The sequence below is a fragment of the Microbacterium sp. bgisy203 genome, from assembly GCF_057706945.1.
In genome coordinates this window covers 173015-228697 of sequence record NZ_JBYIPF010000005.1, presented here as the reverse complement: position 1 = coordinate 228697, position 55683 = coordinate 173015, and the positions used below count along the sequence as shown (strand labels likewise).

The following is a 55683-nucleotide window of genomic DNA, read 5'->3' as shown; positions in this document are numbered from 1 at the left end:
CACCCCGACTGAACCCCGAGTTGACACACCCAAAAGGACGAGCACTCATGGCACAGGACGCAACGACGCGCACCGAAACCGATTCCCTGGGATCCCTCGAGATCCCCGCCGACGCGTACTGGGGCATCCACACTGCCCGCGCGCTGGAGAACTTTCCGATCTCGATGCGGCCGATCTCCGTCTATCGCGACCTCGTCATCGCGCTCGCGATGGTCAAGCAGGCCTCGGCGCGGGCGAACCGCGACATCGGCGTGCTCGACGCGGAGCGTGCCGATCTCATCGACCGCGCCTCGCAGCGCGTGATCGAGGGCGAGTTCCACGACCAGTTCGTCGTCGGTGTCGTCCAGGGCGGCGCCGGAACCTCGACCAACATGAACGCCAACGAGGTCATCACCAACATCGCCCTGGAGCTGGCCGGCCGCGAGAAGGGCGACTACGCGTTCCTCTCGCCGATCGACCACACGAACCGCTCGCAGTCGACCAACGACGTGTACCCGACAGCGGTGAAGATCGGACTCAGCCTCGACCTGGTGACGCTGCTCGACGAGCTCGACCTGCTGAGGCAGTCGTTCATGACGAAGGCCGTGGAGTTCCACGACATTCTCAAGATCGGGCGCACACAGCTGCAGGATGCCGTGCCGATGACCCTCGGGCAGGAGTTCCACGGGTTCGCGACGACGCTCGGCTACGACCACCAGCGCCTCACCGAAAACCGTCACCTCCTCTTCGAGATCAACATGGGCGCGACGGCGATCGGCACCGGCATCACGACCCACCCCGGCTACGCGCCGGCGGTCCTCCGGCATCTGCGCGACATCACCGGCCTCGACCTCGTCACCGCCGATGACCTCGTCGAGGCGACGAGCGACACGGGGTCGTTCATGTCGTTCTCGTCGACGCTCAAGCGCAACGCGATGAAGCTCTCGAAGATCTGCAACGACTTGCGCCTGCTGTCGTCGGGCCCGCAGGCGGGTCTCGGCGAGATCAATCTCCCGGCGCGCCAGGCCGGGTCATCCATCATGCCGGGCAAGGTCAACCCCGTGATCCCCGAGGTCGTGAATCAAGTCGCGTTCTCGGTCGCGGGTGCCGATCTGACCGTGACGATGGCGAGCGAGGCGGGGCAGCTGCAGCTCAACGCCTTCGAGCCGATCATCGCGCACTCGATCTTCCAGTCGATCACGTGGATGCGCCGCGCGATGCGGACGCTGCGCGTCAACTGCGTCGACGGGATCACCGCCAACCGTGAGCGCCTCGGCGCGATGGTCGGAGCCTCCGTCGGCGTCGTCACCGCGCTCACCCCCTTCATCGGCTATGCGGCGGCGGCGGCGCTCGCGAAGACGGCGCTCCTCACGCACCGGAACGTCGGCGACCTCGTCGTCGAGGCCGGCCTCATGACCCGCGCAGAGGTCGACAAGCAGCTCTCTCCGGCACGTCTGTCGGGCCTGGAGGCCGTCACGCAGGCGATCCCCGTCGTCCGGCCCGCCGAGAACGTCGTCGAGGGCTGAGGCGGCGCGGCCTCTGGCCTTCGGGGGCACAGGCCCGCTAGCGTCGGGGGAGCCGGAACCGCCGGCGCCATCACGCCTCCCTCCGACACCACCTCAGGAGACCGACATGTCCGATCCCCAGAACCCCGATTCCACCCCCGCCGCGCAGCCGACGCCTCCCGCCGCCCCCGCGCAGCCGGCCTACGGCGAGTACGCCCAGACCCCGCCGCCCGCGCAGCAGCAGGCATCCGCCCCCGCGTACTCGGCGCCCGCGTACTCCGCTGCGCCCGCGTACACGGACGGCTCGGGGTCCGGCTCCAGCTACCCCGGCAAGACGCTCGGCATCGTCGCGTTCATCGTGTCGTTCTTCTTCAACATCGTCGGGCTGATCCTCGGCATCGTCGCCTTCGTCCAGTCGAAGAAGGCCGGCCGGACCAACGGATGGGCCATCGCCGCCATCGTCATCGGCGCGATCTCCGTGATCATCACCGTGATCCTGTTCTTCGCCGTCATCGTCCCCTCGTTGAACGCCGCGACCACGTGCCTCAACGACCCGAACGCCACCGTGACGGTCTGGGGAGTGAACATCCCCTGCCAGCAGATTCTGGAGCAGTCCGGCCGCTGAGCCCGTCTGCGCCCTGAGCCCTTCTGCACCCTGGGCCCGTCTGCGCCCTGAGCCCTTCTGCACCCTGGGCCCGTCTGCGCCCTGAGCCGCTACGGTTCGTGCGAGCCGCTACGTGTCGGCCCGCACGGATCGTGGCGGCTCGCACATTACGTAGCGGCTCGCGGGAAGGGGTGGGGCAGGATGGGGATCAGCCGATGATGCGGCAGTGGGTCGTGAGCTCGCCGATCCCGTCGACGCCGACGGTCACGGTCGAGCGGTCGCGCAGGAAGATCTGCGGGTCGCGCGAGTAGCCGGCGCCCCCGGGGCTGCCCGTGGAGATCAACGTCCCCGGCAGCAGCGTCGCGGAGCGCGAGAGGTGCGACACGAGGGTCGCCACGGACCGGATCATCTGGCCCGTCGAGGCATCCTGCACCGTCTGTCCGTCGACGACGGCCCAGATGTGGAGGTCCTGCGGGTCGGGGATCTCGTCTGCCGTCACGATGAAGGGGCCGTTCGGGGTGAACCCGTCGAACGACTTGCACCGCGACCACTGCGCTTCGGAGAACTGGATGTCGCGCGCCGTGATGTCGTTGACCACCGTGTACCCCCACACGTGCGCCAGGGCGTCATCGGGCGAGACGTCTTTCGCCGGGCGCCCGATGACGACGCCGAGCTCCGCCTCGTAGTCGACCGACTCACTGAGCGCGCGCCGCCAGGTCGTCGTCTCGTCGTGCGCCGACAGGGAGTTCGGCCACAGCACGAACACGGTCGGCGCCGTGTCGGCCTTCAGGCCCAGCTCGCTCGAGTGCGCGGCGTAATTGAGGCCGATGGCGAGCACCACGGGAGGGGTCGGCACGGCGGGCCCGTACGTCACGCTCTCGAGCGGGATGCCTGTGCCCCGCGCATCGGGATCGAGCGCGGCCGCGCGCACCCGGTCGAGGAGGTCGTCGCCGCCCTCGATCAGCTCCTGGAGCAGGTGCGGGGCGCCGGGGAACATCGCGCGTGTGGGGAATGCGCGGCTCTCCGCGATGACCGCCAGCTCGAGACCGTCGGTTCCGGGCGTGCGGACGTGGGCGAAGCGCATTCGACCAGGCTAACGTGCCCCGCGCGCACCCGGAGCCGGGCCTCGCACGCGCTGCCTCTAGGCTGAACGCCATGAGCCACCTGCCCCCGCTGGCCCAGCCCGCTCCGGGTGCCGCCGCGCCTATCGCCCCCGCGACCGTCTCGCCCGCTCCGATCGGCGTCCCTCCTGCGCCAGCCGCGCGGCGAGAGCGCGGGCGCTCCGCGCCGATCTGGCTGTTCGCGATCCTCGTCGTGCTGCTGATCGCGCTCGTGGCCTACATCCTCACGTTCCTCGGCGTCGTCGCGTCGGTCGTCGGCATGGTGCTCGCGCTGATCCCGCTCGCGGGCGTGCTGGTGGCGGTGCGCCTCGTTGACCGCTGGGAGCCGGAGCCGGCCCGGCTCGTCGTCTTCGCCGTTGCTTGGGGCGCGATCGCGGCGGTGGCGATCGCGCTCGGCGTCGACATCCTCCTCGAGTTCCTCGTGCCCGCCGGCGCGAACGACGCCGCGCGCGACGCGTTCTCGTCGGTCGTGCAGGCGCCGCTTGTCGAAGAGTTCGCGAAGGGCCTCGGCGTCTTTCTCGTGTTCGTCTTCGCGCGGCGCGCGTTCGACGGCCCGGTCGACGGCGTCGTCTACGGCGCGCTCGTCGGAGCGGGCTTCGCGTTCACAGAGAACATCCTCTATTTCGCGACGAGTCTCATCGAGGGCGGACCCGCCGAGACGGCGTTCACGTTCTTCCTCCGCGGCATCCTCTCGCCGTTCGCGCACGTCATGTTCACCGCCGTCACCGGATACGCGATCGGGCTCGCTGCCCGCCGCGGCGCCACCGTCGGCCAGGCGGCCGGTGCCGGCGTGCTCGGGGCGCTGGGCGGAGCACTTCTGCACGCCCTCTGGAACGGGTCGGCCGTCTTCGCCGATTTCTTCCATCTCTACGTGGTCCTGCAGATCCCCCTCTTCATCGGGTTCGTCGTGAGCATCGTGGCGCTGCGCCGGGAAGAGGCGCGGCTGACCCGCGCGCGCCTCGGCGAGTACGCCGCGGCGGGATGGTTCACCCCGCTCGAGGTCGATCTCCTCGCGACGCCCGCGGGACGCCGGCGCGCCCTCGCGTGGGCGCGCACCCTTCCCGGTGATCGCACGCGCGAGATGCGCGTCTTCATCCGTGAGGCGACCTCCCTCGCCGCCGCCCGTCAGCGCACCTGGACGGGCCGCGATCCCGAATCGGTGCGCGATGAGCACACGGCGCTTGCGCGGACGACCTCGGCGCGCGCCGCGCTCCTGCGCCCCTGACCTCGGCACACCCTTGACACCCGGCCGCAGGCCCCGCAACAATGGTTCCAAGTCAAGTTCAGCGCTCGGGAGACACGCAGGCATCGCCGCGGCACCGGGCGCTGAACTTCGTCCGGGGCAGCATGCGCGTTCGGTCCGCCGGTGAGCGCACGATCTGGTCGCGTGCCCGGCATCCGTGCTTGGATGGATGCCATGAGTGAAGAGCGCACCAAGCCCGAGTTCGACGCCCCCGAGGGCCCCGCCCCCACCGAGCTCGTCATCCGCGACATCATCGTCGGAGACGGCGACGAGGCCAAGCCCGGCGACACCGTCACCGTCCACTACGCCGGTGTCGAGTACGACTCCGGCGAGGAGTTCGACTCCTCGTGGGGCCGCGGCGAGTCGATCCAGTTCCCGCTGCGCGGCCTGATCCAGGGCTGGCAGGACGGCATCCCCGGCATGAAGGTTGGCGGTCGTCGCGAGCTGATCATCCCGCCGCAGCTGGCCTACGGCCCGGCGGGTGGTCACTTCCTCGGCGGCAAGACCCTGATCTTCATCATCGATCTGCTCGCGGTCGGCTGAGCGTTCACGAGTTTTTTGTATTCTCAGGAATAGATAGTCTGCAGAGGCGTTACACCGCGCAGACCATTTCCCCTTTCCCTGAAGGAAGAGACATGACCGACTCCACCACGACCGTCGACGTTCCCGGTTACAAGGCGGGCACCTGGGTGCTCGACCCCTCGCACAGCGAGGTGACGTTCAGTCTGCGCCACATGATGATCTCGAAGGTGCGCGGCGAGTTCGGCCTCAAGAGCGCCACGATCGAGGCCCCCGAGAACCCGCTCGAGGCGAAGGTGACCGCCTCCGTCGACGCCGCGTCGATCGACACGAACGACGAGAACCGCGACAACCACCTCCGCTCGGCCGACTTCTTCGACGTCGCGACCTACCCGACCATCGACTTCGTATCGACGGGTGTGCGCTACGAGAAGGGCGACTTCCTCGTCGACGGCGACCTCACGATGCACGGCGTCACCAAGCCCGTCACGTTCGAGCTCGAGTTCGGCGGCTTCGGCACCGACCCGTACGGCAACTACAAGGCGGGCGCGACGGCCACCACCGTGATCAACCGCGAGGACTTCGGCCTCACCTGGAACGCGGCGCTCGAGACCGGCGGCGTGCTCGTCGGCAAGGACGTCACGATCACGCTCGACCTGCAGGGCTCGGTCCAGGCCTGACGCCTGAATGACCCCTCGAGGAGGGCGCGGATACTACGGCATCCGCGCCCTTCGTCGTTCCGCCCGTGGGGCATGCCGGGTCAGGGCTGCGGCTCAGCGATGCGGGTCAGGGCTGCGGGTCGAGGGCGTCGTAGTGGCGGAACCGCGGTGACCGCGCCGCGAGCCAGCCCACGAGCCCGACGATCACGAACCCGCCCAGCAGCGGCGGGAACCAGAGCGTCGTGAGCGTCGCGAGGGTGCCGGCGTAGAGCGCGCCGACGCGCGGGCCGCCGGCGACCACCACGATGAAGATCCCCTGCAGGCGTCCGCGCATCGCGTCGGGCACCGCGGCCTGCAGCATCGTCGAGCGGTAGATCGCGCTGACGTTGTCCGCGGCGCCGGCGGCGGCGAGCGCGAGGCACGCGGCAGCGATCATCGCGATGTTGGCGTGCTCGGCATCCACCCGCTCGGGCGCGCCGACACCGACGGCGGCGAGGACGAGCGCGAGGGCGAACACCGCGATCATCACGCCGTACAGCTGCACCGACCGCGCGATCCCGCGCCCGTGCCACCGGTACGCGCCGACCCGGCCCGAGAAGAGGCTCGACACGAACGCGCCCGCGGCGATGGATGCCGTGAGGGCCCCCGCCGTGAGCGCCCCGCCGCCGAGGAGCACGGCGCCGATCGCGGGGAAGAGGGCGAGCGGCTGACCGAACGTCATCGCGATGATGTCCATGATGAACTGCAGGCGGATGTTCGACGCACGCTTCAAGAACGCGAGTCCGTCGCGGAGCGACTCGAGGCCCGGGCGCACCGTCTCGCCCTCGGGCTTCATCGACGGGAGCGTCCAGAGCCCGAGGAAGAGGCTCAGCATGAGGATGACGTCGATCGTGTAGGTCCACGCGTAGTCGGTCGTCGCGACGAGGACGCCGGCGAGCGCGGGGCCGGCCATCACCATGATCCCGACGGTGATGCCCTGGAGTGCCGCCGCGGACGGCAGGAGCTCGCGGGGGAGCAGGCGCGGCACCATCGCCGAGCGCGTCGCCTGGACGACGGAGTTCGCGGCGGAGTTCACGATGCTGAGGACGTACAGGGACCAGACCGACTCGAGATGCCCCCACGCGAGGATCGCGAGCAGGAGCGTCGAGGCGAAGGTCACGGTGGCGGCGATCAGGGCGACTTTGCGGCGGTCGAAGGCATCCGCCAGCATGCCGCCGTAGATGCCGGCGAGGACCATCGGCACGAGGCCCGCGACGGCGATCATCGCGACGGCGAACGTCGAGTCGGTGAGGTCGTACATGTGCAGCATGACGGCCATGATCGTCAGCTGCCCGCCGAGGCCCGAGAGCGTCGATCCGATCCACAGGCGCGCGAAGGCGGGGCTCGCCCGGAAGGGGGAGAGGTCGATCAGGTGGCCGCCGCGGCTCATGCGTCCGCCCCGTCGATCTCCACGCGCTTGATGCGACTCGTGTGGCCGCGGAGGATCGTGACGTCCCGCGGCGGGACGTCGAAGTGTTCGGCGAGAGCGCGCACCACACCGTCGTTGGCGGCGCCGTCGATGGCGCGCTCGCGCACGTGGACGACGAAGCCCTCGGCAACCTGCTCGACGAGCGGACCCTTGCGACTGCCGGGCTTGACGCGGATCGTGTACTGCACCCGTCGAGCCTACGAGTTCCGCGCAGGCCGTCGGCGCTGGTAGACTCTTCAGGTTGCCGTTGGATCGGCCGCGGATAAAGAGAGCCCACGCATCAGGCGACGGGCGCCGCGCAACAAAGAGGAAGGGGATCACCTATGGCACTGGAAGCAGACGTCAAGAAGGCGATCATCGAAGAGTACGCGACGCACCCCGGTGACACCGGATCCCCCGAGGTGCAGGTCGCGATGCTGACGCAGCGCATCAAGGACCTCACCGAGCACCTCAAGGAGCACAAGCACGACCACCACTCGCGTCGTGGCCTGTTCCTCCTGGTCGGTCAGCGTCGTCGCCTCCTGGGGTACCTCCAGGACATCGACATCAACCGCTACCGTTCGCTCATCGAGCGTCTGGGCCTGCGCCGCTGAGCATCAGCGTCTAGCGTTCAATCGCGCGAAACATTCTTGAGAAGACCCTCCCACGGTGTGGGAGGGTCTTCGTCATTCCCCGGCGTCGTGCGTCCCGGGTCTCAGGCGCGGGCGGCCACGAGGTCGGCGTGCCAGCGCTCGGCGACGTCGGGGTGGGCGCGCAGGCGCGACTTCAGCGCGTTCTCACCGTAGAGCGCGTGGATCGGGTTCGACGGGTCCTGCGTGACGCCCCGGGCCTGCGCCGCGAGCTCGGCGGGCAGGTCGATGAGCGGCAGCTTCGCGTCGAGCGCCGGGTTGAAGAAGTACGGCACCGAGATGCGGTCGTCGGGGTAGCGCGGTGAGACGACGCGGTGATCAGTCGCGACGAGGTAGCCGCCGGTCGCGTACTCGAGCATCTCGCCGATGTTCACGACGAACGCCCCGGACACCGGCGGTGCGTCGACCCACTCGCCGTCGCGGCGCACCTGCAGGCCGCCCTTGCCCGGCTCCGCCCAGAGGAGCGTCAGCACTCCCGAGTCCTTGTGCGCGCCGACGCCCTGCTGCGGCTCGGGTTCGCGAGAGCCGGGGTAGCGGACGACCTTCAGCAGCGTCGCGGGCTCTCCGAAGTGCTCGTCGAAGTAGGTCTCGGGGGCGCCGAGTGCGAGCGCCCACGCGCGCAGGAGCTTCCGAGCGACCCCGGCGAGATGCTCCTGCCACTCGTCGACGACCTCGCGCAGCTCGGGCTGCGCCGCCGGCCACAGGTTCGGGCCGATGAGGCGCGAGAAGTCGGGCGCCTCGGCATCCGTCACGACGTCGCGCTCGGGACCGATGTCGATCTGCTCGCGCCAGTCGACCTCGCCCTGCGTGCGCTCGCCGCCGACGCGCGTGTAGCCGCGGAACTGCGGGCTGTTCACGTTCTCGATCGCGAGCTTGTCGGCCTCGGGCAGCGCGAAGAAGTCGCGCGCCGCGCGGTGCAAGCGCTCTTCGAGTTCGGGTGTGACACCCGTGCCGACGAGGTAGAAGAACCCGACGTCGTGCGTCGCGGCGCGCAGCAGATCGCGGAAGGATGCCGCGGCATCCGCCCCCTGATCCAGCAGGGAGAGGTCGAGGACAGGGAGGTTCAGGTCGCGCAACGTCGAGTCGGACATGCGAAGAGGCTAAGCGGATGCCGCGGCATCCGGGCGTGTGTTGCGCTTCGTTACCGAGAGGGACGCGGCGTCCTCGACTCGGAAGGCCCCTTCGGGCTCGGAAGGGCCCTTCGGGCTCGGAAGGGCCCTTCGGACTCGGAAGGGCCCTTCGGACCCGGGAGGCCCCTTCGGGCGCCATATCCCTGTCGAGGCGCCACAGGTTTCTGGCGCCTCGCCAGGAAAGTGGCGCCCGGCGCGAGAACGGAACAGGAAAGTGGCGCCGGACCCACGCTGCGACAGGGGAGTGCTGCGACAGGAGAGGGCTGCGACAGGAGAGGGCTGCGACGGGAACGGGGAGCCCGAACGAGGGATGCCGCCTCGCTAGCGATCGCGAGGGCTGCGCGGCGCCTGCTCCTCGGGGGCGCGCGGACGCTTCGAGCCCGTCGGGTCGCTGCGGCGGCCCTCGCGCGCGGCGAGCTTCGGGTCGGCGAACAGCCACGCCGGGCGCGGCTCGACGAGCGGGCGGAACACCGTCCGCACGGGCTTGGTCGCCAGTACCAGCGCGATCACGACCGACATCACGATGACGAGCGGCAGCCAGAACCACGTCGGCTCCGCGTTGCGGAGGATGCCTGACTCGCGGAGCGGGTAGAGCACGAAGGAGTGCAGCAGGTAGACGTACATCGTGTACTGGCCGAAGTGGGTCCACCAGTACTGGCCCCGCGGCACGAGCGCGAAGAACGCGACCGACAGGACGAGCGCGATCGCCATGAGCACCACCCGGAGCGCCCCCGACCACCAGGGGCCGCCGAGGTCGGCGTAGCTCTCGTCGTAGAAGAGCCAGGCGCGCAGGTCGACTTCCCGCCACACGTCGACGTAGTACCAGGCGACGAATCCACCGACAGCGAAGAGGGCGATCGCGGCGATCCGGACGCCGAGGCGTCCGCGCCGGAGGAGATCGAGCCGTGCGACGACGTCGCGGTCGGAGAGCCACCATCCGAGGGTGAAGAAGGGCAGCAGGCCGAGCGTCCGCGAGAGTGACAGCGTCGAGTCGACGTTCGACCAGTACCCCGCGGAAATCGAGATCACCACGGTCCACAGCAGCGGCCACCGCAGGAGCGCGAGGTAGGGCAGGATCAGCCGGAAGATCGCGAGCGCCAGCAGGAACCACAGCGTCCACGAGGGCTGGGTGAGGTTCGGGTTCGCCTGCCCCTCGACGATCCACTTCGTGAGGGTCCACAACGCCTCGAAGATGATGTACGGCAGGACGATGTCGGTGATGACGCGCGCCATCTGCCGGCGACTGGGGGAGTCGGACTTCGAGAAGTATCCGGAGATGATCGCGAACGCGGGCATGTGGAACGCGTAGATCAGCAGGTACAGGCTCAGCGCGATGTCGCTGTCGTAGGTCAGCCGCTGCAGCGCGTGCCCGAGCACGACCAGGACGATGCACGCGAAGCGCGCGTTGTCCCACAGGGGAACGCGACGCTTCGGGGTGGGCGTACTCCCGGTGCGCGGGGCGGGCTGGCTCATCGCTGGCCACCCTACCGGCGCGGTCGTCCTCGACACGTATCGAAACGGATGCCTGCTGCCTCCTGATCGGCGAAGGGCACACCTTCTCCATCGATCACCGGGGGGTCATCGTCATGTTCCATTCCACTCGCGTGCGGCCTGGGGTGCCGCTCGCCGTTGCAGCCGTCGCCGCTGCTCTCGTCCTCGCGCCCGTCGCCGCCTTCGCGGACGACGGCACGCCGCCGGAGGCGCCGCCCGCGGCCACGTCCGAACCGGCACCTGCGCCCGATCCGGCGCCCGCCCCGGATCCAGCGCCTGCGGCCGATCCGGCACCGGCGCCAGACCCGGCGCCCGCGCCTGAACCCGCACCCGCACCCGATCCGGCACCTGCGCCCGCGCCTGAACCTGCGCCCGCGCCTGAACCCGCGCCCGCGCCCGCGCCCGCGCCTGAACCCGCGCCCGCCGCCGAGCCGGCTCCGCCGGCCGTGGTCGTCGTCGACGCCGACGAGACGACCGCCAAAGACGTCCTCGCGGAGAGCCCCGAGGAGCCGACGGTCACGCTCTTCGCGGCGGAGGATGCCGAGGTCGCGCCCGCCGCCACTCCCGCGCCCGGCGACCCGTGCTTCCCGGCGGTGTGCATCGACAACGGCACCATCCTGCTCGCGGTGAACCCCACGGGCGAACTCAACACACCCAATGGCGACGGGTCGGCCGCGGGACCCGGAGATGCCGGACTTGAGTACCTGCCGACCGGCAACGATTCGACATCGCCCGGGTGCCTCTGCGAAGGCTGGGGCGTCGGGGACCCCGCGACCGGGGTCTGGGGCGGCGCCAATGTCGCCGACTACGGGTCGGGCGGCTACAACCTGACTCTCCAGTCGTTCACGCACACGGCATCCACCGCGACGTCCGTCGTGACGATCGCCGACGGCGAGGGCGCTCCCGTCTTCCGGGTCACGCACGAGTATGTGCCGGCGCCCGAGACGCCGAACCTCTACCAGGTGAACGTCACGATCGAGAACCTGTCGGGGGAGACGATCGCGACCGTCCAGTACCGGCGCGTCATGGACTGGGACGTCGAGCCGACCGCCTTCGACGAGTACGTGACGATCGATCGCGGCACCGCGAGCGCGATCACCTACACGAGCGACGATGGGTTCGCGTCGTCCAACCCGCTCTCGGGGCCCTCATCGATCCTCTTCGAGGGGAACGCCGTCGACTCCGGCCCGGACGACCACGGAGCGCTGTTCGACTTCTCGTTCGGCTCACTCGCGCCCGGAGGGAAGCTGTCGTTCATCATCTACTACGGCGGCGCCGCGGATGAGGCGACCGCGACCGCAGCGCTGGCGGCCGTGGGTGCGGAGGCGTACTCGTTCGGGCAGAGCTCAAGAGACCCGGCGACGGGGACACCGAACACGTTCATCTTCGCGTTCGGCAAGGTCGGCGGGGCGCCGATCTTCCCGCTCCCCGTCTCCGAACCGGTGCCCGTCGACCCGGCGCCCGCCGCTCCTGCCCCCGCGGCGCCTGTGGCCGCTCCCGCAGCCGTGGTCGCTGCGGCGCCTCTGGTGCCCGCTTCGGCCCGGCTCGCCGTGACCGGCGGGTCGTCCGACTCGACGGGCATGGCACTGGGCGGGGCGCTGCTGGCCCTCCTCCTCGGAGGCGGGGCGGTGATCGCCGCCCGCGCCCGCCGCGCGAGCTGAGCGCGCCGCGCCGCATCGCGGAGCCATGTGAGAGGGGTGGATGCCGAGGCATCCGCCCCTCTTCCGTGCGCCCGGTAGGAGCGCTCGGCGCGCGTTCAACCGCGTCGGGAATACTGGGGACCGCATCGCGTTCTATCGACTACATTCATTTGAATAGATCGAGACGCCGAGGCATCCGGAGAGCAGGAGACACATCGTGAGCGACATCCGTACGACCCCCGCGGTGACCGACGGCGCGACCGGACAGGCCACCCAGATGCAGTTCGGCATCATGACGGTCAGCGACATCACGCAGGACCCGACGACCGGCCACACCCCCAGCGAGGCCGAGCGCATCCGCGCGTCGGTCGAGATCGCGAAGCACGCCGAAGAAGTCGGGCTCGACGTCTTCGCCGTCGGCGAGCACCACAACCCGCCGTTCTGGTCGTCCTCGCCCACGACGACCCTCGCCTACATCGCCGCGCAGACCGAGCGCATCATCCTCTCGACCTCGACGACGCTCATCACGACGAACGACCCCGTGAAGATCGCCGAGGACTACGCCATGCTGCAGCACCTCTCGGGCGGCCGGATGGACCTCATGATGGGCCGCGGCAACACGGGCCCCGTCTACCCCTGGTTCGGCAAGGACATCCGTCAGGGGCTGCCGCTCGCGATCGAGAACTACGCCCTGCTGCACAAGCTGTGGCGTGAGGACGTCGTGGACTGGGAAGGCAAGTTCCGCACGCCCCTCCAGGGCTTCACGTCGACCCCGCGGCCCCTCGACGGCGTCGCGCCGTTCGTCTGGCACGGCTCGATCCGCACCCCCGAGATCGCCGAGCAGGCCGCGTACTACGGCGACGGCTTCTTCGCGAACAACATCTTCTGGCCCGCCGAGCACTACCAGCGCCTCATCGCGCTGTACCGTCAGCGCTGGGAGCACTACGGACACGGCACGCCCGAGACGGCGATCGTGGGCCTGGGCGGCCAGGCGTTCATGGCGAAGAACTCGCAGGATGCCGTGAACCAGTTCCGCCCCTACTTCGACAACGCCCCGGTCTACGGCCACGGCCCGTCGATGGAGGACTTCACCGAGATGACGCCGCTGACCGTCGGCTCGCCGCAGCAGGTCATCGACCGGTACGCCGGCATGCGCGACCTGTTCGGCGACTACCAGCGTCAGCTGTTCCTCATGGACCACGCGGGACTCCCGCTGAAGACTGTGCTCGAGCAGCTCGACTTCCTCGGCGGCGAGGTCGTGCCCGTCCTCCGGAAGGAGCTCGCGCAGAACCGCCCCGCGAACGTCCCCGACGCCCCGACCCACGCCGCGCGTGTTCACGAGGTCTACGGCGACGGCCCGGCGCGTCAGGCGACCCCGCGCGCCAACCGCGGCGACAACCTGTCGGGTCCCTCGCCCTACCAGGATTCGCCCGCTCCAGCCGGCGCCGCGTTCGGCGTGAGCCGCTGAGCGGCGGCATGCGAGAACCCAGAAAGAAGAAGTGACATGACGAACACCGCTCCGCGTCGCATCGCGGTCGTCTCCGCAGGTCTGTCGAACCCCTCGTCGACCCGCATGCTCGCCGATCGCCTCGCCGCCGCGACCCTGACCCAGCTCGCCGAGCGGGGCACCCCGGCATCCGTCGACACGATCGAGCTGCGCGACCTCGCGCACGACATCACGAACAACCTGCTCACTGGCTTCGCCCCGCCCGAGCTCGAGTCGGCGATCAACACCGTCGTCTCAGCCGATGCGCTCATCGTCGTGACGCCGATCTTCTCGACGAGCTACTCGGGCCTGTTCAAGTCGTTCATCGACGTGCTCGATCCCGACGCGCTCACCGGCAAGCCGGTGCTCATCGGCGCGAACGCCGGCACCGCCCGGCACTCGCTTGCGATCGACTACGCGATCCGTCCCCTGTTCGCGTACCTGCACGCCGAGGCCGTCTCGACGGGGGTGTTCGCCGCGTCGAGCGACTGGGGTTCGGCCGCCGATCAGGTCGCGCCGCTCAGCGCGCGCGTCGAGAAGGGTGCGCGCGAGCTCGCCGAGGCCGTCGTCCGCCGCGAGCCGGCGGGCAACGCCGACCCGTTCGCACCGGAGAACTACCTCGACAGCTTCCAGCGTCTCATGGGCGGCGACGCCGCCTCGGGCGGCGGGCATCTGCTCGGAGGCCTCGCGGGGGAGTAGCGGAGAGGGAGCGCCCGGTCTCCTCACACTCCATGCGGGTCGTCTGCGCGCGACAGCGCGTCGGCGGCCCGCACGAGTGCGAGGTGCGAGAGCGCCTGCGGCGTATTCCCCGCCTGGCGTCCGGCATGCGGATCGTATTCCTCCGACAGCAGCCCGACATCGTTGGCGAGAGCGCAGACGCGTTCCATGAGCGCACGCGCATCGGCGACGCGTCCCGTCGCCGCGTACTGCTCGACCAGCCAGAACGAGCACGCCAGAAACGGGTTCTCCGTGCCCGTCAGACCGTCCACGCCCGACTCGGTGCGGTAGCGGAGGACGAGGCCGTCGGGCATGAGCGTCCGTTCGATCTCCGCGACCGTCGCGAGCATGCGCGGGTCGTCGGGTGCGCAGAACCCGGCGCCGGGCAGGAGCAGGAGCGACGCGTCCACGGCATCCGTGCCGGGATGCTGCACGAAATGCCCCCGCGCCGACACCCCGTGCGCGTCGATTTCGGAGCGGACGCCGTCGCGCAGCCGCTCCCAGTGCGCGGCCGGACCGGGCAGCCCGTGCTCGCGGACGCTTCGGATGCCGCGGTCGAACGCCGTCCACACCATCGCGCGCGAGTGCGTGAACATCTGCGGCTCACCGCGGATCTCCCAGATGCCGCGATCGGGCTCGGAGAGCCTTCCCTCGGCGCGGCGGAGGAGGGCGCGCTCGAGCGGCCAGGACCAGTCCGCACCCGCGACGCCGGCCGCGCGCGCCGCGAACAGGGCGGACAGTACCTCGCCGGTGACATCGGCCTGGTACTGCGCGGCGGCACCGTTGCCGATCCGCACGGGCGCCGCGCCCGCGTAGCCGGGGAGCGACGTCAGCTCGCGCTCGGTCAGGTCGCGTCCGCCGGCGACGCCGTAGACGATCTGCAGCTGCGCCGGGTCTCCCGCGATCGCCCGCAGCAGCCAGCCGCGCCAGTGCTCGACGACGTGCTCGAAACCGTGCGAGAGCAGCACCTCGATCGTCAGCGACGCATCGCGCAGCCACACGAACCGGTAATCCCAGTTGCGCGCGCCCCCGAACTGCTCGGGCAGCGAGGTCGTCGGCGCGGCGATGATCCCGCCCGTGTCGCGGTGCGTCAGGGCGCGGAGGGTCAGCAGTGAGCGGACGACGTCGTCGCGGTGCGGATCGCCGGTGCGCACGCGCGCGGCCCACGACCTCCACCAGTGCTCGGTCGTCGCGATCGCTGCGTCGACGTCGAGCGGATGCGGCGCCGGACGATGCGACGGATGTCAGGTCAACGTCAGGTCGCGTGTGGTTCCGGCGGCGACGGCGAGCGTGCCGCGGTGGACGTGGTCGGTGGGCTCGAGCGCGCCGCCGCGCACCACCACGGCATCCGGCCGCGCGATCGCGGTGAGCTCGGGCGTCCCCTCCGTTCCGGTCTGGCGGATCCAGGGCACGGCGCGCGCGTAGTCGAATCGCAGCCGCAGCGACTGGGTGAACGCCACCTCGCCCGAGATGCCGACGACGCGACGGACGAGGTCGACGCGGTGCGTGACGTCGAGGTGGCGCGGGTCGACGACGAGGAGGTCGTGCACCTCCGCCACGCCGGTCGCGGTCTCCCATCGGGTGACGAGGGTGAGGGTGTCGCCGTCGTAGCGTCGGGTCGCGGTGGCGGCCGGGTCGGCGGGACGGAGTCGCCAGTGACCCTCGTCGGCACCGCCGAGGAGCGCCCCGAACACCGAGCCGCTGTCGAAGCGGGGAACGCACAGCCACGCGACCGATCCGTCGCGCGAGACGAGCGCGGCGGTGCGGCAGTCGCTGAGCAGCGCGTAGTCCTCGATCGGTGCGGGCACATTATTCCGATCATGCCCCCTACTAGGGTGTCCGCATGACCGATACCGCGCGGGGCGACTCGACACTCGTGATCATCGGGGCGAGCGGCGACCTCACCCACCGGCTGCTCCTGCCGGCGCTCGCCGAGCTGCTCCACTTCCAGCCCGAGCGGCGCGTCGCCGTCGTCGGCGCCGGGCGGAGCGCGATCTCCGACGCGCAGTGGCGGAAACAGGTGCGCGCCGCGTTCCGTGAGGCGGATGCCGAGGACGCGTTCGCGTCGGTGACCGCGACGCCCTACATCTCCGCCGATGCCTCGACGGGGAAGGGGCTGCGCACGATCATCCGCGAGGCGCCCGAGGGCCGGCTCGTCCTGTATTTCGCCGTGCCGCCGGCCGTCGCGGCGAAGGCGTGCGCCGAGCTCACGCCCGCCGACCTGCCGGAGGGGGCCGTCCTCGCGCTCGAGAAGCCGTTCGGCGAGGACCAGAAGAGCGCGCACGAACTCAATGAGGTGCTCGCGGCGCTCCTTCCGGAGAGTCAGATCTTCCGCGTCGATCACTTCCTCGGCCGCTCGATGGTGCTGAATCTCCTCGGCGTCCGGTTCGCGAACCGCCTGTTCGAGCCGATCTGGTCGGCCGAGCACATCGAAGAGGTGACGATCCGCTTCGACGAGACCCTCGGACTCGAGGGGCGCGCCGACTACTACGACCGGGCGGGCGCCCTGGTCGACATGATCCAGAGCCACCTGCTCCAGGTGCTCGCCGTCTTCGCGATGGAGCCGCCCGCCGCCCTCGTCGAAGAGGATGTGCGCTCCGCGACGGCCGCCGTCCTGCGTGCGACGCACGTGTGGGAGGACAATCCGGTGCGGTTCTCGCACCGCGGCCGGTACACCGCCGGAAAGGCGGGCGGGAAGGACCTCCCGGCCTACGTCGACGAGCCGGACGTCGACCCGGCGCGCGAGACCGAGACGCTCGCCCAGGTGCGGTGCGAGATCCGCACGGCGCGCTGGGAGGGCGTCCCCTTCACGCTCCGCTCCGGCAAGGCGATCGGGCGCGACTGCGCCGAGATCGAGGTGCGGCTGCGGCGGGTGCGGCACCTTCCCGTCGGTTTCACGGGCGATGACGACGGCTCCGTCCTGCGCTTCTCGCTGGGGCCCGACGTCCTCGGCGTCGAGATCTCGGTCAACGGCGGCGAAGACCCGTTCCTCCTTCGGCGCGCACGCCTGCACGCGAAGCTCGGGGTCGGGGCGCAGCGCGCGTACGCCGATGTCCTCGCGGCGGTGCTCGACGGCGACGTGACCCTGTCGGTCCGAGGCGACGCGGCCGAGCAGTCGTGGCGGATCGTCCAGCCCGTGCGCGATGCGTGGCGTCGCGGCGACGTGCCGCTCGAGGATTACCCGGCGGGGTCCGAGGGGCCGGAGGGCTGGGGCTGACAGGCGGGACGAGCCGCTGAGCTGAGGTGGCGGGACCGAGCGGCCTTCACCGCCAGCGGTACTCGGTCTCCGGGCGCCCGCCCGTGCCGTAGCGCGGCGCGCGCTCGACGCGACCCTCGTCGGCGAGGTGCTCGAGGTAGCGGCGCGCGGCGACGCGCGACATCCCCAGCGCGTCGCCGGCTTCCGATGCCGAGAGCGGGCCGCCGGTGCGCACCGCCTCCGACACGCGGGCAAGCGACGCGGCCGAGAGCCCCTTGGGGAGGTCGGCGGATGCCGCGGGGCTCCGCGCGCCGAGGAGCGCGTCGATCTCGCTCTGGGTCGCGGTGCCCGTCGTGCTGCGTGCGCGCTCGCGGTAGGCGCGATACTGCTCGAGCCGATCGGCGAAGGTCGCGAAGGTGAAAGGCTCCACGAGATACTGCGCCGCGTCGAGCGCGATGACCTGGCGCACGGTCTGCGCGTCGCGGACCGAGGTGATCGCGATGACGTCGACGTCGGCGGCGTGCGCGCGGATGTGGCGCAGCACGTCGATGCCGGTGCCGTCGGGCATCGTCATGTCCAGGAGCACGAGGTCGATGCGGTCGCGCTCGGGGGAGGTGAGGATCGCGGTGACCGCGGCGCGCGCGCCCGAGCACTCGGCCACGACCTCGAAGCCGGGCACCCGCTCGACGAACGACCGATGCAGCTGCAGCGTCAGGGCCTCGTCGTCGACGAGGAGCACGCCGATCACGACCCCTCCGTCGGGAGGATCACCCGGAAGGTGGTGGGCGATCCGGCATCCAGCGTGATCGTCCCGCCGATCTCGTCGACGACGGCGCGGACGAGCGCGAGCGCGACGCCGCGCCCTTCGGCGCCGGCGGGCTTCGTCGTGAAGCCTCGTTCGAACATCCGCGCCCGTACCTCGGGGCCGGGTCCCTCGCCCGAATCGCTCACGATGATCGAGAGCTCGCCCTCGTCGGTGCGGGCCATCGCGATCCGCACCCAGCGCGATCCGGGTCCTGAGGCCGCGGCATCCATCGCGTTGTCGATGAGGTTCCCGACGAGGGCGACGGCGTCGATCGGCGCAAGGAGCGAGCGCGGCGCGTCGGGCGCGATCTCGGCATCCCACTCGATGCCCCGCTCCATCGCCTGCGAGGCCTTGCCGAGAAGCAACGCGCCGACCGTCGGATCGCCCTCGGTGCGGGCGCTCACCTGGTCGACGAGCGCCTGCGACTGCTGCGCCGACGCAGTCAGGATGCCGATGGCGTCGTCGGTGCGCCCGAGTTCGAGCAGCGCGACCGCCGTGTGCATGCGGTTGCCGTGCTCGTGCGTCTGGGCGCGGAGCGCCTCGCCGAGCGTCCGCATCGACTCGGCCGTCGCGAGCGTGTCGCGGATCTGCCCGGCCGGGAGGTCGCCCGCCACCCGGCGCGTCGCCCGGCGCGCGAGGACGGCGCCGAGGACGCCGGCGCCGACGACGAGGGCCGCGACCGCGAGGGCGACGATGAGGCGGGGGACGAGCTGCGCCCCGACGGTCTGGACGGTGACGCCGACGGCCACCCAGCCGACCAGATCGCCCTCCGCCTGCCCTGCGGCGTCGCCGCCGACCTGCCCTGCGGCGTCGCCGCCGACCAGCACGGGGACGATCGTCCGCAGCGACGGCCCGAGCGTGCCGGTGAATTCCTCGGTGAGCGCCCGCGGGGTGGCGGGGATGGTGCCGAGATAGGTGCCGCCGATCTCGGCGGGGTCGCGGTGGGTGATGCGGATGCCGGAGGTGTCCATGATCGTGACGAAGTCGACGCGGGCCGTGGCGATGACATCCTGCGCGAGGGGCTGCAACGCGTCGGTCGCCGCGTCACGGTCGCCGGCAGCGAGGGCGGTGCGGACGGCGGGGGAGTGGGCGAGCGTCTCGGCGACGGCCTGCGTCACGCGCTCCGCCTCGGCGCGGGTCGCGCGCTGCGCTTCGAGGAGGAGCAGCCCCGCGGTGAGGGCCGCGATGAGGAGGGCGGCGACGACGAGCCACGTGAACAGGCGCGACGCGACGCTGCGTCCGCCCTTCCGCGCCATGGTGACTCCTCGCGCCCCGCCACACCCGCCGACCCCACCGGCCTTTCGGTCGTGACCAGTACGACCACAAGTCGGGCCCGCGCCCAAGCGATCCCAGTCTGGACGTGTTCCCCCAACGTCGGCGGAACACGAACGACGACCGTTCACACCTTGGAGGCAGACATGCGTATCGCACCCACAACCACCGTGAAGCTCCCCGGCGGGCTCGGGACCGGTCGTCGCCGACGCGGCGACATCCGCAACTGGGACAAGCACACGTGGCTCTATGTCTCGGTGATCGCGGCCGTCGTGCTGGGCGCCGCGGTCGGCCTCATCTGGCCCGAGTTCGCGACGACGCTGAAGCCCCTCGGTACGGCTTTCGTCAACCTCATCAAGATGATGATCGCCCCGATCATCTTCTGCACGATCGTCGTGGGCGTCGGATCGATCGCGAAGGCGGCGACGGTCGGCAAGATCGGCGGCCTCGCGCTCGGCTACTTCATGGTCATGACGACCTTCGCCCTCATCATCGGCCTCGTCGTCGGCAACATCATCCATCCCGGCACGGGCCTGGACATGACCTCGTCGCAGTACGACGTCTCCACCATCGAGGCGAAGTCGACCGAGGAGTTCGTCATGGGGATCATCCCGACGACGTTCTTCTCCGCCTTCACCGGCGAGAGCGTGCTGCAGGTGCTGTTCATCGCCCTCCTCGTCGGCTTCGCGCTGCAGAAGATGGGCGCCAAGGGTGCGCCGATCATGTCCGCCGTCAAGAACCTGCAGCAGCTCGTGTTCCGCATCCTCGGCATGATCCTGTGGCTCGCCCCGATCGGCGCGTTCGGTGCGATCGCCGCCGTCGTCGGCGCGACCGGTGCCGCCGCGATCGTCAGCCTCGGCATCCTCATGATCGCCTTCTACATCACCTGCGCGATCTTCATCTTCGGCATCCTCGGCGTGCTCCTCTACACGGTCGCCCGCGTCAACATCCTGAGCCTCATGAAGTACCTGGGCCGCGAGTACATGCTGATCGTCGGCACGTCGTCCTCAGAGTCGGCCCTTCCCCGCCTCATCGCCAAGATGGAGCACCTGGGTGTCTCGAAGCCGGTCGTCGGCATCACGGTCCCCACCGGCTACTCGTTCAACCTCGACGGCACCGCGATCTACCTGACGATGGCGTCGCTGTTCATCGCCTCGGGCATGGGCATGCCGATGTCGATCCCGGAGCAGATCGGCCTCCTCGCCTTCATGGTCATCGCCTCGAAGGGTGCCGCCGGCGTCACCGGTGCGGGACTCGCCACCCTCGCCGGCGGCCTCCAGGCCTTCCGGCCCGAGCTGGTGGGCGGCGTCGGCGTCATCGTCGGCATCGACCGGTTCATGAGCGAGGGTCGCGCGGTCACCAACTTCACCGGCAACGCGGTCGCCACCCTCCTCGTCGGCACCTGGACCAAGCAGGTCGACCGCCAGCAGGTGCGCGACGTGCTCGCCGGCCGCGACCCGTTCGACGAGGCGACCCTCTCGGGCGACGAGCACGACGACTCCGCCACAGAGGTCCCCTCGCCGGCGGCGGAGCAGGCGATCGAGCGGGAGCTGCGCCAGGACGCGCACGCCATCCGCTGAACCGCCGAACCGCCGAAGGCCCGGCATCCTCCCGAAGGGATGCCGGGCCTTCGGCCTGCCGGACGCCGCGCGCTCAGCCGCTCTTGCGGCGGAATTCGCGCTTGGTCACGGCCGAGTGGATGCCGTGGACGGCGGAGTCGCCGTCGAGGTGCGCCTCGCCGTCCCGGTGCTGCGCGTTCTTCTTGTCGAGCGCCTCCTTGAACTTTCGCTTCATCTCGTCGGATGCCGCCGCTTTCTCGGACGGGCTCTTGTCGTCGCTCATGCCCCCACCATACGCACCGTCCGCGCCCCCTGGTAGGCTGATGCAGGTTGCCGTGGATCTCTCCCCGGCAGCCGGAGCAGGCCGGCAGGAAGCTGGTCCCCTGTGGTGGGTTCCTCTTCGGTGATCGAATGCCGCGCGAAGCGCGGTGTATCGAGATCACGGCGAAGGGTGGCTTTCGACTGGTGGCCAGCGTTGACGGCGTGATGTGTCGCGTCTCTGGATCTGCCTGTTCCTGCTCCTTCGCACGATCTCGCGCGCGAAACGCGCGTGCGAGTCTAAACAAAGAAGGAGAGACCTCTTGGAAGGTCCTGAAATCACCGCCGCCGAAGCCGTCCTCGACAACGGACGCTTCGGCACCCGCACGATCCGGTTCGAGACCGGACGCCTCGCCCAGCAGGCGCAGGGCGCCGTCGCCGCCTACCTCGACGACGAGACCATGATCCTGTCGGCCACCAGCGCCGGCAAGCACCCGCGCGAAGGGTTCGACTTCTTCCCGCTGACCGTCGACGTCGAAGAGCGCGCGTACGCCGCGGGCAAGATCCCCGGCTCGTTCTTCCGCCGCGAGGGCCGCCCCTCCACCGAGGCGATCCTCGTCTGCCGCCTCATCGACCGCCCGCTGCGCCCGTCCTTCGTCGACGGCCTCCGCAACGAGGTCCAGATCGTCGTGACCGTCCTGTCCATCGCCCCCGGCGAGTACTACGACGCGCTCGCGATCAACGCGGCATCCCTGTCCACCCAGATCTCGGGGCTGCCGTTCTCGGGCCCGATCGCCGGTGTGCGCCTCGCGCTCATCCCGGGCCACGGCGAGCACGCCGACCAGTGGGTCGCATTCCCGAACGCCGCCCAGGTCGACGAGGCCGTCTTCGACCTCATGGTCGCCGGCCGCGTGCTCGACGACGGCGACGTCGCGATCATGATGGTGGAGGCCGAAGCCACCGAGAACAGCTGGGACCTCATCAAGGGCGGCGCCACGAAGCCCTCCGAAGAGGTCGTCGCGCAGGGCCTCGAGGCCGCGAAGCCCTTCATCAAGGAGCTCGTGGGCGCGCAGAACGTCGTCGCGAACACCGCCGCGAAGGAGATCCAGCCGTACCCGGTCTTCCCCGCGTACAGCCAGGAGACCTACGACTTCGTCGCGGGCCGCTCCTACGACGACCTCGTCGGCGTCTACCAGATCGCCGACAAGATCGAGCGTCAGAACGCCGACGACGCCGTCAAGGACCGCGTCAAGGCCGAGCTCGTCGCCGCGACCGAGGCCGGGGAGCTTCCCGCTGCCGCACCGCTGGAGTTCTCGGCGGCGTACAAGTCGGTGACCAAGAAGATCGTCCGCGGTCGCATCCTCGCCGAGGGTGTCCGCATCGACGGTCGCGGCCTCGCCGACATCCGCCCGCTGGATGCCGAAGTGCAGGTCATCCCGCGTGTGCACGGCTCCGCGATCTTCCAGCGCGGCGAGACCCAGATCCTGGGTGTCACGACGCTCAACATGCTGAAGATGGAGCAGCAGATCGACTCGCTGTCGCCCACGACCAGCAAGCGCTACATGCACCACTACAACTTCCCGCCCTACTCGACCGGTGAGACCGGCCGCGTGGGTTCGCCGAAGCGTCGCGAGATCGGGCACGGCTTCCTCGCCGAGCGCGCGCTCGTGCCGGTGCTGCCCTCCCGCGAGGAATTCCCGTACGCGATCCGTCAGGTCTCCGAGGCCCTCGGCTCCAACGGCTCGACCTCGATGGGTTCGGTCTGCGCCTCGACCCTGTCGCTGCTGAACGCGGGTGTGCCGCTGCGCGCCCCCGTCGCCGGAATCGCGATGGGTCTCGTCTCCGACGAGGTCGACGGTCAGACCCGCTACGCGGCCCTCACCGACATCCTCGGTGCCGAGGACGCCCTCGGTGACATGGACTTCAAGGTCGCCGGCACGAAGGACTTCGTCACGGCGATCCAGCTCGACACGAAGCTCGACGGCATCCCGTCGTCGGTGCTGACCGCCGCGCTGACCCAGGCCAAGGAAGCCCGTCTCACGATCCTGAACGTGCTGAACGCCGCGATCGACGGCCCCGACGAGATGGCGCCGACCGCGCCGCGCGTGATCAGCGTGCAGATCCCGGTCGACAAGATCGGCGAGCTGATCGGCCCCAAGGGCAAGACGATCAACGCGATCCAGGATGAGACCGGCGCGCAGATCTCCATCGAGGAGGACGGCACCGTGTACATCGGCGCGACCGACGGCCCCTCGGCCGAGGCCGCGCGCGCGCAGGTCAACGCGATCGCGAACCCGACCAACCCGGAGGTCGGCGAGCAGTTCCTCGGAACCGTCGTCAAGATCGCCACGTTCGGCGCGTTCGTCTCGCTGCTTCCCGGCAAGGACGGCCTGCTGCACGTCAGCGAGGTCCGCAAGCTCGCCGGCGGCAAGCGCGTCGAGAACGTCGAGGACGTGCTCGGTGTCGGTCAGAAGATCCTCGTACGCATCACGAAGATCGACGACCGCGGCAAGCTGTCGCTCGAGCCGGTGCTCGACGAGACGCCCGAGCAGGCCGACCAGGAGAGCTCCGCGGCCGCCAGCGAGGGTCCGGGGGACGCGCCCGCCGAGGGCTGATCCCCGCGCATAGGACACGGATGCCCGCTTCCTCCCGTCTCGGAGGGGCGGGCATCCGTCTTTTTGTCCCCCATTCGGGGGACAAAATCCGCTCTCATCGGGCGTTGAGACCAAAGCGTTACGCAAAGTTCACCGGCTGGCCGCCGCAACGGCCAGGAGCGTCCGCGGCCTGCCCTACCCTCGGTACTACGCATCGGGGGATGCGTGACATCACGGACCGGACGATCCGTGAGGGGGTGTGGATATGGGTTTCTTCGGAGTAGGCGCGACCGCCTCCTCGGGGAGCGCGAATCCCTCCGCGCCCCTCACCGCCGGCACGGCACCGGTCGCCACCGTGGTCTCCGCTGTGGACACCGCGCCGGTCGCCACGCCCACCCACCCGTCTTCGCCGATCCCCGTGCAGGGGCTGCCGCTGGGCGCCGCGGTGCGGGTGCCGCTCGGTGAGACCGGGGTCACCGTCTTCCCGCTCATCCTGGGCGGCGCGGAGTTCGGCTGGCACGTGGACCTCGCCGCGGCTCACCGCATCCTCGACGCCTACCGCGATCGCGGCGGCAACGCGCTGAACACCTCCGACGGGTATTCCGCCGGTCGCAGCGAGCACATCATCGGCGAGTGGATCACGCGTCGTGGCGCGCGCGACGATGTCGTGATCGGCGTGCGCGTCGGGACGAACCCCGACCACCCGGGCCTCGGGCCCGTGAACCTCATCCGCGCCGTCGAGGCATCCCTGACGCGTCTGCAGACCGACCGCATCGACGTGCTCTACCTCGACGCCACGAGCGACGGCCAGACGACGCTCGAAGACACCCTCGCGACCGCCGAGTGGCTGGTCGAGGCGGGAAAGGTGCGGGCGCTCGGCGCGTTCGGCTACTCGGCGTCGCAGCTCGTCGAGGCGCGCATCCTCGCGTCGGCGGGGTACCCGCGCATCAGCGCCCTCGACGTCCATCACAACCTCCTGCGCCGCGAGGAGTTCGACGGCGATCTGCGTCTGGTCGCCGGCGCGCAGAACATCGCGGTCACCCCTTCGCAGGCGCTCGAGCACGGCTACCTCGCCGGAGCGCACCGCTCGCGCGCTGACATGGCCGACTCGGTGCGCGGCTCGCAGCTCGCGGCGGCGATGAACCGCCGCGGCACGCGCACTCTCCGGGCGATGGACAAGATCGGCGCTGAGCTGTCGATTCCGACGTCGGCGGTCGCGATCGCGTGGCTGCTCGCCCAGCGCACCGTCGTCGCCCCGATCGTCAACGTCTACGCCGAGTCGCACGTCGACGAACTCATGCAGGGCGTCGGCGCGAAGCTCAGCCGAGCGCAGCTGGCCGAGCTCGCCAAGGCTTCGCAGTAGCCGGGACCCGCGGCGCGCCCGGTCGAGCATGACGCCGCGAGGCGTTGCGCTTCCGCGAAGAACGCTTCCGCCCAGCACAACGCTTCCGCCAGGTACTCTGGGCCGGCCCGCGTGTCGGGAGTCTGACGTAGGGTGGATGAGACCCCCACCCCGATGGCGAGACGAGTGTTTCCGTGACGCATTATCTGTACCTCGTGCGTCACGGAGAGCACCTCGATGCTGAGCACGGCCTCGAAGACGGGCCGCTCTCACCGCGTGGTCGGCGCCAGGCCGAGCTTCTCGCGGACCGGTTGTCCGGGGTGCCGCTCGACGCCGTCTGGCACTCGCCGCTCGAGCGTGCCGCGGAGACCGCGCGGGCCGTCGCCGGTCGCCTCTCCTCGGTGACGCCCGAGCCCTCGTCGCTGCTGTTCGACTGCATCCCCTCGGGGCCCGAGCCCGACATGCCGTCGACCTACGAGGGGTTCTTCGGGTCGTACACCGAGGCCGACATCGACGCGGGCCGCGCTCAGATGGACGACGCCGTGTCGGAGTTCCTCGTCCGCAAGCCCGGCGCCCACGAACTGCTCATCACGCACAACTTCGTCATCGCCTGGTTCGTCCGCGAGGTGCTCGACGCCCCCGCGTGGCGCTGGATGACCATCAACCAGGCGCACTGCGGACTCACCGTCCTCGCGCAGCGTCCCGGTCGCCCCTGGACACTCATCGCGCACAACGACCTCGCGCACTTGCCCGTCGAACTGCGCACCGGCCTCCCCGAGAACCCGCCCGTCTGAGCCCCGGCGTCAGAGCCTCTTTCCGTACCACCGCGTCGCGTTCGAGTTGTCGTTGTACGGCTCGATCGACGTGAAGCCGCTGCGGGCGTAGAGGCCGCCAGCAGCCTCGAGCGTGTGATGCGTGTCGAGGACCAGCTCGGCGGCATCCCACTCCCGTGCCTGCGCTTCGAGCGCCTCGAGGATCGTCCGCCCCCACCCCCGCCCGCGCGTCGAGGGGTCGAGGTAGAGGTGCTTCACCTCGAAGCGGATGCCGGAGGGCCCGTCGTCGATACGGCGGATGCCGCCCATGCCGGCATCCTTCCCTTCATCGTCGACGAGGACGAGGAAGATCCCCGCGGGCGGCTCGAAGGTGGATGCCGTGGGGAACACCGGACGGTACGTCTCTCCCGAGGGAAAGGTCTCGGCACGCATCGCGAAGTAGTCGGTGAGCAGCGCCCGCGCGCGGGGATCGTCGGCAGCGAGGGGAACGAGGCGCACCATTCTTCGAGCGTAATCGTCCGAGCGCAAGCCCCGGTCCGATAGCGGCCCGAACACTAGGCTGGAGGTCATGACGACGAGATCTGCCCCGACCGGCGACGCCCCCACGAGGGTGGCGCTGGTGGGCGGCACCGGGAAGCTGGGCGGGATCATCCGCGCCGTCATCGACGAGGAGCCGGGCTTCGAGGTCACCGCGGTGCTCGGGTCGCAGAGCGATCTGTCCGAGATCGACGGCGCCGACCTCGTCGTCGACGCCTCGACGCCGAGCGTGTCGATCGACGTCGTGCGCGCCGCGATCGAGCGCGGCATCAATGTGCTGGTCGGCACCTCCGGATGGTCGACGGAGCGCATCGCGCTCGTGCGCCCGCTCGTGGCCGCGTCGGGCACCGGCATCGTCTTCATCCCGAACTTCTCGCTCGGATCCGTCATCGGGACGGCGCTCGCTGCTGCTGCGGCGCCGCACTTCCCCTCGATCGAGATCATCGAGGCGCACCGCGACACGAAGATCGATTCGCCGAGCGGCACGGCCGTGCGCACCGCCGAGCTCATCGCGAACGCCCGCGAGGGTGTCGGCCCCGTTGCGTCTCCCCACGTCGACCAGCGCGCCCGCGGCCAGCAGGTCGCGAGCGTGCCGATCCACTCGCTGCGCCGCCCCGGGGTGGTCGCCCGTCAGGAGACGATCCTCTCCGGACCGGGGGAGTCGCTGACGATCGTGCACGACACGATCGAACCGGCGCTCGCCTACGCGCCCGGCATCCGTGTGGCCCTCTCCGCGGCCCGCGACGCACGCGGCGTCGTCGTCGGACTCGACGAGCTGATCGACCTCGGGCTCCGCCCGCGCGCATCGACCGACGCCGATGCCGAGTCTCCCGTCGACGAGGGCGACGTGCCGGGCCAGGTGGCCCGCGCCACCGGCGCATGAGCGCACGCTTCGGCGTCGCCCTGATGGCGGTGCTCCTCGCGGTGTACATCGTGCTCGTCGCCCAACGCGCGTGGCTCCTGCTCGGCTCGGGTCAGCCGGTGGGCGTCGCGATGGGTGTCGCGCTGGTCGTCCTCCCGCTGATCGCCGTGTGGGCGCTCTGGCGCGAGCTCGCCTTCGGATTCGGCACACAGCGGCTCGCTCGCCGTCTCGAGGCCGAGAACGCCCTTCCCGCCGAAGAACTCGACGTGCGCCCCTCCGGCCGCGCCGACCGGGCCCAGGCCGACGCCCTCTTCCCGCTCTATCGCGCCGACGTCGAGGAGCACCCCGACGACTGGCGGGCCTGGTTCCGTCTGGGGCTCGCTTACGACGGCGCGGGCGACCGTCGCCGGGCCCGCGAGGCCATGCGTACGGCGATCGCCGTGGAGAAGCGCACGCGCCCCTGATCCTCCTCGGGGATGACCCTGATTTGCGCCTTTCGGATGACGAGGGCCTCTCTATGTCGTCGCTATGCTGGCGAAAGCTCCGGCACAGAGGCCGAGCGCGGGAGAGGGAAATGCACGCCACTCAGGTACGTGCGGCGATCGGCGCCGCTGCTCTAATGCTCGTTCTGACCGGATGCTCGAACACCGGCGACACGTCCACGAAGGCGGAGGACACGCCCCTCGGTGCCTACATGGCCTCTGTCTGGGGGAGCGACCTCTCGGAGGACGAGATGCAGGAGCGGTCCGAGCGCGACAACCGCGAGCGCGAAGAGCTGATCGCGGCGTGCATGAAGGACCAGGGCTTCGAGTACGAGCCCAACGTCGACAACGGCGGAACGTATTACAGCTCCGGCGACGAGTGGAAGCCGGACGACCGCGAGTGGGGGGCTCAGTACGGCTACGGCATGGTCAACTGGCCCGGTCGCGACGAGATGCAGAACCAGGCTCCCGACGAAGAGTACGTCGACCCGAACCAGGACTACATCGACAGTCTCTCCGAGTCGGAGCAGGCCGCGTTCTGGGAGGCGCTGCACGGCCCGCAGCCCAGTGAAGAGGAGATGAGCGAGGACGGCTCGTACGAGTACAACTGGGAGACGGCCGGCTGCTACGGCTCGGCGCAGCACGAGATGGAAGCCGACGACCCGCTGACCTCGGAGAAGCACAAGCCCGTCATGGACGCCATCAACGAGTTCTACATGGCGATGGATACCGACCCCCGGTTCGCCGAGATCGACGATGCGTGGGCCTCGTGCATGGCCGACGCCGGGTACCCCGGGTACGCGAAGCAGGCGGACGCGCAGCAGGGCTTCAGCGAGGAGCTGAACGCCTACTACGAGAACCAGACCGAGTGGGTGGAGGACGACCCCGAGTTGGCGAAGCTCGGCGAGGAGGAGATCGACCTCGCCCTCGTCGACCTCGACTGCCGCGAGAAGACCGACTACCGCGAGAAGCGTCAGGCGATCGCGACCGAGCTGGAGAGCGAGTTCATCAAGGACCACAAGGCCGAGCTCGACGCCCTGAAGGCGGATGCCGAGCAGAGCCGCTGATGGCGAGGAGTGAGGACTCCTTCGACGGGCTTCTCCAGGCGGCGGACGACAGCGCCGCACTGGCGTCGGGCGAGGACGTCGATGGTGCGGCGATCGACGAGGCGGCGGATGCCTCGGGCGCCGCGCCGGCGACCCGTGGATGGACGCGGGTCTTCCGCGCGAATCGCACGGTGTGGATCGTCGCCGCGGCGTCGGTGGTCGCCCTCGTCGCGGGCCTTCTCGTCGGTCGCTTCGTCGTCTCGCCGGCCGATGCCGCCTCGCTGACCGAGCCGCCGGAGGCCGGGCTCGTGACGGTTCCCGTCGGTTACGGCGTGCTGAGCAACGACGTTACGATCCGCGGCGAGGTGGGCTACGCAGACTCCGTCGAGGTGACGATCGATACGGCATCCCTCGGCGGGCCGGCCGTCGTCACCGGCGCCGTCCCGGAAGTCGGCGCGACCCTCGGCCCGCTGTCGGTCGCGCTCGCCGTCGCGGGACGCCCGGTGATCGTGTTGCCGGGGGAGCTCCCCGCGTACCGGTCGCTCTCGTTCGGTATGAGCGGCCCGGACGTCACTCAGTTCAAGCAGGCGATGGCCTCCGTCGGGATCGACGCGGGCGATCCGGCATCCGACGTGTTCGACGAAAGCGCCGCCGCCGCCGTCACCGCGCTGTACGCGCAGGTCGGCTACCCGGCTCCCGCGCTGCCGGAGGGCACCGAGGAGCAGGTGCGCGCCGCGCAGGACGGCGTGCGCTCTGCGCAGCAGTCGCTCGAGGCGGCGCAAGGTGAGCTCTCTCGCGCCGGAGCCGGCCCGTCCGCGGTCGAGATCCGCCAGGCCGACAACGCGATCTCCAGCGCCCAGCGCGCGCTGGATTCCGCCCAGGCGTCGCGGCCGGTCGCGCCCGAGGACACCCCCGCGGCGCTCGCCGAGTGGCAGGCGCGCGTCGGCGATGCGCAGGATGCGCTCGGCCTCGCGCAGCTGCAGCGGCAGAAGCTCGGCAGCGATGTCGACACGAGCGGTCCGCGCGCCGCCGTCACGAGCGCGCGCCAGCAGGTGACGGATGCCCAGGACGCCCTCGCCCGCGCCCAGCGGGCCGCACTCCCGACACTGCCCTCGGGCGAGGTCCTGTACCTCTCCGAGCTGCCGCGGCGCGTGGATGCCGTCAATGTGACGCGCGGTCAGGTGCTGCAGGGAGCGGCGATGGTCGTCTCCGGCGCGACGATCACCGTCAGTGGCGGTGTCGCCGTGGCCGACGCCGCCCTGCTGACGGTGGGGGACGAGGCCCAGTTCGACCTCCCCGACGGTGGCACGCACACGGCCACCATCACGGCGCTCACTCCGGGCGAGAGCGCGACCGATCGCTGGACCGTCACGCTCGAGCCCGCCCCGCTCACCTCCGAGCAGGCGATGCAGGTGCAGGGGCGGAACGTCAAGGTCTCGATCGCGGTCGGGGCGACCGGTGGCGACGTGCTCTTCGTACCGGTGGCGGCACTCACGGCCGGTCCGGGCGGTGAAGCGCGCGTCGAGGTGGTCGACGGCGACCCGCGCGACGGGGAGAAGGCGAAGACCCGTCTCGTCGTCGTCGAGACCGGGCTCGCCGCCGGCGGCGACGTCGAGATCATCCCGCAGGGGGAGATCGAGGAGGGCGCGCTCGTGGTGGTCGGCAGGTGACGCTGATCGAGCTGCGCGACCTCACCCGGTCCTTTCCCGGCCCGCCCGAGGTCCAGGCGCTGAAGGCCGTCTCCCTCGAGGTCGCCGCGGGCGACTACCTGTCGATCACGGGACCGAGCGGGTCGGGCAAGTCGACGATGCTCAACATCCTGGGGCTCCTCGACCGTCCGACGGTCGGCGAGTACCGCATCGACGGCATCGTCACCGGCGCCCTCAGTGAGGACGAGCGCGCCGCCGTCCGGGCGCAGCGCATCGGATTCGTGTTCCAGGCGTTCCACCTCATGCCGCGGCGGACGGTGCTCGAGAACGTCATGATGCCGACGCTTTACAGCGGGGTGCCGCGTGCCGAGCGCGAGCAGCGTGCGCGCGACGCCCTCTCGCGCGTGGGCCTCGGTCATCGCGTCGGATTCCTCCCGACGACGCTGTCCGGCGGCGAGCGGCAGCGCGTCGCGGTCGCCCGCGCGGTCGTGAGCAGACCCAGCATCCTCCTCGCCGACGAACCGACGGGGAACCTCGATCAGGCGATGAGCCGTGAGGTCCTGAGCCTGTTCGACGACCTTCGCGGCGACGGGCTCACGCTCATCGTCATCACCCATGATCCCGCCGTCGCGGCACATGCCGAGCGGCGCATCCGGATCATCGACGGTCGCGTGAGCGAGGAGTCATGAAGCTCCCGTTCCGCCGTAGGCGCACGAGCACCGCGCCGGTCGACGCGGTCGACGGCGTTGAGGCATCCGACACCCCCGCGCTGGTCGCACCGATCGCGCGCGCCGACCGGTTCTCGGTCGGCGACCTCCTCGTCGAGGCGACGGCGGACGTCGGAGCGCGCCCGGGACGCCTGGTGATGACGCTCGCCGGCACCGTGCTCGGGGTCGGCGCTCTCGTCGCGACCATCGGGTTCGCGCAGACCGCCGCCCACCAGATCGCCCGTCAGTTCGACGCCGCGAAGGCGACGCAGGTGCTCGTGACACCCGCGAAGGCGGAGACCGGCTCGGGAGGAACGGTCGCGACCGCGCGTCTGCCCTGGGATGCCGCGGAGCGGATGGAGCGCCTCGTCGGGGTCGAGTCGGCCGCGACGATCGTGGAGCTCTCGCTCGGCACCGATACGATCACGGCCGTTCCGGTGAACGACCCGTCCGCGGCCTCCGTCGCCTCGCCGCGCCTGTTCGCCGCGGGCCCCGAGGTGCTCGAGGTGCTGGGCGGCCGGATCGTGACGGGGCGCATGTTCGACGCCGGCCACGAGGCCAGATCGGACCGCGTGGTGGTGCTCGGTCCCCGCGCGGCGAAGCGTCTCGGGGTCAACCGTGTCGACAGCCAGCCGTCGATCTTCATCGGAGCGTCGCCGTATGCCGTTCTCGGCATCTACGACGATCTGCAGGCGCGGGGGGAACTCGCGGATGCCGTGATCATCCCCGTCCAGACGGCCCGCGGCGACCGCGGCCTTGCGGCACCGGGCGATCTGCAGGCGCGGATCCTTCCCGGCACCGGGCCGCAGGTGGGCGAGCAGGCGGCGCTCGCCCTGCAACCCAACGAGCCCGAGACTCTCGAGGTCGCCGCACCCCGCGCGTCCTCCGACCTCGGCGACAGCGTGCAGAGCGACGTGAACGTCATCTTCCTCGTCCTCGGTGGGATCGTCCTGCTGGCGGGCGCATTCGGCATCGCCAACGTGACGATGCTCAACGTGTCGGAGCGCGTGCCCGAGATCGGTCTGCGGCGCGCGCTCGGTTCGACCCGGCGCCAGATCGGTGCGCAGTTCATGATCGAGTCGGTGGTCATCGGGCTGCTCGGCGGACTCATGGGTGCGGCCGTCGCGGTCGCCGGCATCGTGACCTTCGCGGTGGTGCAACAGTGGACGCCCATCGTCGATCCGTGGGTCGCGATGGCGGGCATCGCGGTCGGCGCCCTCGTCGGTCTTGCGGCGGGCTGGATCCCGGCGCGCCGCGCATCGCGCATCGAGCCGGTTACGGCGCTCCGCGGCGGGACCTGACCCGGCCGCCCGGGTGCAGGTGCTCGGGTGCCGGTACCCGGGTGCCGGCGCTCAGGAGGCGGGAACGGCTGCCGCGACGGCCTCTTCCACCGTGGCGTGCGTGAACGCGAAGCCCGATTGCTCGAGCACCTCGGGGACGACGTCCATGTCGCTCGTGAGCAGCGCTTCGGTCGCGTCCTTCCCGAGCACGAGCTTCATGCCCCACGCGGGGGCGCGGACGAGGAACGGGCGGTTCATGCGCTGCGCGAGCGCGAATCCGAGGTCGTTCGCCGTCGCGCGGGTCGGGCCGGTGAGGTTCACGGGCCCGGAGAGGTCGGGGGAATCGATGATGTGACGGATCGCGCGCACCTCGTCGTCGAGCGAGATCCACGGCCACACCTGCGTCCCGCGGCCGATCGGCCCCGACACGCCGAGGCGGGTGAGGAGCATGAGGGGCTTCAGCACGCCGTCGCGGTGCACGACCGGCGCGGTGCGCAGAAGCGCCACGCGCGCCGTCGGACCCGCGGCACGTGCGGCCGTCTCCCACTCGCCGCAGAGATCGGCGAGGAAAGTGTCGCCGCGCCGCGACTGCTCGGTCAGTCGCTCGCCCGGAGCCGATGGATAGTAGCCCACCGCCGAGCCCGACACGAACGCCGGGGCATCCTCGCCCAGCGATCGCACGGCGGCGGCCAGAGCCTGCGTCGGGGCGATGCGCGACCAGACGAGCTCGTGCTTGTACTTCCGCGTCCACGGGAAGCGCCCTATGCTCGCGCCGTTCAGACCCACGACGGCGCGGGCTCCGGCGAGCACGTCCGGGTCGAGCCGGGCGCGCTGCGGATCCCACGAGACCTCGTCGGGCCCCGACGCCTCGCGCCGGACGAGTCGCGTCACGGGAATGTCGTCAGCACGGAGGGATGCGACGAGCGCCTCTCCGATGAGTCCCGACGAGCCCGCGACCACGACGCGGCGGCCGGTCTCAGCCAAGCGTCGCCTCGAGGGTGATCTCGATCCCCGCAAGAGCGGCGGAAACGGGGCATCCGCTCTTCGCTTCGCCGGCGAGACGCGCGAAGTCCTCCGCGGACAGGCCGGGGACCACCGCGCGCACATTGAGGTGCGAACCCGTGATGCCGGTGCCGGGGATGAAGGTGACGGACGCCGTCGTCTCGATCGTCTCGGGCGGGGTGCCGTTCTGGGCGAGCGCGTTCGAGAGCGCCATGCTGAAGCACGACGAGTGCGCGGCGGCGATGAGCTCCTCGGGTGTCGTCACCGACGTCGACCCCTCGCTGCGCGCCTTCCAGTTGACCTCGAACGGTCCCTGGTTGGAGCTCTCGAGGGCGATCTCGCCTGATCCCTCGAAGAGGCTTCCCTTCCAGCTCGTGGTCGCTTCGCTCGTGACGCTCATCGTGGTGCCTCCTGTGTCGGACGACGGTCGGGGAACAGCGGTCGATCCGGCGCGCTCCCGCTCCTTCCGATGAGCCTAGACGCCGCGCCGCGGACGGGCGAGGGGGCTTGCGCGAGGGAGTGTGAGCGGTCAGGCGGTCGCGGCGCGGCCGACGACACCGGCGCGCTGCAGCAGGAGGTACAGCTGGCAGCCCAGGCACAGGCCGAACACTGCGTTCAGGAACGCGGCGACGAACGCCAGGGCGGCGGCGATGACGAGCGCCCACGGCACGCCCGCGAGGTGGAGGATCAGGCCCACGATCGTCACGAGAAGCCCGACGCCCTGCGCGAAGCGCGGCGGGCGCGGGTCTTCGAGCTCGGTCGGCGGCGCGAGACGCGGCTGGACGAATCGTCGGTACAGGACGCTCCACGGCTGCGTCCGGGGTGAGAGCAGGCCCCAGACGAAGAGGAGCGCGATCACGAGGAGAAGGAGGAACCCGGGGTCGGCGGCGCGCTGGGCGACCGAGAGCTGGGGGAGGAGCCACGACTTCCCCGCGACGAACGCGAAGTCGCGACCCGTGAGCGGCTGGTAGGCGAACCAGCCGAAGCTCGCCACGTCGGCCTTCGCCGTCGACGATCCGATGAGCGCGAGGAGCGTCGCGGTGAGGAGTAGGACCGAGGTGATGGATGCCGCGAAGCGCGGTCCGCGCGGGTCAATGCCCCGGGGCGCGCCCGCGGGGGAGGCGGGGGTGCGGGAGGCGTCAGACACGGGCATCCTCTCCTGGGTGCCCGCCCGAGACGCGGGAGAGCTCGAGCTCGATCGCGCTGCGGCTGGGCGTTCCACCGAAGCGCGTCTGGATGACGCCGCTCTTGTCGAGGATGAGCGTCGTCGGGGTCTGCAGCACGTGGAAGTGCTTGGCGATGTCGGGGCGATGGGTGAGGTCGACGTCCAGATGGACGACGCCGTCGCGCTCGTCGGCGATGGCGCCGAGCGTGCGGTGGACGCCCGGGCATCGGCTGCACATCTCGGTGCTGAACTGCAGGAGCGTCGCGGTCTCGCCGAGCGTCTGTGCGCCCAGGCGGTGCGGGTCGACGACCTCGGTCGCGTCGATCTTCCGCGGCCGGTTCTGCTGCCAGCGGAGGAGGACGCCCGTCCCGAGAGTCGCCGCGAGGAGGGCGGCGATGAGGAGGAGGGCGTCGGAGAGGTTCACAGCCTCTGAGCCTAACGCCGCACGGGATAGACGGGATCGGTGGACGGTTCTGTGACGGGGTGGCGTAACAAAGACCGGCGGTCGTGATCGTGCGCCGCGGCGCACGGCTCGTTCGTCTCCGGCGTTCCCGGGCACCCGTGTCCCCGGCCCCGGGTAGTCTGGCCGCGTGAGCGAGGCATCCATTCCCACCCCCTATGAAGATCTGCTGGCCGAAGTGCTGGCCGACGGCGTGCACAAGGACGATCGCACCGGTACGGGAACCACGAGCGTCTTCGGGCGGCAGATCCGATTCGACCTGTCGCAGGGGTTCCCGCTCATCACCACCAAGCGCGTGCACCTGAAGTCGATCGTCTACGAGCTGCTGTGGTTCCTCCGCGGCGAGTCGAACGTCGCCTGGCTCCGGGAGAACGGGGTCACGATCTGGGACGAGTGGGCGGATGAGAGCGGCGAGCTCGGTCCCGTCTACGGCGTGCAGTGGCGGTCGTGGCCGACACCCTCCGGCGAGCACATCGACCAGATCTCCCAGGTCGTCGAGCAGATCCGCTCCAACCCCGACTCGCGACGCCTCCTCGTCTCGGCGTGGAACCCCTCCGACATCCCCGACATGGCTCTCGCGCCCTGCCACGCGATGTTCCAGTTCTACGTGGCCGACGGCAAGCTCTCGTGCCAGCTGTACCAGCGCTCGGCCGACATGTTCCTCGGCGTGCCGTTCAACATCGCCTCCTACGCCCTGCTCACGATGATGATCGCGCAGCAGACGGGCCTCGAGCCGGGCGATTTCGTCTGGACGGGCGGCGACTGCCACGTCTACGACAACCACGTCGAGCAGGTGCGCGAGCAGCTCTCGCGCGACCCGTACCCGTATCCGACGCTGCGGTTCACGCGGAAGCCCGACTCGATCTTCGACTACACCTACGACGACATCCTGCTCGAGGACTATCAGCACCACCCGTCGATCCGCGCCGCGGTCGCGGTCTGACGTGCGCCTGGGTCTCGTCTGGGCCGAGGCGCGCGGCGGCGTCATCGGGCGGGGCGGCGGGATGCCCTGGCACGTCCCCGAGGACCTCGCCCACTTCCGCGAGGTCACGACGGGCGCGCCGGTGATCATGGGGCGCCGCACGTGGGAGTCCTTTCCCGAGCGGTTCCGTCCGCTTCCCGCGCGGCGGAACATCGTCGTGACCGCGAACGATGCATGGGCGGATGCCGGGGCCGAACGCGCCGCGTCGCTCGACGACGCTCTGGCGCTCGCCGCGTCGGGCCCGGCCGGCTCCGCTCCCGCGCCCGAGGCGTGGGTCATCGGGGGAGCGCGGTTGCTCGCCGAGGCACTGCCGCTCGCCGACGTGCTGGAAGTGACCGAACTCGACCTGGAGGTCGCCGGCGGCGACACCTTCGCGCCGGAGCGACCCGGGTGGGCGGTCGCACGCATCGAGCCCGCGGACGGATGGGCCGTGTCCCGGACGGGCGTGCCCTACCGGTTCCTGACGTTGATTCGGCCCTGACGCCGGACCGGGTTCCGGCGTCCGCGGGCCAGGGCCGAGCGCCCGGTGCGCGGGGATGCGCTCAGCGGAGCCGACCGAGCGCGATCGCGGCGAGAGCCAACGCGGCGACGGTCTCTCCGTCGGTGATGCGCCCGTCGGCGATCATCGCGATCGCCTCGGCGAACGGCACCCACGCCAGTTCGTCGATCCCCTCCTCGCGCTGGGTCGGCGACGCGTCGGAGACCGCGCTCAACCCGCGTGCCAGGAAGATGTGCTCGGGCGCTTCGGCGACCCCGTTCAGGGCGGTGATCGCCCCGATCTCCGTCCAGTTCTCGGCTTTCAGACCCGTCTCCTCGTGGAGCTCGCGCTGCGCGGCGATCAGCGGCTCCTCGCCATCTGTGCCGCCCGCCGGCACCTCCCACGACGAACCCACGGTGTAGCGGTCGACGCGGACGAGCCGTACTCGCTCCTCGTCGTCGATCGCGACAATGAACACCGCGGGGTTGCGGAGCCGCACGACTCCGTAGATCCCTTCCCCGTGCGGCCCGGACACGGCGTCCTCTCGCACCTGTATCCACGGGTTCTCATAGACGATGCGCGTGTCCCGAGTCATCCAGGTCATGCCACCAGCCTAGGAGCCGCATCCGCCTCCCCATAGGCTGAGGGCATGGCTGATGATCCCGCGGCGACGACGCCCACCCGACCAAAGGCACTCATCACGGGCGCGAGCTCGGGACTCGGCGTCGAGTTCGCGCGGCAGCTCGCGGAGCGCGGGGCCGACCTCGTCCTGGTCGCGCGCGACCGCGCCGCGCTCGAGGAGGTCGCCGGCACGCTCCACGAGGCGTACGGCGCCGCGATCGAGGTGCTGCCCGCCGACCTCATCACCGACGCGGGGACGGATGCCGTGGCATCCCGCCTCGCCGACCCCGACCGGCCGGTCGAGATCCTCGTCAACAACGCGGGATTCGGGCTCGCTCTCGACTTCGCGACGAATGACATCGTCGACGAGGAGCGCCACCTCGACCTGCACGTCCGTGCGACGATGCGCCTCACGCGCGCCGCGCTCCCCCCGATGCTCGCGCGCGGGCACGGCCGCATCATCAACGTCGCCTCGGTCGCCGCCTTCATGCCGCGGGGAACGTACGGCGCCGTGAAGTCCTGGGTGGTGTCGTTCAGCCGGTGGGCGAACGCCGCGTACGGCCCGCGCGGGGTGACGGTCACGGCCGTCTGCCCCGGCTTCACGCACACGAACTTCCACGAGCGGCTCGGCCTCCCGCCGGGCGAGGAGGGCGTTCCCCCCTTCATGTGGCTCGACGCCGAGCAGGTGGTCCGCGAGGGCCTCCGCGACGCCGCCGCCGGTAAGGCGGTCTCGATCCCGTCCTGGCGCTACAAGGTGCTGATCGGCGCCGTGCGCCTCCTGCCGGCTTCCCTCGCCGCCCGCCTCGCCAAGACAGGTCGCTGACCCCGGGCCGCTCCTCGGACCCGCCGGTCTGACCCGGTGCTCACTCGACGCCCGTCGATGTGGCGGTCCGGTTGTATGGCGAACGCGCGCGAAGCCGTCACTCGCGCCCCACGCGATCCCACCAGCACCAAGCCCCATGCGACTCAGTCATCACCGCGCTCGCCGGCACGGATGCGCCGCCGCCCATCGGCTCCTCCACAGGCTGCATAATCGTCGATCCCTCCACCGATCGGGCCGTACGCCGCCCACGGCCGGCGCCGAACGGGTGGAATGCCCGTCATGCACTCAGCGCAGATCATCGAAGAGATCGACCGCCGCGGAGGAGTCGTACGCACCCGTGCGCTTCACCGGCTCGGCGCCACCACCGCCGACATCCGCCGCGTCTGTCGCCGTGGCGGGGTGCTCCGGCTGCGCGAGGGAGTGCTCGCGACCCCCACCGCGCATCGCGATGTGGTCGCTGCCGCTCGCCACGGCGGTGAAGTCGCGTGCGTCAGCGCGCTTCGCCTCATGGGCGTGTGGGTCCTCGAGACGCTGGACCTCGTGCGATCACCCTCGTCCTTGCACGTGTGGGTCGGTGCGTCGGGCCGCCGACACCCGCATGAACGCTGCGGCTGCGTCAATCACAACGACGGCGGGCGCGCCGGCTTCGGGGTCGTGCCGCTGACGCTCGCGCTCGTGCAGGTCGCTCGTTGCCAAGGAGCGGAGTGCTTCTTCGCCGCCTTCGAGTCGGCGTGGCGGATGGGGCTGCTCACACGCAGCACGCGGGCTGACGTCCGCGCCGCGCTCCCCGCCGGCATGCGCTGGCTGGTCGACATCGCGCGACCCGATGCGGACAGCGGCCTCGAGTCGATCCTGCGACTGAGGCTGCACCGCCTCGGCATCCGGCTGGAGTCACAGGTCTGGATACCGGAGATCCGAGGGCGCGTCGACTTCCTCCTCGACGGCGTGCTCATCCTCGAAACGGACGGACGCGAGAATCACGACGGCGCGTCGTTCCGTCACCGCGATCTCGTGCGCGACGCGAGGACAGCGACACTGGGCTACGACACGCTCCGCTTCGACTACGCGATGGTGCTTCACGACTGGCCCGTCGTCGAGGCCGCGATCCTCGCGCGCCGCGCAATGCTCTCGTCCCGGTCGACGCGTATGGCCGATCGGTGACGAGAGGCTCCACACGCCCCACGAGTGCGCACTCGTCCCACGGCCCATACGACTCGACCGCCACGGTCCCGCGATCTGCCGGACCGCGACCCCGGCCCCCGAACCGATAGCCTGGGAACATGACGCACACGGGCAACCCTTTCGGACAGGTCCTCGTCGCGCTCGTCACCCCGATGACGGCCGACGGCGAAGTCGATTGGCCCGCCGTCGAGAAGCACATGGACGATGTCATCACGGCGGGTGCCGACGGCATCGTCGTCACGGGCACGACGGGGGAGACCTCCACCCTCACCGACCCCGAGAAGCTGAAGCTCGTCGAGGTCGGCAAGTCCGTCGCGGCCGGCCGCGCCAAGATCATCACGGGCGGCGGCTCCAACGAGACCGCGCACGCGATCGAGCTGTACAAGGCGAGCGAGAAGGCCGGCGCCGACGGCATCATGATCGTGACGCCCTACTACAACAAGCCGACGCAGGCGGGCATCCTCACGCACTTCCGGCTCGTCGCCGACGCGACCGACCTTCCGGTGATCCTCTACGACATCCCCGGCCGCACGGGCGTCCCGATCAAGTACGAGACGATCCTGCGCCTCGCCAAGCATCCGAACATCCTCGCGGTGAAGGACGCCAAGGGCGACTTCAGCGAAGTCAGCCGGGTGCTCAACCAGACCGACCTCATGTACTTCTCGGGCGACGACGCCAACGCCCTCCCGCACATGGCGATCGGCGCGACGGGCCTCATCGGGGTGACGGCGAACATCACCGCCGCGCCGTACCGCGTGATGGTGGATGCCGTGAACCGCGGCGACCTCGCTGCCGCGACCGCCGCTCACAAGAGCCTCGAGCCACTCGTGCGCGCCGTCATGACGCACGTGCCCGGCACGGTCAGCGCGAAGTACATCCTGCACGGCCTCGGCCGCATCACGAGCCCCCGCGTCCGTCTGCCGCTCGTCGGCCCGGAGGAGTGGGAGGCCGCCGCGATCGAGGACGAGCTCTCGCTCGTGCGTGACGTCGACGGCGCCGACTTCTCCAACTTCCGCCCCGACCGCAACGCGGCCGCCGGCGGAGCGCTCCCCAAGGTGCACGGCACGACCCGCTGACACCGAGACACAACGACACAACTCGATGAACGAGGATGCCTGAGCTCAGGCATCCGACGCGTTCGAAGGAGGCATCCCATGCCCACGACCGTCCACGAACCCCCCGTCCTCGCGCCGGGCACGCTCCGCGTCGTCCCGCTGGGCGGGCTCGGCGAGATCGGTCGGAACATGACCGTGTTCGAGATCGACGGGAAGCTCCTCGTCGTCGACTGCGGCGTCCTGTTCCCCGAGGAGCATCAGCCGGGCGTCGACCTGATCCTGCCCGACTTCGAACCGATCAAGCACCGCCTCGACGACATCGTCGGCGTCGTCCTCACGCACGGTCACGAGGACCACATCGGCGCGGTGCCGTACCTCCTGCGCCTCAAGAGCGACATCCCCCTGATCGGCTCGCAGCTGACGCTCGCCCTCGTCGAGGCCAAGCTCAAGGAGCACCGCATCAAGGCCTACACCCTCACCGTCGCCGAGGGTGACGAGGAGCAGGTCGGCCCCTTCGACCTCGAGTTCGTCTCCGTGAACCACTCCATCCCCGACGCGCTCGCCGTCGCCATCCACACGGATGCCGGGACGGTGCTCGCGACCGGCGACTTCAAGATGGACCAGCTGCCCCTCGACGGACGGCTCACCGACCTCCGCGCGTTCGCGAGCCTGGGCGAGGACGGCGTCGACCTCTTCCTCGTCGACTCGACCAATGCCGACGTCCCCGGCTTCACGCCGCTCGAGCGCGAGATCGGCCCCGTGCTCGATCAGGTGATCGCGAAGGCGCCGCGGCGCGTGATCGTCGCGAGCTTCTCGAGCCACGTCCACCGCGTGCAGCAGGTGATCGACGCCGCCGCCGCGAACGGGCGCCGGGTCGCGTTCCTCGGCCGCTCGATGGTGCGGAACATGACGATCGCCGCCGACCTCGGCTACCTGCACGTCCCCGACGGCGTCCTCATCGACTACAAGAAGGCACAGGACCTGCCCGACGACGAGATCGTCTACATGTCGACCGGGTCGCAGGGCGAGCCGATGGCGGTGCTCTCGCGCATGGCGAACCTCGACCACGCGATCGAGATCGGCCCGGGCGACACCGTGATCCTGGCATCCAGCCTCATTCCCGGAAACGAGAACGCCGTCTACCGCGTGATCGACGGGTTGACGAAGCTCGGCGCGAACGTCGTCCACAAGGGCAACGCGAAGGTCCACGTGTCCGGGCACGCCGCCGCCGGTGAGCTCCTGTACTGCTACAACATCCTGCAGCCGAAGAACGTCATGCCCGTCCACGGCGAATACCGGCACCTCATCGCGAACGCGAAGCTCGCGCAGGACACCGGCATCCCCGCGGAGAACACAATCATCGCCGAGAACGGCACGGTCGTCGACCTGAAGGACGGCGTGGCGAAGGTCACGGGCCAGCTCGACCTCGGGTTCGTCTACGTCGACGGGTCGACCGTAGGCGAGATCACGGATGCCGACCTGAAGGACCGCAGGATCCTCGGGGAAGAGGGCTTCATCTCCGTCATCGTGGTGGTGGATGCCGCGACCGGCCGCATCATCACCGGCCCCGAGATCCACGCGCGCGGATTCGCCGAGGACGCCGCCGTGTTCGAGGACGTCAAGCCCAAGATCGCCGCAGCACTCACCGAGGCCGCGCAGTCGGGCGTGCGCGACACGCACGCGCTCTCGCAGGTCGTCCGCCGCACGATCGGCCGCTGGGTCAACCAGCGCCTGCGCCGGCGCCCGATGATCGTGCCGCTCGTCATCGAGGCCTGACCCGGGTCGCGGGGCTCAGAGCTCGCGTCGCAGCTCTCGCTTCGGTCGATCGAGCCATTTCGGTCCTTTCAACACACCGACGCTTCCCGCCCGTGATCGCGGCGTGATATGGGATCGGTACCATTTCGCCATGCCCGTCTCGTACTCGATCCGGCCGGCCACGCAGGCCGACGGCGCGTTCCTCGCCGACATGGTCGTCGAGGCGGCGAACTGGCGTCAGGGCGGCGCGCGTCCGCGCCACGAGGTCATGGCCGACACCGACAACAATCGCTACCTCTCGGGATGGATGCGCCCGGGGGATGCCGGGTTCGTCGCGATCGACCCGCAGGGTGCGCCCATCGGCGCCGCGTGGTATCGGATGCTGCCGCGCACCGATCCGGGGTTCGGCTACGTCGGCACCGGTGTTCCTGAGCTCATCATCGGCGTCCGCCCGATCTGGCGAGCGCACGGGGTGGGCCGTGCGCTCCTGCAACGGCTGTGCGAGCACGCCCGCGGGCAGGGGTTCGGGCGCATCAGCCTGTCGGTCGAGCGCGGGAACTACGCGCAGACGCTCTATCGCACCGAGGGTTTCGCCGTGACACAGGCGGGCCACGGTCGCGACACGATGGTCAAGCGCCTGCGTTAGGCATCCCCTCGCGCCCGTCACCTCCACGGCCGCGTCAATCCGCGGAAATGTCGGCCCCTGCGCCTACCGTGGAGTGATGGCCAGGAGCACCACGACGACCACGAGCGCCCGCGGATCCTCAGGATCCGGCAAGGGCGGGTCCTCGTCGCGCGCCCGGAAGCCCGAGCCGACCCCCAAGCGTTACGTCGACGACGTCGACAAGCCGCCCGTCATCGTCCGGATGTGGCTCGGACTCGCGCATGCGACCGGCGGCATGTTCCGTGCCTTCGGGCCCGAGGCCTTGGAGAAGGATCAGCGCCGCGACGGGTTCCCGTTCTTCCTCGTTCTCCTCGCCATCGCCGGCGCGATCGTGGAGTGGTTCCTCATCGGCACCGATGTCGGCACCACGATCAGCGCCTACACGGTGGGCGCCCTGATCGGCCGCGAGGCGTTCATCATGCCGGTGCTGCTGCTTCTTCTCGCGGGGTGGCTCTTCCGGCATCCGCCCTCCGTGCACGACAACGGACGCATCGGCATCGGCTTCGGCCTCTTCGTCCTCTCGATCGCGGGGTTCTGCCACCTCGCCGGTGGGCGTCCGCAGCCTCGCGAACTGCTTCCCGCGCTCAGCCAGGCGGGTGGACTGTTCGGCTGGATGGTGGGGGAGCCGCTGACGCTTCTCGCCGAGGTCGGCGCGTACATCGTGCTCGGATTCCTCACGATCCTCAGCGTCCTGATCCTCACGAAGACGCCGCCGAACCGCATCGGGCGTCGCCTCGGCGACCTGTACGCCTGGATGTTCGACGCCGAACGCCCCGCGCGCCCGCAGAACGACGCGGCGACGGATGCCGGGGCCACCGGCCCCACGGTCGCCTTCGACACCGCGGACGATGACACGGCGAAGGATGCCGGGACGCCGTGGTGGCGCCGCAACAAGACGGGCCGTGAGGAGGACGTCGACGGCAACCTCGGCGCCGACGACCTCACCGCACTGCTGAGTTCGAGCGGCGACGGCGGCTTCGACCAGGCGATCGCGACGCCGCAGATCCCGCCCGTCCCCCCGATGCCGCCCCTTCCCGACGCCGCGACCGAGATCATCGACCCGGCCGTCATCGCGAAGGCGAAGAAGGCCGCCCGGCGCGGTGACACCGGCATCCGCGAGGACAGCGGCGAGATCGTCCTCGACGACGGCACACTCCCCGGGATCTCCGCGCTCGGCGACGACCACGACGGCCGCCCGCCGCAGGCGCCGTACCGCCTCCCCGCCGTCACAGCCCTCGCGCAGGGCACGCCCCCGAAGGCCCGCTCCGAGGCGAACGACCGCGTCGTCGCCGCGATCACGGGCGTCTTCGAGCAGTTCTCGGTGGATGCCCGGGTGACCGGCTTCTCGCGCGGCCCGACGGTCACGCAGTACGAGATCGCGCTCGGCCCCGGCGTCAAGGTCGAGCGCATCACGGCGCTGACGAACAACATCGCGTACGCCGTCGCCTCGAACGAGGTGCGCATCCTCGCGCCCATCCCCGGCAAGAGCGCGATCGGCGTCGAGATCCCGAACACCGACCGCGAGATCGTGACGCTCGGCGACGTGCTGCGCTCGCAGGCGGCGACGAGCCAGACCCACCCGATGACGATCGGCGTCGGCAAGGACGTCGGCGGCGGCTACGTCGTCGCGAACCTCGCGAAGATGCCGCACCTGCTCGTCGCCGGCTCCACCGGCTCGGGCAAGTCGAGCTTCGTCAACTCGATGATCACCTCGCTCCTCATGCGGGCGAAGCCCTCCGAGGTGCGGATGGTCCTCATCGACCCGAAGCGCGTGGAGCTCACGAGCTATGCGGGCGTGCCGCACCTCATCACCCCCATCATCACGAACCCCAAGAAGGCCGCCGAGGCGTTGCAGTGGGTCGTGAAGGAGATGGACATGCGGTACGACGACCTCGCGTCGTTCGGGTTCCGCCACATCGACGACTTCAACAAGGCCGTCGTCGCGGGGGAGATCAATCTCCCCGTCGGCAGCGAGCGTGTGCTGAAGCCCTATCCCTATCTCCTCGTCGTCGTCGACGAGCTCGCCGACCTCATGATGGTCGCGCCGCGCGACGTCGAGGACTCGATCGTCCGCATCACCCAGCTCGCGCGCGCGTCCGGCATCCACCTGGTGCTCGCCACGCAGCGCCCGTCGGTCGACGTCGTCACGGGTCTCATCAAGGCGAATGTGCCCTCGCGGCTCGCGTTCGCCGTCACGAGCGTCACCGATTCGCGCGTCATCCTCGACCAGCCCGGCGCCGACCGGCTGATCGGCCAGGGCGACGGACTGTTCCTCCCGATGGGGGCCTCGAAGGCGCTCCGCGTGCAGGGAGCCTGGGTCGCGGAGAGCGAGATCGAGAAGGTCGTCCACCACGTCAAGAACCAGGCGCGGCCCGAGTACCGCTCCGACGTCGAGGCCGTCGCCGAGAAGAAGGAGATCGACGCCGACATCGGTGACGACCTCGAACTGCTGCTGGCCGCCGCCGAGCAGATCATCTCGACCCAGTTCGGCTCGACCTCGATGTTGCAGCGCAAGCTCCGCGTCGGGTTCGCGAAGGCGGGCCGGCTCATGGATCTGCTCGAGTCGCGCGAAATCGTCGGCCCCTCCGAGGGGTCGAAGGCCCGCGACGTGCTCGTGACGCCCGAGCAGCTCCCCGAGGTGCTCGCCCGCCTGCGCGGCGACGAGCCGCCGGCGCCCGCGGCAGCTGAGGCATCCGCCACCGAAGACCCCTACGGATCCGACGCGGTCACCGACCAGTTCGCCGGCTACGAGGTCGTCGACGGCGACGACGGCTCGGAGGATGCTTGGGGTCTCACCGGCCGCGACTGACCCCTCGCATCGCCCGGGAATGGCGCCTTCCGGCGGGTAGGCTCGGTTCGTGACGATCCCCCGCCAGCTCCCGAACGCGATCACGATCGTGCGCATCCTGTGCGCGCCGGTGTTCCTCTGGATGCTGTTGGCGGATGCCGGGAACGACGGGCCACTCCGCTGGTGGGCGGCGATCCTCTTCATCGTCGCGATCGCCACCGACGGGATCGATGGATACCTCGCACGCAAGTACGAGATCGTCACCGACCTCGGAAAGCTCCTCGACCCCATCGCCGACAAGGCGCTCACCGGCTGCGCGTTCGTCGGCCTGTCGATCCTCGGCGAGCTGCCGTGGTGGATCACGATCGTTGTGCTCATCCGCGAGGTCGGCATCACCGTGCACCGTCTCCTGGTGGCGAGCGATCACGTCGTCGCGGCCGCCTGGATGGGGAAGCTCAAGACCGTCGCGCAGGCGGTCGCGCTGTCGCTCGCGCTGCTGCCGCTGTGGGCGATCGTGGGCGACTGGATCCACGTCGTGAACACCATCGCGATGACGATCGCCGTCGTCCTCACGATCGCGAGCGGCATCGACTACGTCGTGACCGAGGTGCGCGGCGCGCGGTCGACGCGATCGGCCGACCGCGGATCGGGGGAGCGGCGATGACCACGCGCACACCCGCCGAGCGGCACTCCGACCTCCCCGAGGACCTCGAGAGCACTCAGGTGTCGGTGGGTCGCCTCAGCGAACCGGAGCGGCTCGTCGCGCGCCTGGGCGAGCTCGGCTGGACGCTGGGTGTCGCCGAGTCGCTCACCGGGGGCCTCGTCGTCGCGTCCATCGTCGCCGTGCCGGGGGCATCCGCAGCCTTGCGCGGGGGGATCGTCGCCTACGCGACCGATCTCAAGGCGGCCCTGCTCGGCGTCGACGAGACGCTGCTCTCGGCCCACGGCCCCGTGCACCCGCGGGTCGCGCGGCAGATGGCGGAGGGCGTCCGGCGCGCGGTCGGCCGCGACGGTGAACCGGCCGACGTCGGCATCGCGACGACGGGCATCGCCGGTCCCGTGTCACCCGACGGGCAACCTGTCGGAACGGTGCATATCGCCGTCTCGACGCCGCTCGGCTCGCGCGTCGAGTCGGTGCAGCTGGGCGGCGACCGGGCCGCCATCCGCGCCGAGGCGGCCGCCCTTGCGGTCCGCGTCGCGCTCGAGGCTCTCTGAGCCCGGGGTCCCCGTCGGGGTGGCGCTTCGAGGTGCCGCGTTCTGTCGGCATCCGACGCTCTGTGCGACGAAACCCGGCACCCGGATGCCGGTGGCCAGGGTGCGCGCACCGCGCCCACGGCCGCATCGGGAATAGCCTGCGTGACGAGCCTGTTACGTCTCAGTGATTCCCAACCATTCCCCAGCACCGGCGGGCTAGTGTGTCCACCACAGTGACTCACCGGTGCGGTACTGTTGTCCACCCGGGACGCGGATTCACTATCGAAGGAGGGGGCCCGAGATGATCCTGGTTCGTCAAGAGATCGGCGAAGTCCTGCGCGACTTCCGCCTGCAGAAGGGGCGCACCCTCCGTCAGGTCGCGGGACGCGCGAGCGTCGCCCTCGGCTATTTGAGCGAGGTCGAGCGCGGTCAGAAAGAGGCATCGAGCGAGATCCTCGCCTCGGTCGCCGACGCGCTCGATGTTCCCATCTCCACCATCATGCGCGAGGTCGGCGACCGCATCTCGGTGCTCGAGGGCCTGCAGGTCTTCCCCGACGTCGTCCCCGACGACCTGGCTGCGCTCGAGGGCGACATCCAGCCGCAGCTCTCGCTGCGTTGACGTGCGTCGCAGCGAGTTCACGCGGGCTGTCGACGCGGAGTTCGGGGCGCGCGCGGCATCCGTCGTCGCGGACCTGACGCTCGGCGGGGTCGGCCACCGCACGGCGGCCGAAGCCCTCGCCGACGGCGTCGACCCGCGCGACGTGTGGCTGGCGCTGTGCGTCGAGGCCGACGTGCCCGAGTCGCGCCGTCACGGTGTCGGCATGCGCGAACCACGACGCTGAGGCGGATACGACGACACCGGTTGGAAGACACGGCGTGTCGTCGTATTTTTGTTCGAGGCGGTCATAGGCTCCTCCAACAAGAGGGATCGCGGGGAAGTTATCCACCGTTGCGCGGGATTCGCCGACCGATGTCGGAGGCCCTTCGTAACGTGGTCAGCGTCACCACGACACCTCCGCCTTGTCGCAGATCCCACCCCGTCGGGGCGGGGCGCGACAGCCTACAGGCGACGGATATCCCGACGCGGCGCAGCCGCCGACGGCAGAACAAGAAGGAGCACGTCATGCCCTCACCCGCAGACCGCGAGAAGGCCCTCGAGTCGGCCCTCGCCCAGATCGACCGGCAGTTCGGAAAGGGCTCGGTGATGCGCCTCGGCAGCGACGAGCGCGCACCCGTCGCCGTCATCCCCACGGGCTCCATCGCCCTCGACGTCGCCCTCGGCGTCGGCGGCCTGCCCCGCGGGCGCATCGTCGAGATCTACGGACCGGAGTCGTCCGGTAAGACGACCCTCACGTTGCACGCGATCGCGAACGTCCAGCGCGCCGGCGGCATCGCCGCGTTCGTGGATGCCGAACACGCGCTCGACCCCGACTATGCGCAGAAGCTGGGCGTCGACATCGACCAGCTGCTCGTTTCGCAGCCCGACACGGGCGAGCAGGCGCTCGAGATCGCCGACATGCTCGTGCGCTCCGGGGCGATCGACCTCGTCGTGATCGACTCCGTCGCCGCGCTGGTGCCCAAGGCCGAGATCGAAGGCGAGATGGGTGACTCCCACGTGGGTCTCCAGGCGCGCCTCATGTCCCAGGCGCTCCGCAAGCTCACCGGTGGCCTGAACCAGACCGGCACCACGATGATCTTCATCAACCAGCTGCGCGAGAAGATCGGCGTGTTCTTCGGCTCTCCCGAGACCACCGCCGGTGGTAAGGCGCTGAAGTTCTACGCCTCGGTCCGCCTCGACATCCGTCGCATCGAGACCCTTAAGGACGGCACGGAGGCGGTCGGAAACCGCACGCGCGTGAAGGTCGTCAAGAACAAGATGGCCCCGCCGTTCAAGCAGGCCGAGTTCGACATCCTCTATGGCGTCGGCATCTCGCGCGAGGGATCGCTCATCGATTACGGCGTCGACCAGGGCATCGTGAAGAAGTCGGGCGCCTGGTACACCTACGACGGTGAGCAGCTGGGCCAGGGCAAGGAGAACGCCCGCAACTTCCTCCTGAAGAACACCGACATCGCCGCCGACATCGAGCAGAAGATCCTGCAGAAGCTCGGCATCGGGCAGCCCAAGGTCGTCGAGGGCTCCGACGCTCCCGCCGGCGACGAGCTGGCGGCCCGCCGGCCGGCCTGATGACCGGCGACTTCGGGGGCGGGGCCGAGCGCCTCGCCCCCGTGACCCCGCTGTTCGGCCCGCGTGATGCGGCGCCCGCGCGCCAGCCCGAGGCCCCGTCTGCGGAGGCGCTCGACGCGGCGTCCGGTCCCGGCGCGGAAGACGCGCAAGACCCGTCGTGGCACACGACGTGGACGGCGCCGGTCGTCGAACGCCCGAGCACGGTGCCCGGGTCGGCCGCGCCGGGCGCGCCCGGCTCGGGGTGCGCGGTCGCCGCAGGAGGCGACGACTCGCCGGTGGATGACGACACCGCTTCCGCCGGCGAGATCGCGGACTCGGGAGAGGCCGCGCTCCTGCGGAAGCTGCGGACGCGCTCGCTCTCCGAGCGCGAAGCGCGCGACGTGCTGCGTGAGCGCGAGGTCGATCGGGCATCGGCCGACGAGATCGTCGACCGGTTCGTCCGGCACGGCTACCTCGATGACGCGAAGCTCGCCGAGCAACTCGTCCACACCGCCACGGAGCGCAAGGGCCAGGGTCGGATGGTCATCGCCCAGACGCTCGCCAAGCGCGGAATCCCGCGCGATGTCGTCGACGCGGCGCTCGCGGAGCTTCCCGATGACGAGCTCGAACGGGCGCTCGAGTTCGCACGCAGCAAGGTCCGGTCGATGCGCGACCTCGACCGCGAGGTCGCGTTGCGGCGGCTGTCGGGCCAGCTCGCCCGGCGCGGGTATGGTGCGCACGCCCTCGAGGCGGCGCGCCGTGCGCTCGACGAGCGCGCCGGCGGCCGAGTGACCACCGTCCGGTTCCAGTGAGCGGCGGCGGGGCGCGCGTTCCAGGTTCCCCGTCACCTCTGCTCGTCCCTTCCGCCCGTCACTCCTGCCTCTCGCTTTTCTCCGGCACGATCTGACAGACTCGCCCTGACGGTCACGTCCCCTCATGGTGAGGACGATGCAGCCTCCCGGAAGCGCGGCAGCCAGTGGTCGTCGGGTCGGGGCGCGCGTGGCGATCGAGGTCGACGGATTGGTCAAGTCGCACCGCGCGGTGCGCGCCGTCGACGGCATCAGCTTCTCCGTCGCCGACGGCGAAATGTTCGCCTTCCTCGGCGCGAACGGAGCCGGGAAGTCCACGACCATCGGATGCCTCACCACACTGCTTCGACCCGACGCGGGCACGGTCCGGGTCGCGGGCGCGAACGTTCGCACCGAGCAGGACCGCGTGCGGCGGTCGATCGGCGTGGTCTTTCAGGCATCCCTCATGGACGACGGGCAGACGGTGCGCGAGAACCTCCGCTTGCGCGGCACGCTCTCCCGCGTGCCGGCCCGCCGGATCGGTCGGCGGATCGACGAGCTCAGTGATCTCATCGACCTCCACGGATTCCTCGACCGACCGTACGGTCGACTGTCGGGTGGTCAGCGACGCCGTGCCGACATCGCCCGCGCACTCCTGCACGAGCCCGCGATCCTGTTCCTCGACGAGCCGACCGCCGGGCTCGATCCGGCCAGCCGGGTCGCCGTGTGGTCCGCGGTCGACCGTCTCCGCGAAGACCACGGACTCACCGTCTTCGTTACGACCCACTACATGGAGGAGACCGAACGCGCCGACCACGTGTGCATCATCGCGAGCGGCCGGATCGTGGCGCGCGGGACGCCCGCCTCGCTCCGCGCCCGCTACAGCCGGAGCACCCTGACCGTCGACACCGATTCCCCCGCCGAGCTGCGCGCCCTCGTCGGCGCCGCGGAGACCGTCGCCGACGGGAACATCCTCCACATCACCGTCCCGGATGCCGCGGAGGCCTTCCGCGTCCTCGAGGCGCACCACGGGCATGTGCGCGACTTCGAGTTCCGCCACGGTCGGATGGACGACGTCTTCCTCGCCCTCACCGGCGTCGACGGTACCGGCCCCGAGGACACGACACCGGCAGCCGATACCGCCGATGCCGCCGACGACGCAGCGATGGGCGCGGAGAAGACGGAGGGCGCCGCGTGAGGATCGTCGCCGCGATCGTCGCGCGGAACCTGCGGCTGTTCTTCCGCGACCGCCTCAACGTGCTGTTCTCCCTGATGAGCGGACTGATCCTGTTCTTCCTCTACACCCTCTTCCTCGCGCGGCTCCAGGTCGACGGGCTCACCGCGTCGCTGCCCGAGGCGTCCAAGAGTGAGATCGAGGCGTTCATCGCGAGCTGGATGCTCTCGGGCATCGTTCTGCTCACGACCGTCACCGCCGGCATCGGGGCGCTCTCGACTCTCGTCGACGACCGCGCCACGGGGCGCTTCGCCGACTTCCTGGTCGCCCCGATCCGGCGCACCCACCTGGTCCTCGGGTATCTGCTGTCGTCGATCGTCGTCGCCGTCGTGATGTCGTCGATCGTGTTCGTCCTGACGGTGCTGTATCTCGGCATCCTGCACGACATCTGGATGACGCCCTACGAGATCATCCAGGCGCTCAGCGTCATGGTGCTCTGCTGCGCGGCTTTCACCTCGCTCGCGGCGTTCGGTGCATCCTTCCTCCGCACGACCGGCGCCTATTCGGCGTTCGCGACGATCGTCGGCACCGTCCTCGGGTTCGTCGCGGGCGCCTACATCCCCGTCGGGTCGCTCCCGGACGGCGTCGCCTCGACGATCAACGCGCTGCCCTTCGCGCAGGGTGCGATGCTCATGCGGCGTCCGTACACGGAACAGGCCGTCCAGGCCGTCACCGGGGGCGACGCCGACTCGATCGATTTCCTCCGCACCTTCTACGGCATCGACGTGCTCGTCGGCGATGCCCGCGTTTCGGCGGTGATTGCGATCGGCGTGCTCGTGCTCATGGCGATCGGCTTCACCGCCCTCGCCGCCGGTCGCGTGCGCTCGCTTCTGCGCTGAGCGTGCCGGTCAGCGCCCGCTCGGCACCGGTCGGCGCCCAGCCCCAGGGAGGACGAGCGCGCGGCTCGTACAATGGAGCGATCATGACTGCTCCGTCCGCCGCCCCCACTCTGATCGCGCCGTCGCCGGCCGCGACGACCGCCGACGGGCGCGCCCGCACCTACGAGGTGCGCACCTTCGGCTGCCAGATGAACGTCCACGATTCCGAGCGACTGTCGGGCTCGATGGAGTCGGCCGGCTACGTCCGCGCCGACGCGGGCGCCGAGGCCGACGTCGTCGTCATCAACACCTGCGCCGTCCGAGACAACGCCGCGGGCAAGCTCTACGGCACCCTCGGGCACCTCAAGAGCCGGAAGAATGCCCACGAGGGCATGCAGATCGCCGTCGGCGGATGCCTCGCCCAGATGGACAAGGATGCCGTGCAGCAGAAGGCGCCGTGGGTCGACGTCGTCTTCGGCACGCACAACATGGGGTCGCTCCCGAGCCTGCTCGAGCGCGCCCGCCACAACGGCGACGCGGAGCTCGAGATCCTCGAGTCGCTCGAGGTCTTCCCCTCCACCCTCCCCACCAAACGCGACTCGGTCTACAGCGGCTGGGTGTCGATCTCGGTCGGCTGCAACAACACGTGCACGTTCTGCATCGTGCCGCACCTGCGCGGCAAGGAGAAGGACCGCCGCCCCGGCGACATCCTGAACGAGATCCGCCTCCTCGTCGACGACGGCGCGATCGAGGTCACGCTCCTCGGCCAGAACGTCAACAGCTACGGCGTCGAGTTCGGCGACCGGCAGGCGTTCGGAAAGCTCCTCCGCGCCGCCGGTGAGATCCCCGGTCTCGAGCGCATCCGCTTCACGAGCCCGCACCCCGCCGCTTTCACCGACGACGTCATCGATGCGATGGCCGAGACCCCGGCGGTCATGCCGCAGCTGCACATGCCGCTGCAGTCGGGGTCGGACGCGATCCTCAAGGTGATGCGCCGGTCGTACCGGAGCACGAAGTTCCTCGGGATTCTCGACCGCGTGCGCGAGCGCATCCCGCACGCCGCGATCTCCACCGACATCATCGTCGGCTTCCCCGGTGAGACCGACGCGGACTTCGAAGACACGATGCGCGTCGTCGAGCAGGCGCGGTTCGCGAGTGCGTTCACCTTCCAGTACTCGATCCGCGAGGGCACTCCGGCGGCGACCATGCCGAACCAGGTTCCGAAGGCCGTCGTGCAGGAGCGCTACGAGCGCCTCGTCGCCCTGCAGGAGCGCATCTCGCTCGAAGAGAACCAGGCGCAGGTCGGCCGTGAGCTGGAGGTGCTCGTGTCGACGGGTGAGGGCAAGAAGGATGCCGCGACGCACCGCCTCACCGGCCGCGCCGAGGACAACCGGCTCGTCCACTTCGAACTTCCCGCGGGGAGCGAGAAGCCCCGTCCGGGCGATGTCGTCTCGGTGACCGTGACGCACGCCGCTCCCTTCCACCTTCTGGCCGATACGCCCGACGGCGCCCCGCTCCGCATCCGCCGCACGCGTGCGGGCGACGCGTGGGACCGCACGCAGGCGGAGTCCTGCGGTGTGCCCGCTCCGGCCGTATCGCTCACCGCCGACGGCCGCCGCGCCGTGGGCCTCGGCATCCCCACCCTCCGGCCCGCTCCCGGCGCGTGACGCTTCGACTCCGCGTTGCGCTCCCCGCTCAGCGCCCGGTGATGCCGAAAGCACCCGGTCGGTGAGCGACCGCAACGCGTCGATACACCCGGGCGACGCCCCGCGCCTGTGGGTGGTCGTCGGCGCGACCGGCACCGGCAAGACCGACCTGTCGCTGCGTCTCGCGGAGGCGCTCGCATCTCGCGGGCGCCCCGCCGAGATCGTCAACGCCGACGCGATGCAGCTCTACCGCGGCATGGACATCGGCACCGCGAAGCTTCCCGAGGCTGAACGCCGAGGTATCCCGCATCATCTCTTCGACGTCCTCGAGCCCACCGATGACGCCGCGGTCGCCTGGTACCAGAGCGCGGCGCGCGCGGTGATCGAGGAGATCTTCGCGCGCGGCGCCGACGCGATCCTCGTGGGCGGGTCGGGGCTCTACGTCTCGAGCGTCGTCTACGACTTCCGGTTCCCGCCGCGCGATGCGGCCGCGCGGTCGGCGCTCGAGGACGAGCTCGAGCGCGAGGGCGCCGCCGTCCTCTACGAGCGTCTGCGCGCGCGCGACCCCGAGACCGCGGCGCGCGTGGATCCCCGGAACGGACGACGGATCGTCCGCGCCCTCGAGGTGCTCGCCCAGGGCGCCGATACGCACGGCGCCGCGCTCCCCGCGGCGCCGGTGCGGTGGCACGAGCCGACGACGATCATCGGCGTGGAGGTTCCGCGTGCCGAGCTCGTCGTGCGGCTCGACGCGCGGGTGGAGGGCATGTGGGCCGCGGGCCTTCTCGACGAGGTCGCCGGCCTGCGCGCGCGGGGCTTCGAGCGCGGCACGACCGCGCCCCGTGCGATCGGTTATGCGCAGGCGCTGGCGCAGCTCGACGGCGCGCTCACCGAGGACGAGGCGATCGCCCAGACCCAGGCGCTCACCCGCCGGTACGCCCGGCGGCAGGTGTCGTGGTTCCGCCGCTACGACGGTGTGCGGTGGACGGACCCGGGCGCGGACGCTGGGACTCTGGCAGACTCACCCGGATGAGCATCGAGATCCGGAGCTTCGAGCCCTCCGACACCGAGGCGGTCGTCTCGCTCTGGCAGGAGACGGGCCTCACCCGCCCCTGGAACAACCCGTATCAGGACATCAGCCGCAAGCTCGACGTCCACTCGGAGCTCTTCCTGGTCGCGACCGACGACGGCGGCCTCGTCGGCACGGTGATGGCCGGCTACGACGGGCACCGCGGCTGGCTGTACTACCTCGCGGCATCCCCGTCCCGCCGCGGCGAGGGCATCGGGCGCCGTCTCGTGGAGCGCGCCGAGGAGCTTCTGCTCGACATGGGCTGCCCGAAGGTGCAGCTGATGGTGCGCCCCGAGAACGGCGGCGTGCACGACTTCTACACGAGGCTCGGCTACGAGCCGTTCGACTCGTGGACGACGGGCAAGCGCCTGATCTCCGACTGATCCGCGGTGCCTTCGCCCGTGCGCCGGACGGCTCGCGCGCGCCCGTAGACTGGGCCGATGGCCCGGAGCATCGCGTTCACCAAGGGGCACGGCACGGGCAACGACTTCGTGATCGTGCCCGACGCCGACGGCACGCTCGACCTCTCCGACGACCAGGTTGCGGCCCTCTGCGACCGCCGGTTCGGTGTCGGTGGTGACGGCATCCTGCGGGTCGTGCGGTCTTCCGCGATCGCCGAGGGCGATGCGACGCCCGATGCCGAGTGGTTCATGGACTACCGGAATGCCGACGGCTCCGCCGCGGAGATGTGCGGCAACGGCATCCGCGTCTACGCGAAGTACCTCGTCGAAGCCGGGCTCGCCGACATCGACGCCGCACCCCTGCGCATCGGCACGCGCGCCGGCACCAAGACTCTCACCCGGAGCGAGCCGGGTCTCGGCGCGACGCCCGGCTTCGAGGTCGACCTGGGCCTGTTCGCGATCGACGAGTCCGACATCGTCGTCCGCGCGCGGAACCTCGACGTGCCGCGCCCCGGCGTCTCGATCGACCTCGGCAACCCGCACGTCGTCGTCGCGCTGGGAGCGGATGCCGAGCTCGACGCGCTCGATCTGACGGTGCGCCCGCAGCTGCACCCCGAGCCCCGCCACGGCGCGAACATCGAGTTCGTCGTCCCCGGCGACCCGCTCGTCCGCGACGGTGTCGGCGCGATCCGCATGCGCGTCTTTGAGCGCGGCGTGGGGGAGACCCTCTCGTGCGGCACGGGCGTCGCCGCGTCGGCGCTCGCCGTGCGGCACTGGGCCGGTGCCGCCGCGCCCGACGTCTGGACGGTGGAGGTCCCCGGCGGGACCCTCGGTGTCCGCGTCG

Annotated in this window: 54 protein-coding genes and 1 pseudogene (1 of these 55 running past the window's edge); 40 read left to right on the top strand and 15 right to left on the bottom strand. The window is 70.5% G+C overall.

Annotated features, from left to right (window positions below):
- Positions 1–47: 47 nt before the first annotated feature.
- The gene (locus AC3ENQ_RS10230) at positions 48–1505 is read left to right on the top strand and encodes an aspartate ammonia-lyase (protein ID WP_431804254.1); all 1458 of its coding nucleotides are present in this window, start codon (positions 48–50) and stop codon (positions 1503–1505) included.
- Between the two features lie 106 nt (positions 1506–1611).
- Positions 1612–2109 carry a DUF4190 domain-containing protein gene (locus AC3ENQ_RS10225; RefSeq protein ID WP_431804252.1) on the top strand — a complete coding sequence of 166 codons (498 nt, stop codon included), beginning with the start codon at positions 1612–1614 and terminating at the stop codon, positions 2107–2109.
- Positions 2110–2296: 187 nt separating this feature from the next.
- Here the strand turns inward: AC3ENQ_RS10225 and AC3ENQ_RS10220 are convergent, their stop codons facing one another.
- A complete protein-coding gene (locus AC3ENQ_RS10220; protein WP_431804250.1) occupies positions 2297–3172 on the bottom strand; it encodes a fumarylacetoacetate hydrolase family protein in 876 nt (291 codons plus the stop codon).
- A gap of 71 nt (positions 3173–3243) precedes the next feature.
- Between AC3ENQ_RS10220 and AC3ENQ_RS10215 the strand changes: the two genes are divergently transcribed.
- The 3 genes from AC3ENQ_RS10215 (at position 3244) to AC3ENQ_RS10205 (ending at position 5651) form a co-directional block, all read left to right on the top strand.
- Complete coding sequence (locus tag AC3ENQ_RS10215) at positions 3244–4434, top strand: PrsW family intramembrane metalloprotease (RefSeq protein ID WP_431804248.1); 1191 nt, start codon at positions 3244–3246, stop codon at positions 4432–4434.
- Between the two features lie 192 nt (positions 4435–4626).
- The gene (locus AC3ENQ_RS10210) at positions 4627–4995 is read left to right on the top strand and encodes an FKBP-type peptidyl-prolyl cis-trans isomerase (RefSeq protein WP_431804246.1); all 369 of its coding nucleotides are present in this window, start codon (positions 4627–4629) and stop codon (positions 4993–4995) included.
- Between the two features lie 92 nt (positions 4996–5087).
- A complete protein-coding gene (locus tag AC3ENQ_RS10205) occupies positions 5088–5651 on the top strand; it encodes a YceI family protein (protein ID WP_431804244.1) in 564 nt (187 codons plus the stop codon).
- A 106-nt stretch (positions 5652–5757) separates the two neighbouring features.
- On the opposite strand, the gene AC3ENQ_RS10200 is transcribed toward AC3ENQ_RS10205, so the two are convergent.
- Both AC3ENQ_RS10200 and AC3ENQ_RS10195 read right to left on the bottom strand, forming a co-directional pair.
- A complete protein-coding gene (locus AC3ENQ_RS10200) occupies positions 5758–7059 on the bottom strand; it encodes an MFS transporter (protein WP_431804242.1) in 1302 nt (433 codons plus the stop codon).
- Positions 7056–7286, bottom strand: a complete 231-nt coding sequence (locus AC3ENQ_RS10195; protein WP_431804240.1) for a DUF167 domain-containing protein — start codon at positions 7284–7286, stop codon at positions 7056–7058. The genes AC3ENQ_RS10200 and AC3ENQ_RS10195 overlap by 4 nt, the downstream gene beginning before the upstream one ends.
- Before the next feature lie 135 nt (positions 7287–7421).
- On the opposite strand from AC3ENQ_RS10195, the gene rpsO reads away from it, so the two are divergent.
- A complete protein-coding gene (gene rpsO / locus AC3ENQ_RS10190) occupies positions 7422–7691 on the top strand; it encodes a 30S ribosomal protein S15 (RefSeq protein ID WP_005048780.1) in 270 nt (89 codons plus the stop codon).
- 101 nt (positions 7692–7792) lie between these two features.
- Here the strand turns inward: rpsO and AC3ENQ_RS10185 are convergent, their stop codons facing one another.
- Positions 7793–8818, bottom strand: coding sequence for an isopenicillin N synthase family dioxygenase (locus tag AC3ENQ_RS10185; protein ID WP_431804239.1), 1026 nt, complete (start codon positions 8816–8818; stop codon positions 7793–7795).
- 360 nt (positions 8819–9178) lie between these two features.
- On the bottom strand, positions 9179–10330 hold the full coding sequence (locus tag AC3ENQ_RS10180; protein WP_431804237.1) for an acyltransferase family protein: 1152 nt from the start codon (positions 10328–10330) through the stop codon (positions 9179–9181).
- Positions 10331–10794: 464 nt separating this feature from the next.
- Here AC3ENQ_RS10180 and AC3ENQ_RS10175 point away from each other — a divergent pair, with 464 nt between their 5' ends.
- The 3 genes from AC3ENQ_RS10175 (at position 10795) to AC3ENQ_RS10165 (ending at position 14173) form a co-directional block, all read left to right on the top strand.
- Complete coding sequence (locus AC3ENQ_RS10175; RefSeq protein WP_431804235.1) at positions 10795–12009, top strand: hypothetical protein; 1215 nt, start codon at positions 10795–10797, stop codon at positions 12007–12009.
- Positions 12010–12265: 256 nt separating this feature from the next.
- Positions 12266–13456, top strand: a complete 1191-nt coding sequence (locus AC3ENQ_RS10170) for an LLM class flavin-dependent oxidoreductase (RefSeq protein WP_431804298.1) — start codon at positions 12266–12268, stop codon at positions 13454–13456.
- A 36-nt stretch (positions 13457–13492) separates the two neighbouring features.
- Positions 13493–14173: an FMN reductase gene (locus AC3ENQ_RS10165; protein WP_431804233.1), complete on the top strand. Its 681-nt coding sequence runs from the start codon at positions 13493–13495 to the stop codon at positions 14171–14173.
- Between the two features lie 23 nt (positions 14174–14196).
- Here the strand turns inward: AC3ENQ_RS10165 and AC3ENQ_RS10160 are convergent.
- Positions 14197–15999 (bottom strand): annotated as a pseudogene (locus tag AC3ENQ_RS10160) (glycoside hydrolase family 15 protein).
- 35 nt (positions 16000–16034) lie between these two features.
- Here AC3ENQ_RS10160 and AC3ENQ_RS10155 point away from each other — a divergent pair.
- The gene (locus AC3ENQ_RS10155) at positions 16035–17408 is read left to right on the top strand and encodes a glucose-6-phosphate dehydrogenase (RefSeq protein WP_431804231.1); all 1374 of its coding nucleotides are present in this window, start codon (positions 16035–16037) and stop codon (positions 17406–17408) included.
- Between the two features lie 46 nt (positions 17409–17454).
- On the opposite strand, the gene AC3ENQ_RS10150 is transcribed toward AC3ENQ_RS10155, so the two are convergent.
- Positions 17455–18135 (bottom strand): response regulator, encoded by a 681-nt coding sequence (locus tag AC3ENQ_RS10150; protein WP_431804229.1) that lies wholly within the window; start codon positions 18133–18135, stop codon positions 17455–17457.
- Complete coding sequence (locus AC3ENQ_RS10145; RefSeq protein WP_431804227.1) at positions 18132–19448, bottom strand: sensor histidine kinase; 1317 nt, start codon at positions 19446–19448, stop codon at positions 18132–18134. Before AC3ENQ_RS10145 ends, AC3ENQ_RS10150 begins: the two co-directional genes overlap by 4 nt.
- Before the next feature lie 162 nt (positions 19449–19610).
- On the opposite strand from AC3ENQ_RS10145, the gene AC3ENQ_RS10140 reads away from it, so the two are divergent.
- On the top strand, positions 19611–21044 hold the full coding sequence (locus AC3ENQ_RS10140) for a cation:dicarboxylate symporter family transporter (protein WP_431804225.1): 1434 nt from the start codon (positions 19611–19613) through the stop codon (positions 21042–21044).
- 73 nt (positions 21045–21117) lie between these two features.
- Here the strand turns inward: AC3ENQ_RS10140 and AC3ENQ_RS10135 are convergent, their stop codons facing one another.
- Positions 21118–21306 carry a DUF5302 domain-containing protein gene (locus AC3ENQ_RS10135; RefSeq protein ID WP_431804223.1) on the bottom strand — a complete coding sequence of 63 codons (189 nt, stop codon included), beginning with the start codon at positions 21304–21306 and terminating at the stop codon, positions 21118–21120.
- A 298-nt stretch (positions 21307–21604) separates the two neighbouring features.
- On the opposite strand from AC3ENQ_RS10135, the gene AC3ENQ_RS10130 reads away from it, so the two are divergent.
- The 3 genes from AC3ENQ_RS10130 to AC3ENQ_RS10120 all read left to right on the top strand — a co-directional run bounded on the left by AC3ENQ_RS10130 (position 21605) and on the right by AC3ENQ_RS10120 (position 26011).
- Complete coding sequence (locus AC3ENQ_RS10130; protein WP_431804221.1) at positions 21605–23896, top strand: polyribonucleotide nucleotidyltransferase; 2292 nt, start codon at positions 21605–21607, stop codon at positions 23894–23896.
- Positions 23897–24140: 244 nt separating this feature from the next.
- Entirely contained in the window at positions 24141–25238 is a 1098-nt protein-coding gene (locus tag AC3ENQ_RS10125) for an aldo/keto reductase (RefSeq protein WP_431804219.1), read from the top strand.
- A 173-nt stretch (positions 25239–25411) separates the two neighbouring features.
- On the top strand, positions 25412–26011 hold the full coding sequence (locus tag AC3ENQ_RS10120) for a histidine phosphatase family protein (RefSeq protein ID WP_431804218.1): 600 nt from the start codon (positions 25412–25414) through the stop codon (positions 26009–26011).
- A gap of 9 nt (positions 26012–26020) precedes the next feature.
- On the opposite strand, the gene AC3ENQ_RS10115 is transcribed toward AC3ENQ_RS10120, so the two are convergent.
- Positions 26021–26491: a GNAT family N-acetyltransferase gene (locus tag AC3ENQ_RS10115; protein WP_431804216.1), complete on the bottom strand. Its 471-nt coding sequence runs from the start codon at positions 26489–26491 to the stop codon at positions 26021–26023.
- A 67-nt stretch (positions 26492–26558) separates the two neighbouring features.
- Between AC3ENQ_RS10115 and dapB the strand changes: the two genes are divergently transcribed.
- From dapB to AC3ENQ_RS10085, 6 genes are all read left to right on the top strand, one after another.
- Positions 26559–27410 carry a 4-hydroxy-tetrahydrodipicolinate reductase gene (gene dapB / locus AC3ENQ_RS10110; protein ID WP_431804214.1) on the top strand — a complete coding sequence of 284 codons (852 nt, stop codon included), beginning with the start codon at positions 26559–26561 and terminating at the stop codon, positions 27408–27410.
- Positions 27407–27853 (top strand): hypothetical protein, encoded by a 447-nt coding sequence (locus AC3ENQ_RS10105; RefSeq protein WP_431804212.1) that lies wholly within the window; start codon positions 27407–27409, stop codon positions 27851–27853. The genes dapB and AC3ENQ_RS10105 overlap by 4 nt, the downstream gene beginning before the upstream one ends.
- 110 nt (positions 27854–27963) lie before the next feature.
- On the top strand, positions 27964–28938 hold the full coding sequence (locus AC3ENQ_RS10100) for a hypothetical protein (RefSeq protein WP_488185853.1): 975 nt from the start codon (positions 27964–27966) through the stop codon (positions 28936–28938).
- Positions 28938–30587, top strand: a complete 1650-nt coding sequence (locus AC3ENQ_RS10095) for a hypothetical protein (RefSeq protein ID WP_431804208.1) — start codon at positions 28938–28940, stop codon at positions 30585–30587. The genes AC3ENQ_RS10100 and AC3ENQ_RS10095 overlap by 1 nt, the downstream gene beginning before the upstream one ends.
- On the top strand, positions 30584–31255 hold the full coding sequence (locus tag AC3ENQ_RS10090; RefSeq protein WP_431804206.1) for an ABC transporter ATP-binding protein: 672 nt from the start codon (positions 30584–30586) through the stop codon (positions 31253–31255). The genes AC3ENQ_RS10095 and AC3ENQ_RS10090 overlap by 4 nt, the downstream gene beginning before the upstream one ends.
- Positions 31252–32574 carry an ABC transporter permease gene (locus tag AC3ENQ_RS10085; protein ID WP_431804205.1) on the top strand — a complete coding sequence of 441 codons (1323 nt, stop codon included), beginning with the start codon at positions 31252–31254 and terminating at the stop codon, positions 32572–32574. Before AC3ENQ_RS10090 ends, AC3ENQ_RS10085 begins: the two co-directional genes overlap by 4 nt.
- 51 nt (positions 32575–32625) lie before the next feature.
- Here the strand turns inward: AC3ENQ_RS10085 and AC3ENQ_RS10080 are convergent, their stop codons facing one another.
- The 4 genes from AC3ENQ_RS10080 to AC3ENQ_RS10065 all read right to left on the bottom strand — a co-directional run bounded on the left by AC3ENQ_RS10080 (position 32626) and on the right by AC3ENQ_RS10065 (position 35144).
- Complete coding sequence (locus AC3ENQ_RS10080; protein ID WP_431804203.1) at positions 32626–33537, bottom strand: TIGR01777 family oxidoreductase; 912 nt, start codon at positions 33535–33537, stop codon at positions 32626–32628.
- Positions 33530–33955 (bottom strand): OsmC family peroxiredoxin, encoded by a 426-nt coding sequence (locus AC3ENQ_RS10075; RefSeq protein ID WP_431804201.1) that lies wholly within the window; start codon positions 33953–33955, stop codon positions 33530–33532. Before AC3ENQ_RS10075 ends, AC3ENQ_RS10080 begins: the two co-directional genes overlap by 8 nt.
- 129 nt (positions 33956–34084) lie before the next feature.
- Entirely contained in the window at positions 34085–34702 is a 618-nt protein-coding gene (locus AC3ENQ_RS10070) for a DUF4395 domain-containing protein (protein WP_431804199.1), read from the bottom strand.
- Positions 34695–35144: a TlpA family protein disulfide reductase gene (locus AC3ENQ_RS10065; RefSeq protein ID WP_431804197.1), complete on the bottom strand. Its 450-nt coding sequence runs from the start codon at positions 35142–35144 to the stop codon at positions 34695–34697. Before AC3ENQ_RS10065 ends, AC3ENQ_RS10070 begins: the two co-directional genes overlap by 8 nt.
- A 166-nt stretch (positions 35145–35310) precedes the next feature.
- Here AC3ENQ_RS10065 and AC3ENQ_RS10060 point away from each other — a divergent pair, with 166 nt between their 5' ends.
- Both AC3ENQ_RS10060 and AC3ENQ_RS10055 read left to right on the top strand, forming a co-directional pair.
- On the top strand, positions 35311–36123 hold the full coding sequence (locus AC3ENQ_RS10060; RefSeq protein ID WP_431804195.1) for a thymidylate synthase: 813 nt from the start codon (positions 35311–35313) through the stop codon (positions 36121–36123).
- Between the two features lies 1 nt (position 36124).
- Positions 36125–36643: a dihydrofolate reductase gene (locus AC3ENQ_RS10055; RefSeq protein WP_431804194.1), complete on the top strand. Its 519-nt coding sequence runs from the start codon at positions 36125–36127 to the stop codon at positions 36641–36643.
- A 61-nt stretch (positions 36644–36704) separates the two neighbouring features.
- On the opposite strand, the gene AC3ENQ_RS10050 is transcribed toward AC3ENQ_RS10055, so the two are convergent.
- A complete protein-coding gene (locus tag AC3ENQ_RS10050) occupies positions 36705–37244 on the bottom strand; it encodes an NUDIX domain-containing protein (protein WP_431804192.1) in 540 nt (179 codons plus the stop codon).
- 45 nt (positions 37245–37289) lie between these two features.
- On the opposite strand from AC3ENQ_RS10050, the gene AC3ENQ_RS10045 reads away from it, so the two are divergent.
- The 18 genes from AC3ENQ_RS10045 to dapF all read left to right on the top strand — a co-directional run.
- The gene (locus tag AC3ENQ_RS10045; RefSeq protein WP_431804191.1) at positions 37290–38084 is read left to right on the top strand and encodes an SDR family NAD(P)-dependent oxidoreductase; all 795 of its coding nucleotides are present in this window, start codon (positions 37290–37292) and stop codon (positions 38082–38084) included.
- Between the two features lie 279 nt (positions 38085–38363).
- Positions 38364–39245: an endonuclease domain-containing protein gene (locus AC3ENQ_RS10040; protein WP_431804188.1), complete on the top strand. Its 882-nt coding sequence runs from the start codon at positions 38364–38366 to the stop codon at positions 39243–39245.
- A 119-nt stretch (positions 39246–39364) separates the two neighbouring features.
- On the top strand, positions 39365–40342 hold the full coding sequence (gene dapA / locus AC3ENQ_RS10035) for a 4-hydroxy-tetrahydrodipicolinate synthase (RefSeq protein ID WP_431804186.1): 978 nt from the start codon (positions 39365–39367) through the stop codon (positions 40340–40342).
- A 78-nt stretch (positions 40343–40420) separates the two neighbouring features.
- Complete coding sequence (locus tag AC3ENQ_RS10030) at positions 40421–42097, top strand: ribonuclease J (protein WP_431804184.1); 1677 nt, start codon at positions 40421–40423, stop codon at positions 42095–42097.
- A 130-nt stretch (positions 42098–42227) separates the two neighbouring features.
- On the top strand, positions 42228–42722 hold the full coding sequence (locus AC3ENQ_RS10025) for a GNAT family N-acetyltransferase (protein WP_431804182.1): 495 nt from the start codon (positions 42228–42230) through the stop codon (positions 42720–42722).
- 76 nt (positions 42723–42798) lie between these two features.
- Positions 42799–45549, top strand: a complete 2751-nt coding sequence (locus AC3ENQ_RS10020) for an FtsK/SpoIIIE family DNA translocase (RefSeq protein ID WP_431804180.1) — start codon at positions 42799–42801, stop codon at positions 45547–45549.
- A 49-nt stretch (positions 45550–45598) separates the two neighbouring features.
- A complete protein-coding gene (gene pgsA, locus AC3ENQ_RS10015; protein ID WP_431804178.1) occupies positions 45599–46192 on the top strand; it encodes a CDP-diacylglycerol--glycerol-3-phosphate 3-phosphatidyltransferase in 594 nt (197 codons plus the stop codon).
- Positions 46189–46743, top strand: coding sequence for a CinA family protein (locus AC3ENQ_RS10010; RefSeq protein WP_431804176.1), 555 nt, complete (start codon positions 46189–46191; stop codon positions 46741–46743). The genes pgsA and AC3ENQ_RS10010 overlap by 4 nt, the downstream gene beginning before the upstream one ends.
- A gap of 280 nt (positions 46744–47023) precedes the next feature.
- On the top strand, positions 47024–47341 hold the full coding sequence (locus tag AC3ENQ_RS10005) for a helix-turn-helix domain-containing protein (RefSeq protein ID WP_431804174.1): 318 nt from the start codon (positions 47024–47026) through the stop codon (positions 47339–47341).
- A gap of 1 nt (position 47342) precedes the next feature.
- Complete coding sequence (locus AC3ENQ_RS10000) at positions 47343–47564, top strand: DUF3046 domain-containing protein (protein ID WP_431804172.1); 222 nt, start codon at positions 47343–47345, stop codon at positions 47562–47564.
- Between the two features lie 281 nt (positions 47565–47845).
- The gene (gene recA, locus AC3ENQ_RS09995; RefSeq protein WP_431804170.1) at positions 47846–48907 is read left to right on the top strand and encodes a recombinase RecA; all 1062 of its coding nucleotides are present in this window, start codon (positions 47846–47848) and stop codon (positions 48905–48907) included.
- Positions 48907–49698: a regulatory protein RecX gene (locus AC3ENQ_RS09990; protein WP_431804168.1), complete on the top strand. Its 792-nt coding sequence runs from the start codon at positions 48907–48909 to the stop codon at positions 49696–49698. The genes recA and AC3ENQ_RS09990 overlap by 1 nt, the downstream gene beginning before the upstream one ends.
- 136 nt (positions 49699–49834) lie before the next feature.
- On the top strand, positions 49835–50872 hold the full coding sequence (locus tag AC3ENQ_RS09985; protein ID WP_431804166.1) for an ABC transporter ATP-binding protein: 1038 nt from the start codon (positions 49835–49837) through the stop codon (positions 50870–50872).
- On the top strand, positions 50869–51747 hold the full coding sequence (locus tag AC3ENQ_RS09980) for an ABC transporter permease (protein ID WP_431804164.1): 879 nt from the start codon (positions 50869–50871) through the stop codon (positions 51745–51747). Before AC3ENQ_RS09985 ends, AC3ENQ_RS09980 begins: the two co-directional genes overlap by 4 nt.
- An 83-nt stretch (positions 51748–51830) precedes the next feature.
- Positions 51831–53393, top strand: coding sequence for a tRNA (N6-isopentenyl adenosine(37)-C2)-methylthiotransferase MiaB (miaB, locus tag AC3ENQ_RS09975; RefSeq protein WP_431804162.1), 1563 nt, complete (start codon positions 51831–51833; stop codon positions 53391–53393).
- Positions 53394–53454: 61 nt separating this feature from the next.
- A complete protein-coding gene (miaA, locus tag AC3ENQ_RS09970) occupies positions 53455–54402 on the top strand; it encodes a tRNA (adenosine(37)-N6)-dimethylallyltransferase MiaA (RefSeq protein ID WP_431804160.1) in 948 nt (315 codons plus the stop codon).
- Entirely contained in the window at positions 54399–54821 is a 423-nt protein-coding gene (locus AC3ENQ_RS09965) for a GNAT family acetyltransferase (RefSeq protein WP_431804158.1), read from the top strand. The genes miaA and AC3ENQ_RS09965 overlap by 4 nt, the downstream gene beginning before the upstream one ends.
- A gap of 57 nt (positions 54822–54878) precedes the next feature.
- Positions 54879–55683, top strand: partial view of a diaminopimelate epimerase gene (gene dapF, locus AC3ENQ_RS09960; RefSeq protein ID WP_431804156.1) — the 5' portion only. The gene runs 80 nt beyond the window's last position; only the first 805 of its 885 coding nucleotides appear in the window; its start codon is at positions 54879–54881; the stop codon falls past the right edge of the window.

Bases quoted from the DNA above. Each gene is read 5' to 3' on its own strand.
- dapB (WP_431804214.1), top strand. From the start codon at position 26,559: ATGACGACGAGATCTGCCCCGACCGGCGACGCCCCCACGAGGGTGGCG.
- AC3ENQ_RS09965 (WP_431804158.1), top strand. From the start codon at position 54,399: ATGAGCATCGAGATCCGGAGCTTCGAGCCCTCCGACACCGAGGCGGTC.
- AC3ENQ_RS10105 (WP_431804212.1), top strand. From the start codon at position 27,407: ATGAGCGCACGCTTCGGCGTCGCCCTGATGGCGGTGCTCCTCGCGGTG.
- AC3ENQ_RS10045 (WP_431804191.1), top strand. From the start codon at position 37,290: ATGGCTGATGATCCCGCGGCGACGACGCCCACCCGACCAAAGGCACTC.
- AC3ENQ_RS10215 (WP_431804248.1), top strand. From the start codon at position 3,244: ATGAGCCACCTGCCCCCGCTGGCCCAGCCCGCTCCGGGTGCCGCCGCG.
- AC3ENQ_RS10210 (WP_431804246.1), top strand. From the start codon at position 4,627: ATGAGTGAAGAGCGCACCAAGCCCGAGTTCGACGCCCCCGAGGGCCCC.
- AC3ENQ_RS10165 (WP_431804233.1), top strand. From the start codon at position 13,493: ATGACGAACACCGCTCCGCGTCGCATCGCGGTCGTCTCCGCAGGTCTG.
- AC3ENQ_RS10135 (WP_431804223.1), bottom strand. From the start codon at position 21,306: ATGAGCGACGACAAGAGCCCGTCCGAGAAAGCGGCGGCATCCGACGAG.
- AC3ENQ_RS10200 (WP_431804242.1), bottom strand. From the start codon at position 7,059: ATGAGCCGCGGCGGCCACCTGATCGACCTCTCCCCCTTCCGGGCGAGC.
- AC3ENQ_RS10185 (WP_431804239.1), bottom strand. From the start codon at position 8,818: ATGTCCGACTCGACGTTGCGCGACCTGAACCTCCCTGTCCTCGACCTC.
- rpsO (WP_005048780.1), top strand. From the start codon at position 7,422: ATGGCACTGGAAGCAGACGTCAAGAAGGCGATCATCGAAGAGTACGCG.
- AC3ENQ_RS10030 (WP_431804184.1), top strand. From the start codon at position 40,421: ATGCCCACGACCGTCCACGAACCCCCCGTCCTCGCGCCGGGCACGCTC.
- AC3ENQ_RS10125 (WP_431804219.1), top strand. From the start codon at position 24,141: ATGGGTTTCTTCGGAGTAGGCGCGACCGCCTCCTCGGGGAGCGCGAAT.
- AC3ENQ_RS10095 (WP_431804208.1), top strand. From the start codon at position 28,938: ATGGCGAGGAGTGAGGACTCCTTCGACGGGCTTCTCCAGGCGGCGGAC.
- AC3ENQ_RS10225 (WP_431804252.1), top strand. From the start codon at position 1,612: ATGTCCGATCCCCAGAACCCCGATTCCACCCCCGCCGCGCAGCCGACG.
- AC3ENQ_RS10140 (WP_431804225.1), top strand. From the start codon at position 19,611: ATGCGTATCGCACCCACAACCACCGTGAAGCTCCCCGGCGGGCTCGGG.
- AC3ENQ_RS10085 (WP_431804205.1), top strand. From the start codon at position 31,252: ATGAAGCTCCCGTTCCGCCGTAGGCGCACGAGCACCGCGCCGGTCGAC.
- AC3ENQ_RS09990 (WP_431804168.1), top strand. From the start codon at position 48,907: ATGACCGGCGACTTCGGGGGCGGGGCCGAGCGCCTCGCCCCCGTGACC.
- AC3ENQ_RS10050 (WP_431804192.1), bottom strand. From the start codon at position 37,244: ATGACCTGGATGACTCGGGACACGCGCATCGTCTATGAGAACCCGTGG.
- recA (WP_431804170.1), top strand. From the start codon at position 47,846: ATGCCCTCACCCGCAGACCGCGAGAAGGCCCTCGAGTCGGCCCTCGCC.
- AC3ENQ_RS10075 (WP_431804201.1), bottom strand. From the start codon at position 33,955: ATGAGCGTCACGAGCGAAGCGACCACGAGCTGGAAGGGAAGCCTCTTC.
- AC3ENQ_RS10005 (WP_431804174.1), top strand. From the start codon at position 47,024: ATGATCCTGGTTCGTCAAGAGATCGGCGAAGTCCTGCGCGACTTCCGC.
- AC3ENQ_RS10020 (WP_431804180.1), top strand. From the start codon at position 42,799: ATGGCCAGGAGCACCACGACGACCACGAGCGCCCGCGGATCCTCAGGA.
- miaB (WP_431804162.1), top strand. From the start codon at position 51,831: ATGACTGCTCCGTCCGCCGCCCCCACTCTGATCGCGCCGTCGCCGGCC.
- AC3ENQ_RS10010 (WP_431804176.1), top strand. From the start codon at position 46,189: ATGACCACGCGCACACCCGCCGAGCGGCACTCCGACCTCCCCGAGGAC.
- AC3ENQ_RS10180 (WP_431804237.1), bottom strand. From the start codon at position 10,330: ATGAGCCAGCCCGCCCCGCGCACCGGGAGTACGCCCACCCCGAAGCGT.
- AC3ENQ_RS09985 (WP_431804166.1), top strand. From the start codon at position 49,835: ATGCAGCCTCCCGGAAGCGCGGCAGCCAGTGGTCGTCGGGTCGGGGCG.
- AC3ENQ_RS10025 (WP_431804182.1), top strand. From the start codon at position 42,228: ATGCCCGTCTCGTACTCGATCCGGCCGGCCACGCAGGCCGACGGCGCG.
- AC3ENQ_RS10170 (WP_431804298.1), top strand. From the start codon at position 12,266: ATGCAGTTCGGCATCATGACGGTCAGCGACATCACGCAGGACCCGACG.
- AC3ENQ_RS10155 (WP_431804231.1), top strand. From the start codon at position 16,035: ATGACCGATACCGCGCGGGGCGACTCGACACTCGTGATCATCGGGGCG.
- dapA (WP_431804186.1), top strand. From the start codon at position 39,365: ATGACGCACACGGGCAACCCTTTCGGACAGGTCCTCGTCGCGCTCGTC.
- AC3ENQ_RS10205 (WP_431804244.1), top strand. From the start codon at position 5,088: ATGACCGACTCCACCACGACCGTCGACGTTCCCGGTTACAAGGCGGGC.
- AC3ENQ_RS10230 (WP_431804254.1), top strand. From the start codon at position 48: ATGGCACAGGACGCAACGACGCGCACCGAAACCGATTCCCTGGGATCC.
- AC3ENQ_RS10100 (WP_488185853.1), top strand. From the start codon at position 27,964: ATGCACGCCACTCAGGTACGTGCGGCGATCGGCGCCGCTGCTCTAATG.
- AC3ENQ_RS10220 (WP_431804250.1), bottom strand. From the start codon at position 3,172: ATGCGCTTCGCCCACGTCCGCACGCCCGGAACCGACGGTCTCGAGCTG.
- AC3ENQ_RS10040 (WP_431804188.1), top strand. From the start codon at position 38,364: ATGCACTCAGCGCAGATCATCGAAGAGATCGACCGCCGCGGAGGAGTC.
- AC3ENQ_RS10115 (WP_431804216.1), bottom strand. From the start codon at position 26,491: ATGGTGCGCCTCGTTCCCCTCGCTGCCGACGATCCCCGCGCGCGGGCG.
- AC3ENQ_RS10145 (WP_431804227.1), bottom strand. From the start codon at position 19,448: ATGGCGCGGAAGGGCGGACGCAGCGTCGCGTCGCGCCTGTTCACGTGG.